A 57,671-nucleotide genomic window follows, 5' to 3' on the forward strand; every position below is an offset into this window, starting at 1 on the left:
AGTTTTTTTGCAACGTATGGCAGGATTCCACCTGCGCGGAGGTATTCTAGCTCTATGCCGGAGAAGACCATGACGTCCATGGTAAAGCTTGTTGTGCGTCCGTCTAGTGTGGCTGTGACGGTGCATTCTCCGTAGGGTTTGAGTTTATCCAGGTCTTCTATTGTGATTGTTTCGTGTCCAGAAAGTCCTAGTGTGTCTGCGTTTTGGCCGTCTTTGAAACAAAGGGGCAGAACGCCCATGCCTACCAGGTTGCTGCGGTGTATCCTCTCAAATGATTCTGCAAGTACTGCGCGTACGCCCAAGAGTCTCGTGCCTTTTGCCGCCCAGTCTCGTGAGGACCCTGTGCCGTATTCTTTGCCTGCAATTATTACAAGGTCTGTGCCGCGCTTTGCATACTCCATTGCTGCATCGTAGGTAAAAACTTGTTTCCCTTCCGGAAGCAGCATCGTATATCCGCCAGGTGCGTCTGGGGTGAGACGGTTCTTGAGTCTTATGTTGGCAAATGTTCCACGCATCATGACTTGATGATTTCCGCGTCTTGAGCCGTAGGAGTTAAAGTCAGCGGGTTTTACACCTTTTTCCTGCAGGTATTTTCCTGCAGGATAATCGGGCGGTATTGCACCTGCAGGTGATATATGGTCTGTTGTAACAGAGTCATAAAAAAAGCCCAAAATACGTGCGTCTTTTATCTGTGCAGGCAGGCCTTTCAGCTTATAGAATGGAGGGTTTTGGATGTATGTGGATGACTCATCCCAGTTATAGCAGAGTCCTTCTCCACCGGATAGCTCCTGCCATCTCTTGTCGCCTGCAAATATGTTAGCGTATGTTTTTTTATAATCTGCACTTATTACAGCCTGTTTTTCCAGCTCTGCTATTTCTTCTGCAGAGGGAAGTATGTCTGCAAGGTAGATTTCTTTTCCGTCCTTGCCTCGGCCTAGTGGTTCTTTTTCTAGGTCTTTAAGCAGGCTGCCTGCCAGTGCGTATGCGACTACATAGATGGGCGATGCAAGTATATTAAAGCGTACCTTCTGGTGTATTCTTGCCTCAAAATTTCTGTTGCCTGAACCAACGGAGCCTAGTATCAGCCCCTGGTCAGCTGCCTTTTCCATCGCTGCAGGTAGAGGACCGCTGTTTCCTATACAGGTTGCGCAGCCGTAGGCTACTACGCCAAAGCCCAGCTTCTCAAGATATGGCATGACTCCTGCACGCTCAAGATAATCCGTAACAACGCGTGATCCAGGGGCAAGGCTTGTTTTTACCCATACGGGTACACTAAGTCCGTGTTCTACAGCTTTCTTTGCAAGAAGCCCTGCTCCAAGAAGAACGGTAGGGTTGGATGTATTGGTACATGATGTTATGGATGCAATGGCAACTGCGCCCTGAGGCACTCTCACAGGAGAGCCGTTAAGCTCAACTTCTCTTGAGTCGTCCTTTATAGCAAGCTCCTGCAGCCCTTTCTCTATCCTGCGAGGCAGACTCGATGGTGTAAGCCTGTCCTGTGGCCGGGAAGGTCCTGCCAGAGACGGCTCTACAGTTGCAAGATCAAGCTCAAGGACATCGGAGTAAACTGGCTGACAGGACGGGTCAAACCACATACCAGTCTTTTTGAGATACCATTCTGCTCTATCAGCCTCTTTCTCCCTTCCTGTAAAGCGCAGAAACTCGGTTGTCACCTCATCTACCGGGAAGAAGCCCATAGTTGCTCCATACTCCGGAGACATGTTGGCAATAGTTATCCTATCAGGCAGAGAGAGCGCTTTGACCCCTGGGCCAAAATACTCTACAAACTTACCCACAACCCCCTTTTTGCGCAGAAGCTCGGTCAGAGTAAGAACAGCATCAGTTGCCGTAACACCATCTCTTAGCCTGCCAGTAAGTCTCACACCAATTACCTCTGGAAGAGGCATGATATAAGCCTCGCCAAGCATGACAGCCTCAGCCTCTATGCCTCCTACCCCCCAGCCCATAACACCGAGACCATTAATCATAGTAGTATGAGAATCCGTACCCACAAGAGAATCGGGAAAAACAACAGTCCTACCATCTACTACATCCTCACGCACAACCTGCGCAAGATACTCTGCATTGATCTGGTGACAAATACCAGAATTGGGAGGCACAGTACGAAACTTATCAAGACTCTGGCCTGCCCATTTTAGCAGCTTATAACGCTCTGTATTTCTCTCATACTCCTTGGCAACATTCTTCTCAAGCGCATCAGAAGCCGCCCAAAAATCTATCTGTACCGAATGGTCTATTACAAGATCCACGGGAATCCCGGGATTTACACGCCTTACATTCCCGCCCGCAGCAGCCACTGCATCACGCATAGCCGCAAGATCCACGACAGCCGGGACACCAGTAAAATCCTGCATAAGCACACGAGAAGGAAAATAAGACAGCTCCCTGCCCGTATTGGCATGCCAATCAGAAAAATGCTCAAGCCCACAGGCACCCGGCCTGGAAAAAAACACAGCCCTGGCAACATTCTCCAAAAGCACACGTATGGAATAAGGCAGAGAAGAAAAACCACCCTTTACATCAACAGAAGAAGGCTCAAAAACAAAAACACTCCTGCCATCAAAAGAACACTCTCTAAAAGACATCACAAACTCCTTGCAAGAAAATCGCTAACAGAATAACCAAAAACAGCATAAAAAAAAAGCCATCAAAAAAAAGACCGAACGTCGTCCCTGCGCCCAAAGTTGCAAAACAGGCAGAAAGGCGCAGTTACTCCTGCCTACGGCAAATATGAGGAAAAATACTTTAAAAAAGACAGGATTAATAGCATAATAGCAGCATGATAGCAGTAGCAATAAACACACTCACAGTCATAGTAGGAGCGATAGCAGGCAACATCCTACATAGCCGTATAGGAGAAGACTATCAGCAGGTAATATATAAAGCCATAGGAGTCTTTACCCTGCTCATAGGTATTCAGATGGGACTGGAAGGTATAAGCGTATACGTGGCAATAGCCTTGGTAATAGGAGGGCTTGCTGGTACATACATGGACATAGAAGGTGCAATCTACAGCTGGGGAGACAAACTCAAGAAAAAGTTTAGCAAAAAAAACGACACAACCTTTGCCCAAGGCTTTCTTGATGCATCCATACTATTCTGTGTAGGACCTATGACAATTCTTGGCGCATTCAAATCAGGAGCAATGGGCGACCACACACTTCTCCTTACAAAATCCATGATGGATGGCTTTATGGCACTGCTATTATCCTCTGCATTGGGAATAGGAGTCGCATTCTCTGCCATAGTAGTGCTTATTTACCAGGGCGCACTGGTCATGCTTGCTTCTCTGCTTGGAAACATAGAAAACCCCGTGCTCATATCGCTCATATCCGGAACAGGAGGAGCAATAGTCATAATGATAGCGCTCAGCCTCCTGGGAATATGCAAGATAAAGACAGGCAATTTTTTCCCGGCACTTCTTGTTGTCCTAGCCTTTCTTCCAGTAGCATAACAGGGAGGATAACTTGTAAGATATATCATAATGTGATAAGAAATAAACTGTGATATATTATGATATATATAAATATACATAATACGGGGAAAAGATGATTTCATATATTGCTGCGGCTTTTGTAGGACTTGTGCTTGCCTTTATTATTTCTGTGGGTATTATACCATATATTATAAGAATATCGCATAAAAAAGGATGGTTTGATCCAAAGGATTCAAGAAAACTTCATTCTGGTGATATCTCCAGATTGGGAGGAATAGGCATCTTCTTGGGCTTCTTTATTGCCTTTATTGTGGTCTACATAGCTTTTGGATTTAATGGCTCAGAAAAATTCTCATATGACAAAATACTACTCATATCAGGTGTCATTATAATGTTTATAACAGGAGTTCTTGATGATTTTTTCTTTTTAAAAGCAAGAATAAAACTAGCAGGCCAGATAATTGCAGCCATTATTATCGTATTTCTTGCAGGATATTATATTAAAAGTTTTATAGTACCTATTCTCAATGTAGAAATATCCCTTGGCCTAGCAGGGCAGTTTATTACTGTTTTTTGGATACTTGCGGTTGTAAATGCAGTCAATCTCATAGATGGAATGGACGGACTTGCTTCCAGCATAGTGATAACCGCAATATTTTTCCTTAACATCATATCTTTTTTACAGAGCAATTATGTTGCAATGCTTATAGGATTAACATACCTGGGATCGATGCTTGGTTTTTTGCGCTATAATTTTCCTCCTGCAAAGATCTTTATGGGAGACGGAGGCAGCCACTTTATAGGAACAATGCTTGCAATAATGCCCTTTATTATTTATGGCAGAGAAGTTAGTTCTTTTGCCCTTATTCCTGTTTTGTTACTTCTTAGTATTCCTGTATTTGATACATTCTTTGCTATACTGAGAAGAGTAAGAAAAAACGTATCCATAGGCATTGCTGATAAAGAACATATACATCATAAGCTCATAGCTCTGGGGCTTACGGATAAAAAAATACTTTTCTGGATGTCCTTTTATACCGCAGTCATGGGGGTAATCTCTGTCTATTGGGTACTCACACAGAGCACAGCAGGAATGCTCATCGCATTGTTGGGAGGAGCAGCAGGAGGAGTCTTCTTTATTATAATATCCTCCGCATATCATAAGATGCAGGATAAAACTCGATGATTATAACTCTATATAGTGGTGGACTATTGGTAGACGGAGACAAGATATCTAGATTATATAAAACAACAGGAGAAAATATCCTTAATTAGGGATGCAAAAATCAAGTATGAAAACAATAGCCTTTAGTGGAAATACAGCATGGTCAATGTATAATTTTAGAATAGAAGTTATGCGAGCTTTTAAGGCCCAAGGTTATAGGGTTATTGTTGTTGCCCCCTATGATATTTATATAGATAAGTTAAAAAAGGAGTTTGAAGTCTATTCTGTTACTATGGATAATGACGGAACAAATCCGTTTGTAGAAATAAGAACATTATTTGATTATTATAAACTCTATAAAAAAATAAGACCTGATTTTATATTCCATTATACAATAAAACCTAACATCTACGGTTCTGTGGCAGCACATTTGTTAAAGATACCAAGTCTCTCTGTTGTCACAGGACTTGGGTATGCTTTTACCAGAGATAGGTTTATAAAAAGTGTTGTAAAAAGAATGTACAAATGGGGATTAAAATATCCCGAAAAAGTATGGTTTCTTAACTCTGATGATAAAAAACTGTTTATAGATAATGGGCTTATAGACGTAGAAAAAGCGGATATTTTACCAGGAGAGGGAATTGACCCCAGCAGGTTTTTCCCAGGAGAAAACGAAAAAAAAGATAAAACTTTTAACTTTCTGTTTATTGCAAGGCTGCTATGGGACAAGGGGGTGTTGGAGTATGTTTCTGCGGCAAGGGAGTTAAAGAAAAAATATAAAAACATTAACTTCCTTGTTCTTGGTCCTCTGGGGGTAGCAAACCCCACAGCCGTGCCCCAAGAAAATTTACAGCAGTGGATTGATGAGGGACTTATCAACTATCTTGGCACAACAGATGATGTAAGAGAAAAAATTCTCATTGCGGATTGTGTTGTTTTACCAACTTTTTACAGAGAAGGATTGCCAAGAGTCTTGCTAGAGGCCCTTAGTATGAAAAAACCGGTAATAGCGACAGATGCTCCAGGATGCAGAGATATAGTGGAAGATGGTAAGAATGGGTATATCTGTAAATTACGCGATATAGATGACTTAGCTGATAAGATGGAGAAGATGTTGGCACTTACACAAGAAGAAAGATATATGATGGGAGAATATGGTAGAAAGAAAATTTTGGAAAACTTCAGTATCTCCCATATTATTAATATCTATTTTGATTTTATTTCTTCGGTTCTATAGTCTGCTTTCATTTTATTGCACTTTAATTTACAAAAATACTTTATTTTTTATTCCTTTGTGTTAAAATCTTGGCATGCAAAAATATTCTATAGACAAAGAATCTAGGATATATATAGCCGGACACAGGGGGCTTGTAGGTTCTGCTGTTTTAAAAAAACTACAGCAGGAGGGGTATGGCAATATCATTACTCGTACTCACAGTGAGCTTGATCTCACACAGCAGTCTGCTGTAGAAGAATTTTTTGAGTCCGAGAAGCCGGATGTTGTAATCCTATGTGCTGCCAAGGTTGGAGGCATCCTTGCCAATGACAAAGCAAAATCTGACTTTTTTTATATCAATTCTATGATTGCTAATAATGTCATACATTCTGCTTATAAATATGGTGTAAAAAAGTTGATAAATCTTGGCTCATCTTGCATATATCCCAGAGAATGTCCTCAGCCAATAAAGGAAGAATATCTCTTGTCTGGTCCTCTTGAGAAGACCAATGAGGGCTATGCACTTGCCAAAATTGGAGCGCTTAAGATGTGCTGGTATTATGCTCAGGAGAAAGGATGTGATTTTATATCTGCCATGCCTACCAATCTATATGGACCCAATGATAATTTTGACCTTGAGAGTTCTCATGTTCTTCCTGCTCTCATAAGAAAATTCTATGAGGCAAAGCAGAAAAATGCAGATGTCATTCTATGGGGAGACGGTTCCCCCTACAGAGAGTTCTTATTTGTTGATGACCTTGCAGATGCAATAGTATTTCTTATGGAAAATGTAGCACCTGCTGATATAGGAGAATGTGTAAATATAGGTACGGGAGAAGATATCACAATAAAAGAACTTGCAAATCAAGTAGCGGATATAGTAGGTTTTAAGGGCTCTATAGTTTGGGATAAATCTAAGCCCAATGGCACGCCAAGAAAACTCTTGGATGTAAGCAGGATTAACTCTCTAGGATGGTATGCACGTACTTCTCTAATAGAGGGCATAGAAATTACATATAAGTGGTTTATTGACAATATGGACAAAATAACGAGGTAGTTATATATGAAAAAAGCACTTATAACAGGTATTACAGGACAGGACGGTTCTTATCTTGCAGAACTACTGTTGGAGAAAGGCTATGAGGTACACGGCCTTATAAGGCGTTCTTCTGTTTTTACAACAGAAAGAATAGAGCACTTATATCATGACCCTCATGATAAGAATAAAAAAGTACCACTATATTTACACTATTGCGATATGACTGATTCCAGTAGTCTTAACAGGGTTTTAGAAAAAATAAGACCGAACGAGATATACAATCTTGCGGCTCAGTCCCATGTCAAGGTGTCTTTTGAAGTACCGGAGTATACCGCAGAAGTCGATGCTCTGGGTGTTCTCAGATTGTTGGATGCAATAAAAGAGACAGAAATACCATGCAGATTTTATCAGGCTTCCACATCAGAGCTGTATGGTAAGGTGCAGGAAATACCGCAGAGGGAAACCACGCCTTTTTATCCGCGTTCTCCCTATGCTGCAGCCAAGCTGTATGCATACTGGATAACCGTAAATTACAGAGAGGCGTATAACCTATATGCCTGTAACGGCATACTCTTTAACCACGAGTCGCCCAGAAGGGGCAGGACCTTTGTTACAAAAAAAATAACAACAGCAGTTGCACGTATAAAAAAGGGAAAGCAGGAAAAACTGTATCTTGGTAATCTTGATGCCAAGAGAGACTGGGGGTACGCACCGGATTATGTATATGGTATGTGGCTAATGCTGCAGCAGGATAACCCAGACGACTATGTGCTTGCAACCGGCGAGACACATACTGTGAGGGAATTTTGTGAGAAGGCTTTTATGCGAGCTGGCTTTGAGCTTGTATGGGAAGGAGCAGGGGTAGAAGAAAAAGGTATAGATAAAAATACAGGAAAGGTTCTTATTGAAATAGACCCAAGATATTTTAGGCCTACAGAAGTGGATTTGCTTATAGGAGATGCTTCCAAGGCCAGAGAGAAATTGGGATGGGAGCCTGGGGTAGGTTTTTCTGATCTTGTTGATATCATGGTGGATTATGATCTTGAGAACGAATAGGTTTATTAGAAAAATAAAAAACAAAATAATATCATTATTTTCTCATGCTGGTTTTTTAAGGTATGCCAAGAATACATCATGGCTTATGATTGAGAAAATTCTAAGAATGTTTGTTGGCCTTTTTGTAGGGGCATGGGTTGCAAGGTATCTTGGGCCTGATCAGTATGGCCTTTTAAGTTATGCTCAAAGTTTTGTAGGGCTTTTTACAGCTATAGCCACTCTTGGCCTTGACGGCATTGTAGTAAGAGAGATAGTAAAATACCCAGAAAAAGAAAATGAGATATTAGGAACTGCTTTTGTATTAAAACTAATTGGTGCCATTACAACTTTTATAATTTTATACATTGCTATTCATTTTACATCTAATAACGAATATACAAATATATTAATTTTCATCATTGCTTCTGCTGCCATTTTTCAAGCTTTTAATGTTATAGATATGTATTTCCAAGCAAAAGTCATGGGTAAATATGCTGTTATTGCAAATACGTTTTCTCTGTTTATTTCTTCAGCACTAAAAATAATTCTTATATTAATGAGAGCTCCTTTAGTAGCTTTTGCTTTAGTTGTTATCTTTGATAGTCTTATTTTGGCAAGTGGATACGTTTATTGTTATCTCAAAGTTAGAAAAAAGTTTTTTATAAAGCAGATAAAATTTGAGTTTGGTCTTGCTAAAGAACTATTAAAAGATAGTAAATTCTTATTTTTTAGCAGTATGGTTTTGATGATACAAGCAAGAATTGATCAAGTAATGTTAAAAAGTTTTTTAGGAAATGAAGAGGTGGGATATTATAGTGTTGCTATGAGATTGATTGAGAGTTTTGGATTTCTTCCTATGGTATTAAAAAATTCTTTATATCCGGCTGTGCAAAATGCTAAAGCTATTTCAGAACAAATTTATAAGTCAAGATTATTAAATCTGTATCGAATGAGTTTTTTTTTATTTTTAATAATAGCAATTCCGATATTTTCCTTTTCTGAAAATATAGTGGTTATTTTATTTGGGCAAGAGTATCAACCTGCTGGTATCTTATTGTCGTTAATGGTGATTAGATTGTTTTTTGCTAACATGGGAGTAGGAAGAGGCCATTTTATATTAAGTGAGAATTTATTATATTTTTCTTTTATAACTATGGTTATTGGCACAACAACAAATATAGTTTTAAACTATTTATGGATTCCATTTTATGGTTCAATGGGTGCGGTTTTTGCTAGTATTGTTTCTTTTTTTGTTACTATATTCTTAGTCGATATCTTTTATAATAAGACAAGAGAAAATGTCTTTATTATGTTGAAAGCTGTATTAACATTCTATAAAATGAGAATAAATGAATAATAAATATATATGAGAAAGATATTAAAAAAAATTAGAATTTTATATTTTTTACTTTTACCTCTCAGTCAATTTTTTAGATTAAATATCATACTATTCTTTAGACAATATCTATGGTTTTTTAATCAAATCATGCAGTTTAAAAGAACAAAAAATGAAAATTTCTCAAAAATAGAATTTTATCCGTGTTTGTTTGATAATTTGTCTTATACACCGGTAGATCCTGTATATTTCTATCAAGATACTTGGGCAGCAAAAAAAATATTTGAGTTGAAACCAAAGCACCATATTGATGTTGGAAGTTCTGCTAAAACTGTTGGAATCTTGTCGCAATTTGTTCCAGTTACAATGGTAGATATTAGACCAATTCAACTTAAATTAGAAGGTTTAAATTTTATAAAGGGATCTATTTTAGATCTACCTTTTGATGATTATTCAGTGGAGAGTATTTCATCATTATGTGTAGTAGAGCATATTGGACTTGGGAGATATGGAGACGAAATAGATGCTTATGGAAGTGAAAAAGCAATAAAAGAGCTAAAAAGAGTTATTAAGGTGGGTGGGATAATTTTATTTAGTGTTCCAGTTGATCAGGAAAATAAAATATATTTTAATGCTCATAGAGCATTTACTAGAGATTATATTTTAAAATTATTTAAAGATGATTGTGAACTTATTGAAGAAAAATATCAGTACGGAACTTCACTATATGATAAATATGATCCAAATAAAGGTTTTGGAACAGGTCTATATTACTTTAGAAAGGTTAAATGATGTTTGTGAAAATGGCATATATAAAAAGAAAAATTAGGGGATTAGCTTGGAGAGTATTTAATATGCTCGAAAATAATGGAAATTGTAATTTTGAACAAAATGGTGAAAAATTATTTATTGAAAATTTATTTGAACATTTTAAAAATAAAGATGGGAGGGAGAAAATTGTATTTGATATAGGTGCAAATATTGGTGAATACTCTTCTATGCTTAGTGAGTATTCATTAAAAAATAATATAGATATAGAGTTGCATCTTTTTGAACCTACTAAAAGTTGTTTTCAAGTTCTTGAGAAAAAATTTAAAGATAAAGATAATGTTCACTTAAATCATTTTGGAGTTTCAAATAAAAGTGAAATGGCAACTATTTTTTATGATAAGGAAACAAGCGGATTTGCATCACTTTATAAAAGAAATTTATATGTCTATAACGTAGACTTGGGAAAAAAAGAGGATGTTTTTCTGAAAAGAATGGATGAGTATATTGAACAGAATAATATTTTGCATATTGATTTTGTTAAAATTGATATAGAAGGACATGAATTAAGAGCTTTTGAAGGTTTTGGTAAATATTTAAGTGGTGATTACATTGATTTTATACAATTTGAGTATGGTGGTGCAAATCTAGATTCACATACTAGTCTGATGGAAATATATGACTTTCTAGAAAGTAGAAAATTTGAAATAGCCAAAGTAATGCCAAAAGGCTTGGAATTTAGGAAATATGAGCCTTTTATGGAAAACTTTCAATATGCAAATTATGTTGCTGTTTCAAAAGCGAAGTTTTAAGAAAATGATTATATTCTTTGCTGATGGCCGTTTAGGAAATCAAATTTTTCAGTATGTTTTTCTCAAAACTATTCAGAAAAATAATGAAAGGATCCTAGTTTCTGGTTTTGATGAATTTTTAACTCTCTTTAGTATAGATGATAAAACTTTATTGCATTTTAGTAGAAAGAACAGAATACAAAGGAATTTACTATATAGAATAATAAAACCTTTTTTATACAAAGTAGCAGATGTGAAACTTATTAATTCTCTTACTATAAAATATGAAAAAATTTTAAATAATTATAGAAGAGAAAGCACTTCTTATATTAGATCTAAAGGTTTAGTTAATAGAATAACACTTGTTAAAACAGCTTTTTTTCAAAGTGAAAGCCTCTTTAATAAAGAATTAGTAAATAATCTAAAAATAAAAAATGTTTATTTAAAAAAAGCAAAGACCTTTTTATCTCCTCTTAAAAATAACTATTTAGTGTTTGCTCATATAAGAAAAGGGGATTATAAAAATGTAAGAGTTTACGGTAAAGATGTTTTACTTCCTATGAAGTATTTTCATTATTGTATAAAGTGGTTTTTAGAAAATAGAAAAAATTGCTATTTTGTGTTTTTAAGTGACGAACCTGAGTTTATTGAGAAAGAATTTGAATATTTAAATAATAAGATAATATCAAAAAACAGCTATGAAGTTGATTTTGCGATTATGACCATGTGTAATGGAGCAATTTTAAGTCCAAGCAGTTTTGGATGGTGGGGAAGTTATTTAATGAAGAATAGAGATGTTGTTTTTGTCCCTATGTTTTGGTTGGGTTGGAGTAGTAAAATAGAGTATCATAAAGGAGCTGTAGCAGGATATATGAGAGAGGTGGAAATATGAATCTGGCTCCTATTGTCTTGTTTGTATACAACCGCCCTTGGCATACAAAGCAAACAGTAGAAGCATTACAAAAAAATGAGTTAGCAAGTGATAGTGAGCTTTTTATTTTTAGTGATAGCTGGAAAAATGATAATGATAAGTCTAAAGTTTTGGAAGTTAGAGAATATTTAAAAACAATCTATGGATTTAAAAAGGTTACCATCATTGAGCGAGATAAAAACTGGGGACTTGCAAATAATATAATTGATGGAGTTACTAAAATAGTCAATGAATATGGAAAAATAATTGTACTTGAAGATGATATAGTTGCTAGTCCGTATTTTCTGAGATTTATGAATGCTGCTCTTGATAGTTATGAAAAAGAAAAAAAAATCTGGCATATTAGTGGATGGACATATCCAATTGATCCTGATGGTCTTGGTGATGTTTTTTTATGGAGAGTTATGAATTGTTGGGGCTGGGCAACATGGGCTGATAGATGGAATTTTTTTGAGAAAAAACCTCATGAACTTATAGCAAAATTTTCTAAAAGAGATATTTATAGATTTAATCTCGATGGAACTGAGGATTTTTGGGCTCAGGTTAAAGATAATCTTTGTGAAAAAATAGACACATGGGCTATTTTTTGGTATGCAACTATATTTATAAACAATGGCTTATGCCTTAATCCAACTGTTTCTCTTGTCTCCAATGTTGGTTTGGATGGTTCTGGTGTAAATTGTTGTTCTACTGATGAATTTAATATGGAGTCTTTTCCACGAGAGAAACCTGTTTATATTGATTTAAATATGGAAAGGATAGAAGAAAATACAGAAGCATTAAGAAGGATAAAAAGATTTATAAGAAAAAGAAATTCTTTTCTCTCTCGTATTTCTAAAAAAATAAATAAATATTTAAAACCTATTTAAAAGAAAGCAATGGAGATATTATGATGGAGATTGATTTAGATAAATTAGATATTGATAATAATAATAAGGAAGAGATTGCTAAACTTCTGAAAAAGCAGAATCCTGCTATATCGGATGATCTGGAGCAAATGTGGTATCTTATGGATCTTGTTTGGGATCAATATGGATGTAATAACAAAAAGTTAGATTGGGAAAAAGTTGCACAGTTTTATTCTGACCCCGTATGGATTTTAAATGGACTTTTTATTGAGCATCATGAGCTTTCTATGCGACACAGAAATTATATCAGCGACTGGATTGTTGATAATGGTTTTAGAAAAGTCATTGATTATGGTGGAGGTTTTGGCACTCTTGCAAGATTGATAGCAGAAAAAGATAGGCATATAACTGTTGATGTTTTTGAGCCTCATCCCTCTGAATATTCATTGAAAAGAATAAAAAGTTATACAAATATAAATTTTATAGATAAAATCATTGATGTTTATGATTGTTTGATAAGTACAGATGTTCTGGAGCATGTAAATGATCCTCTTGAAATTTTCTATATTATGATAAAAAATGTCAAAAGAGGTGGATACCTTATCATTGCTAATAACTTTTTCCCCGTGATAAAATGCCATTTGCCTCATACTTTTCACTTTAGATATACTTTTAACATGTTTGCAAAACTAATGGGACTAGAGGTTGTAGGATTGTTGCAAGGCAGTCATGCAACAATTTTTAAAAAAATTAATGATATAAAACCCAATTGGGCAACAATACGATTTTACGAAATGCTTTCAAAACTTATTTTCCCTTTGATAGAAATATCAAAGCGTGTTTTAAAACCAATTAAAAGGCTGCTTAGAATATGAAACTTCTACATGTGAGTACGTGGGATATATCAGGTGGTGCAGCTAGGGCAGCTTATAGATTACATAAGGCTCTCCTGTATGAGGGCATTGATAGCAAAATGCTTGTGCAAGATAAAAAAAGTGATGATTATACTGTGCTTGGCTTGGCAAATAATAAGATACAGAAAACTTTAAACATCTTGCGACCCATAGTTGATACTCTTCCTGTAAAATTTTTCTATAAAAATAGAACAAAAACACTTTTTTCCCCATCTTGGGTTGGTTCTGGTAAAATAATAGATAAAATTGATGAGATAAATCCGGATATTGTACATCTACATTGGATTTGTGGAGGAATGTTAAAGATAGAGGATTTAGCAAAAATAAAAAAACCCATAGTTTGGAGTTTGCATGATATGTGGGCATTTACAGGCGGATGCCACTATGATGAGGAATGTGAGGGATATAAAAAAAAATGTGGATACTGCAAAGTTCTTTCTAGTAATATAAGTACAGATTTAAGTAGAAAGGGGTGGGATAGGAAAAGGAAAGTTTTTGAAAAGATGGATAATATAACAATAGTCGGATTGAGCAGATGGCTTATGACTTGTTCTAAAAAAAGCAGCTTGTTACAAGATAAAAAACATATAAATCTGCCCAATCCTATAGATACTGCACTATATAAACCTCTTGATAGGCTGATCGCAAGAAGAATATGGAATTTGCCAGAGGATAAGAAATTGGTTTTATTTGGAGCTATGAATGCCACTTCTGATCCAAGAAAGGGGTTTTATCAGTTAGGCACTGCTTTGGAAAAAATTGATAATAAAAATTTGGAATTAGTAGTATTTGGCAGTTCTAAACCCAAGAGTGCTTATGACTATGGATTTTACACCCATTATGTTGGTCAGCTTTATGATGATATAAGTCTTGCTGCTTTATACAGTGCTGTTGATGTAATGATTGTGCCAAGTTTGCAGGAAGCTTTTGGTCTGACAGCAGTGGAAGCTATGGCTTGTGGTACTCCTGTTGTAGCTTTTAATGCTACTGGTCTACAGGATATTGTAGAACATGACTATACCGGTTATCTTGCGCAACCCTATGACACTAATGACTTGGCAAAGGGTATTGACTGGATATTAAATCTTGATGAGGCTGGGTATAATTATATGTGTAAAAATGCCAGAGAAAAAGTTTTGCAAGAGTTTGACAGCCGCATTGTGGCAAAAAAATATATAGAACTTTATAAATCTATATTATCAGGGAGTATATGAGTAAAAAAAATGATCTTCCATTGGTTTCTGTTATAACAGTTTCTTATAATGCCGCATCTACAATAGAAGATACTATAAGAAGCGTGATTAGTCAGACTTATCCCAATATAGAGTATATAATAATAGATGGTGCTTCCACTGATGGTACTGTTGATATCATAAAAAAATATGAGAAACATATTTCTTATTGGGTAAGCGAGCCGGATAATGGCATCTATGATGCAATGAATAAGGGATTAAAGGTTGCGAGGGGAGAATATATAGGGATACTCAATGCCGATGATGTTTATATACCTATGGCCATTGAGATAAGCATTGATAAGATTAAGGAGTCTTCGGTTGACTATAGCATTGCTAATGTAGAGCTTGTAGATAAGAACCTCATTTTAAGACCCATTATTCCCCTCAAAAATAAAATATATCAAGAGATGCCATATCCTCATGTAACTGCTATTATTGCAAGGTATGTTTATGATGATGTAGGTTATTTTGATACTTCTTTTAACATAGCAGGAGATCATGATATGGCTTTAAGAATACTCAAAAAAAATTATAGATATGTTTATATTGATCAAGTAATAGGATTCCTTAAGAGTGGCGGTATAAGTGATAGTTTTAATTCTAGTAGAGAAAGTTTAAGAGTGGCTATAAAAAATGGCAAACATTGGTTAACTGCATATATTACTTTTATTTATCATAAAATAAACTTTGTGCTTAGGAATAATCTTCCCCATCCTATAGTGAGGATAATAAGACTTATAAAGAGAAGTAGATGTGAATCTAAGGAATAACGAGGTATTTATGATTAGAATTTCTGTGGTAATCCCATTATATAATAAAGAGAAAGAAATTTCGGATACATTAAAGTCAGTTATTAATCAGTCCTATCCTGCTGATGAGATAATAGTAGTTGATGATGGGTCTACTGATAATAGTGCTGATATTGTTAAAGGATTTTCTGATAATAGAATAAAGCTTATACAGCAAAAAAATTCCGGGGAATCACAAGCAAGGAATACCGGAATAGCTGCTGCTTCCAATGAGTATATTGCTCTAATAGATGCTGATGATTTATGGGAAGAAGATTTTTTATTAGAAATAAAGGCTCTTATAGAGAGATTTCCCAATGCTGTCTTTTATTCTACTGGTACTTATCGTATAGATGAGTATGGGCGCAAAATAAAAAATAAAACCCCCTTATCTTCTGATTTTTTTGGGATAGTTAATAATTTTTATAAAGCCTTTTCTTTTTCTAATTATGGATTGGTTTTTTCTTCTTCTGTGTGTATTAGAAAGAGTATTTTCCTAAGGGGATATCGTTTCCCCGTAGGTGAAAAGCGAGGAGCAGATCTCTATTATTGGCTTGTTTTATCTACCCTTGGGGATTTGGCTTTTTCTGGTCGAAATCTATCTATTTACAAGATGAATGCCACTAATAGGAGCATATCTCCCTCTACTGAGGGAATAATTGCTTATAACATAAAATGGTTTTATACAACACCATCTTTGAAGGAGTTGCAAAACTATAAGGGAATTAAAAAATTTATTAGGAAAAATTCTCTTATCAATGCATATTATCTTGCTTTAAATAAAGATATTGCGAGTCTTAAGAAGACTATTTATTTCATAAAACAGTATGATTTTTTATTGTTCCTAATGTTACTGCCTGCTTTTTTTATGCCTAGATTTTTTTTAAGAATAATAAAACATATTAGACGGAAATTTAGATAATATAATAATTTTGGGGTATTGTTTTTCTATGTTATTGTGCTGTATCATTGTTTTGCATATTAGAAATGGAGAATTCTAATGTCTGATAAATTGGTTAGTATTGTTATGCCTGTATATAATTCTTCTCGCTTTATTGAAGACACTCTGAATTCTGTTCTTGCTCAAACGTATAGCAACTGGGAACTGATTGCTGTAGATGATTGTTCTACTGATGATAGCTATGAGATATTAAAAAAATATGCAGATAAAGATAAACGTATTACAGTTTTGAGATTGGAAAAAAATTCCGGAGCAGCTGTAGCCAGAAACAGGGCTATTGATGTCGCAAGGGGTGATTATATAGCTTTTATTGACAGCGATGACCTATGGGTACCAGAAAAACTATCTGTGCAGGTTAACTTTATGCAGAAAAATAATGTTTACTTCTCTTTTTCCAGCTATAAGAAGATAAGAGATTCTGGCGAGCTGATAAAAATAGTAAGAGCTCCTTTTAAAGTAAATTATACTAAGAATCTATGGTTTAATAGAATAACTACACCTTCTGTCATGTATAATGCAGTTTTTTTTGGAAAGCAATACATGCCAGATATAAGAGCAAGGCAGGATTATGGTATGTGGCTTAAATTGTTAAAGAAGGCTGATGCTTTTGGAATAGAAACTCCGTTGGTAATGGTCATAAAAAGACATAATTCTTTATCTAGCAACAAACTCAAGATGATAAAATATAACTGGAAACTGTATAGAGAAATAGAGAATCTTCCCCTTCCGGTTTCTCTATGGGCACTTATTGGCGATATTTTATCCAGATTGTTGTTTATTAAGTAATATTTACAGGAGAACATCTTGGCGTTGTTGATCAGAATATTATGGGTTTTGCAGCATTTTTTTTCTGTTGTTACCTTATCAAAAAAATATTGGCGCCATTTTATTATTTTTTCAATACTAATATTTGTATTTATATATATAATAAAACCTGATACAGCAGACATTCCTGTATATGTACAAGTAGTAAATAATCCGCATGCTTTTCTAGAACCAGCATATAATTTGTTAGCAAGTATTGCCTTTTTTTTAACTCAAAATAATAGGTTTGCTGTATTTATCATTCAGGTTGTCTTATCTTTGCTATTTGTAAGTGTTCTGAGATATTATAAATTATCTTCTATTGAGTATATTGTTGGATTGATTTTTATTATTAGTGGGCTTGCGTTTTCTCTTGGGGTTAATAATGGCTTGAGACAGGCTTTTTCTTCTGTATTCATTTTATTTTCTCTATTGGCTCTTATTTGTAAGAAAAGATTTTCTATGTTGTTATATGCTATTTTGTCTATTTTTTTTCATAAAAGTGGATTTTTGTTTTTGTTTCTCACATTCTCTGTAGCTTTGCTTATAAAAAGGATGTATTTTGGTGATATCTATAGGCAAAAGATGACCTTGTCCTCTTCTTTGTTGTATTCCGTAATGGTTTTATCAGGTATTATAGGTGTTATTCTTATGATGCTAATAATCCCCAAAATACCTTTTCTTGGAGGGTATTTCCAAAAATCATATATTGGTTTGGGTTCTCGTGTGGCTGGTTATATTAAGATAATACCTATTTTTTTTATTTTTATTGTTTCTGAAATTTTTTGGGGCAAATATTGTAAGATTATAACAAATTTTTCTTTTCTCAGAATGATTAGAGGATTCTATATTGTGTTTCTACTTGCTTTATCTGCTTTTTCTTATATATCCGGTTTTTTTGATGAAGCAATTGCTAGGATTTTGTACTTTTATTATGTGATAGAGATGGGATTAGTATTAGCGGCAATAGAAGAGAAAAAACTTTTGGGTTCTGTGTCTATATCCATAGGGTATGCTTTTGCCATAAATGCTATGAATATCTTGGGAGGGCCTCTATAATGTCTTATGGTATGCACCACATGAATATTATGATTATCAACTCCTGTCTTAGCCATGGTGGTGTGGAAAAACAAATTTTCTATTTGTTAGAGCATTTGTATAAAAAAGGTCTTCTCTGTAATCTGGTAACTTATCAAAGTGAAAATCCTTCTTATAATATACTTCTACCTGATGGAGTATCTCATAGAAAGATTTCTTTTACTTTTTATAATCGGAAAGGGTTTTTTAAGATTCTGTTTTTCCCCATATGGGTTCTCAGACTTATTTCTTTTTGTTTAAAGAACAAGGTAAAACTAATACATTCTTGGGGCCCTTTTGATAATATTGCTGGTAGTTTTGTTTCTCTTATTTTAGGTATCCCTCATATTGCTTCTGTGAGAAGCATAAACAAATGGGCTTTCAAAGGGCTTTCTATATGGGGTAAGGTTGCAAAAAAGATAGTTTCTAACTCTTTGTCTGCTAAGAATATTCTTGTTGATAAGAATGTACAGCCGGAAAAGATAGAAGTTATCAATAATGGAGTTGATTTAAATAATTTTAAATATAATAAAAAAAATATTAATTCTGATTTTATTTTTTTGTGTATTGGAAGAATAAGTCCTGTAAAAAATCAATTAACTCTCCTGGAAGCTTTTTATGAGCTTGTTTCCCTTAAAAATTATAAAAACATGTTTATGGTTTTATGTGGTAAAATAGAGAATGAAGATTATTATAATAAAATACTCAATTTTATAGAAAAAAAGAAGTTAAGTTCTTATGTAGAAGTGTTGCCTTATGTTAAGGATGTTGTTTCTCTTTATAATAGAGCATCATGTGTTGTATTGCCTTCTTTTGCGGAAGGGACACCCAATGTTATTCTGGAATCAATGGCCTTAGGAGTGCCGTGGATTGCCAGTCCTGTATCCGACATTCCGATGCTAAGTGGTGATGAAAAAAGAGGATTACTCTTTTCCTCTCTTGATAAGAAAGGAGTTATGGAAGGATTGATAAGAATTTCTTCTCACTATAATGAAAAAATGCTTCTTGATGCAAGAAAATATATTGAAGAAAATTTTTCTATGGATAAAATGGTAGAACGTTTTATTTCTCTTTATGATGAGGTTGTTTTTGAATCCCAATAGAAGATTAAAGATATTGATGATATCATATGAGTTTCCGCCTGTTGTTTCTGGCGGTATAGGCAAGTTGACTTATGATAAGTATCAAGCTTATAAAGAGTCAGGACATGATATTGTTCTGATAGCTCCTGTATCTCATAACAGAAAAAAAGGTCAGTTATATATTCCCGCTAAAGGTAATATATTAAAATTTTTCTTGACATTTTTTTATTCTTTTTTTTCTGTGATGATAAGAAAGCCAGATATTATTTATGCCTTATCAGGTACCTATGTGGGATTTGTATCTTTTATAATTTCCAAAATATTTTCTATCCCCTATGTGGTTCTTGCTCATGGTAATGAATTTATAAGATTTTATAATAAATCTGATATAAGAAAGGTGTTAAATATTATATATAATAATTCTCTGATTGTTCTGGCAGTGAGCAGCTTTACAAAAAAGCTCTTAATTGATTTTGGTGTTGATAAAAATAAAATAGAGGTTGTTAATAACTATATTGATAGTGATAATTGGATTGTTCCTGCTGCAAATCAGATTGTTGAGGTTAGAGAAAAATATGATCTGAAACCTCAGGATTTTGTATTGATTACTGTTTCTAGGCTTGATAAGCGGAAAGGGCATGATAAAATTATAAAGGCGTTAGCATTAATGATATTGAATTTCCCTGAGTTCCGTGGAAGGATAAAGTATATTATTGTAGGGAATGGCAAAGAATACGACAGACTTAAAAACATGGTATGTGAATGTAATCTTAATGATAGTGTGTTGTTTTTTGGCTATGTGCCTTATCGTGACTTATCTCTGTTATATGCGATTTCCGATTTATTTGTTATGCCAAGTAGTTTCCTACGTAATGATGGGAGTGTAGAGGGGTTCGGTCTTTCTTATATAGAAGCTGCGATTTACGGTCTTCCTTCTGTCGCAGGAATAGAGAGTGGGGCCATCGATATAATAGATGATGATAAAACAGGTTTTCTTGTCAATCCTGATGATATATATAAAATACAAGAGGTGTTGTTGTATTGTGTTAAAAATAAAGAGAGAGTAAAAGACATGGGTGTTGCTGCAAGAAATAGTGTTTTATCCAGGTTTTCTAAGGATAAGTTATATCCTAGAGAATTATCTCTTATCTTAAGATGGCTTGATAATATGTAATGCGAGATTTTATGAAAATTAATTTTTTGTATGATTTTTTTTCTGCACAGCCATATGGGAATGTCTTGTATCATGGCGGTGGTGCCTATGGTGTTGCCGTAGCAAAGATTTTGTTGAAAAGGAAGAATTTATATACCAAAGTAAAATATTTTTTTGCTGTAAATAAAAGATATATTATATCTGATAATGAGCTTCTTGAGCTTTTCAAAGATGCTAATGTTGAGATTATTCCTATATTAGATCAGAAAGAAATAGTTAATATAATTATAGAGAAACAAATAGATATTTTTTTCTCTCCTGTTCCCTATTATTTAGCAGATATAATTACGGATGCTAACGTATTATCGTCTGTAAAGATAAAAGGTACTCTGCATGGCTTAAGGAATCTGGAAATATACAGGGATTCTAAAGAAATCTATTATAGAAAAGGTTTAATAAATCAAGCAAAAGCAGTATATAAATATGTAAATCCTAAGAAAGTTATTAATCGAGAAAGAAAAAAAATAGAAAAGTTGCTTAGAATACTGGATTATTCTTTTTTGACACAGACAGTACATACAAAATATAGTGTTATTTCTCATTTCCCTTATATAGATAGAAATCGCATTTTTGTTGATACTGTATTCCCTGATTATCTTTTTAGAGATTATTCTATCAATATAGAGGCATCTTATTATAATGAGTTCCCCAGCCTTAAGAGGAACAGGTATTTCCTTCTGGTAGGAGGGGGGAGGAGAGAAAAAAATCTTGTTAGAGCTTGTGAAGCTATGACAACTGCTGATTATATTTTGCCGGATGATGTTTCTCTTGTTGCTACGGGTGTTCCGGATTACTTAAAAAACAGGTTATTAAGGAATAAATCAGTGCAGAAACGATGTTTCCTTCTGGGATATGTTGACAGTAATAGCTTAGATGAGCTTTATAAAAATTGTTATGCACTTTTATACCCTTCTCTTAGCGAGGGGTTGGGATATCCTCCTTTGGAAGCTTTTAAATATAAGAAACCTGTCCTTGCTTCTGCTGTAACAGCTATCCCAGTATTCTACGGGGAATCTGTAATATATTTTAACCCCTATGATATATACGAGATGGCAAACAGGTTGTGTTATATAATGGACAAAAAAGATTATAATGAATATTCCAGAAGAGGGTATGTCTTTTACAATAAAATATTGAAATATGTTGAGCATCATAATTATGATGACTTATTTAAATATCTAGAGTTGTCGTAGCAATAGGAGAATATATATATAATGAATATACTTTATTCTTATGCTTCTTTTAGGTTTACTGATAAAGAAGAGGTTGGCGGAGAGGAAAAGGTTGCCTGGGGTACTGTATATGGTATGGCAAAAAGAGGCCATATCTGTTATGTGATGTCCCCAGAAATAGAGCTGTCACGTGATTATGAAAATATAATCCCTATTTTTATAAAGAGGTGTGCGTTTAGAAAGGAAAAAAATAAGGTTATGAGAAAAATAAAGGCATATGTTTTCTTGCTAGAATCATATAAACAGGCAAAGAAACTCATAAAAAAGAAGAAGATAGATGTAATACATCATATAAGGCCTTCTTATCCCGGATTTTTTTCTCCTGTTTCGGGATTGGGTGTCCCTTTTGTTTTGGGTGGTATTACTGTGCCATATCGAGAATGGAATAATCAGAATAAAAGAATATCAGAAAGGATAAAGATATATCTCTGGAACAAAATGCTATCTAACTCTTCTGCTGTGTTGTTTGAAGTTAAGGAGGCTTTTAAGTATGTTCCTGATAAATATAGAAACGAATCTTATTTATTTTATAATGGAGTGGATACACAATTTTTCTATCCGTCTTCTGATAAAAACATGACTAAGGATTATCTTAATATATTGTTTGTTGGTAGGCTCATGCCTTTAAAGGGTATTGATGTGTTCTTAGAAGCGGTCTCTATATTGAGTAAAAAGCTAGATAGGAATTTTAGGGTAAAGATTGCTGGATGGGGAGAGATTGACCGATATAAAGCTCTATGTGTTGATAAGAAGATAGATAAAATTGTTGATTTTTGCGGTGTTTTGGATAGAGATAAGTTAAGAAAGCTTTATCAGTCTTCCGATATTTTTGTTCTCCCTTCAAGAAAGGATAACGGTCCTAATTCTCTCCTCGAAGCGATGAGCTGCGGATTGCCGGTTATTGCTTCCAATGTAATGGGAATTCCAGAGATAGTTTCTCACGATACCAATGGGCTACTTGTACCGCCATCAGACCCTGTAGCTCTTGCTGATGCTATTGAAGTATTGATGCTTGATGATAAAAGAAGACAGTTAATGTCTGAGAATAATAGGCAACTCATGGTTTCTAGATTTGATTGGAATGTTTATGTGGATAGACTAGAAAAGGTATATAGAGATGTACAAAAAAGTTTTTCTTATAGCAGGAAGTAGTCTATGGCATTGCGTGATTCTGTATTAGAAGGACTTGGCTGGACTGGGGCAAGGAGTCTTGGAGTAAATATATTAAGGATATTATTTTCTGTTATTCTTGCAAGGATCTTAGGCCCATCTATTTTTGGTTTGATGGCAATGGTTATTCTTGTCAGAAACTTTGTTGCTCTTGTAAGAGATGCAGGATTATCCAGTGCTATAGTTGTATATGATGGACTTGATAACAGGGATGTTTCATCCTTATTCTGGTTAAATTTGTTGTTTAATTTTCTCCTATACATTATTGTATTCTTCATTGCACCATTTGTAAGTTTATGGTTTGATAAACCTATTGTTACTTCTCTTATACGAGTTTCTATTCTAGGTTTCCTTATCGATTCTTCTTCTGCTGCCAATTTTGGATTGCTAAGAAAAGAGTTAAAATATAAAGAGATTTTTTTTGTATCTTTTCTATCTCAGTGTTTATATGGAGTAGTTGCCATCTTAATGGCGGTATGTGGGTATGGTGTATGGAGTTTGGTTCTTGCCGATCTTTTTATGCGATTTTTTACTTCTGTTTATTATTGGTTCATAAGACCCATAAAATTGCACCTTATAGTTGATATAAAAAAACTTATTCACATTGTAAAATTCTCTCTTCACATCATGGGAGGAAATGTTCTTAATTATGTAAAAGGGAATATTGATACGTTTTTTATTGGTAGGTTTATGGGGGATATTGTCTTGGGGTATTATTCTTTTTCCTTTAGAATAATAGTCAGGCCTATAACAGAAATAGGGATTATTTTATATGATACCTTTTTACCTATTTTTGCTAGATTATCAAATGTAGAATCCAAAAAGCATTATCTAAAGTTATTGGAAGTCCTGAGTGTTTTTTCCATTCCTGTGTTCTGGATGATAATGCTAACTTCGCCTTACTTTGTTCCTCTTTTGTTTGGCATAAATTGGGAGCCCGCTATTCCCTTTTTTGTTGTAAGAAGCGCTGTGGGAGCTTTTTACATGCTCATGTCTACTTTTAGATCTATATTCTATACTTATAAAAAACCTCAATATCTCAATTATGCATATCTTGCTGTTATTCCCTTTTATGCTATTTCGTTTTTTATAGGTTCAAATGCAGGTGTAAATGGAGTTTTGATAGCAATTTTATTGTCTTCTTTCTTTGATGTTGTGATTAATTTTATAGCTTTGGGATGGCTTTTGATTATAACATTATCCGATTATATAAGACTTTTTTTAAGAGGAGTAATATATGGCTTAGTTATGGTAATAATTGGTTTTCTCTTGAAATTGGTTTTTCCTTTTACTCCCATAGTCTTTATCATCATATATTTATTATTTTTTATCTTTATGTTTGCCTTATTTTTTATTTTCTTGGATAGGTCTTTTTGGGATGATCTTATTGGCATTCTTAAGAGAAAGTAATTATGAGTCTTGTTCTATCATCTTTGTATAATATTCTGTTAGTTTGTGTGTTGTGTTCTGCCATGTGAATTTCCTGCTTTGCTCTAAGGATTTTTGAGATAATTTCTTACATAGTTTAGAATCCTTTAAAATGATATTAAGTTTATTGGCAATATCCGACACATCATTGGGGTCTATTAATAGTCCAGATTCTCCAACAACCTCCGGTATTGATGATGTGTTGGATGCTACAACCGGTAAGCCGCAAGCCATTGCTTCTAGTGGCGGTAGGCCAAATCCCTCATAAAAAGATGTAAACAGAAATATTCTCGCCATTGAGTATAGAGCTCTGATGTCCTCATCGGGAATATGTCCCAATAGGATTATGTGATTATTGAGTTTATATTTATTTATAAGTTCTTTTACCTGTAAATATGAGTCAGAAAAATATCCTACTATGATATATTTTAAATCTGGATAATTGGAATGTATATTGTGAAAGGCTTTTATTGCATTTTCTATGTTTTTACGTTTTTGTATTGTTGACAATGTTATTATATAGTCGTTTGTTATATTATATTTATCTAATATTTTTTTTGCGTTTTCTTTATCAATCTTGTAAAAGAAATCAGATACACCGTTGGGGACCACAAACACTTTCTGCGGGTCAATATCCAGGTTTAGCTTTAATAGATCTTTTCTTGTTGATTCTGATATACAGTGTATCCAATGTCTTGGTGTTAATTCTTTTAATTTTGCTTCTATGAATTGGGTTAACTCGATATGTTCTGGTGTAGGATATAATATTGGTATAAGATCGTGTATTGTTATTAATGTACGAAAAGGGATTTCTTTTATATTGGTTTTTACAAAAAAGGGTAGATGAATAATATCATAATTTAACATACTAGGGTTTTTTATTTCTATTCCGGAGTATTGGTGTGTGGTTTTAGAAGTTGAATGTATATTAAGGATTCTTTTAAATTGTAGTTTGGATTGGAGTTTGGTATATTTCTTATAAATCTGTGCAAAACGGGCAAGAATGTATTGAGAATATGATAAAGAAGGTGGTACAAATGAAATATCTCGCAAGTCTGATTTTTTATGATATATTTGGCTTGCCCCACATATTTTTTTGTCTGATAGAGATGTAAAGGCTAAGTCCAAAGACTCTTCTTTTGACAGGTTTTTTGCCAATTCTAATACTACCCTGTAAATGCCCCGTATATCTTTCTTTGAACCATCAATCCAGACTGATCCAAATCTTGATATGTCGAAAAGCAATTTTATTTTCTCATAGTTACGCATGATTATGCTCTCTATTAAAATGGTTTGTTAAGAATATTTAATTATATAAGCTATTGTAATAAAGGACAATACTTTGGATTTTGCAAGATTACATTATTATTTACTTTTGACTAGATTTTTTGATAGAAAAATGTTAATTTTTTTAATATTTTTAGGAGGGTAATATATATATGAATAAGATAGGTATTATAGGACTTGGGTATGTAGGTTTACCTCTTGCTGTGGAGTTTGCAAGAGCCGGGTTCTTTGTACTTGGATTTGATAAAGATATAAACAAGGTAGAAAGTATTAATTGTGGTAAAAGCTATATAAAGCATATATCAAGTGAAAGTATAATTGCAGCAAAAGATAGGTTTACTGCTACCAATGATTTCTCGAAATTATCAGATGTGGATTACATAATTATCTGTGTTCCTACTCCTCTTAATGAGTATGGGCAACCTGATCTTAGTTATGTTCTTTCTGCTGGCGAAACCATAGCCAAATATATGAAGAGGGGTCAGACTATTGTACTGGAGTCTACTACCTATCCTGGAACCACGGACGAGGACTTAAAGGCTGTTCTTGAAAAATCAGGGTTAAAAGCTGGTATTGATTTTTATCTTGCTTTTTCTCCAGAGAGAGAAGACCCGGGTAATAAGGTATTTACTACTAAAATGATTCCTAAAGTAATAGGCGGATATACGGAATCTTGTCTTAGTAAGGTCGTAGAAGTGTATAGACAAGTTTTTGAAACTGTTGTTCCGGTTTCTTCTACGCGAGTGGCAGAGGCTGCAAAGCTATTGGAGAATATATATAGAGCTGTAAATATTTCTCTTGTTAACGAGCTTAAAATGCTCTTTGATAGAATGGATATAGATATCTGGGAGGTGATAGATGCTGCAAGTACCAAGCCTTTTGGTTTTCATGCTTTTTATCCTGGGCCTGGTGTAGGGGGGCATTGCATTCCCGTTGATCCGTTTTATCTTGTATGGAAAGCAAAGGAATATGATTTTAATCCAAGGTTTATAAATATTGCTGGCGAAATAAACATATCAATGCCTTACTATGTTGTTGAAAAGATAACTGAGGCTTTAAACAGTGTTAAAAAAGCAATAAATGGTTCTAATATTTTGATACTTGGAGTGGCATATAAAAAAGATATCGATGACTTAAGAGAATCTCCAGCGATAGCGATAGTTAAAAGACTTTTGGAAAAGGGGGCATGTGTTGATTTTCATGATCCTTATGTTAATGAACTCAATATAAAATCCGTTAATTATTATAAGAGATCAAAGGCCTTGACTGATAAAACACTTGGAGAATACGATTGTGTGGTTATTATAACAGATCATTCTTTTTATGATCCAGAAGTTATATACAATAATTCCAATCTCATAGTGGATACTAGAAATATGATCAAGATAAAGAGTCAGAAAGTGGTAAAGGCATGAGCAAAAGAGATGTGATGAATTCCGGTAGTGAGGAGATCACTTTTTCAGATCTTGTAATGGTTTTTATTAAAAATATTAGAGTATTTTTGAGTTTTTCTTTTTTAGTTATATTAGGAGCACTTTTCTATGCTATTATAACGCCAGAGGTTTATACTGCGAAGGCCATAATTTTGAATAATCAAACTAGTAGTAATAGTTCTATATCTAAAATTCTTTCTGTTGCTAATAGCGGAGATATTGCAAGTCTTCTTTCAGGGACTTCTGTATCCAGCATATATCCTGTTGTTCTCAAAAGTGATAGCGCTGCGTTGTATGTAATAGATAGTCTCAATTTAAGGAATACAGATTTATTAAAGAATGCCAAATCAGTTGATGAGATGATAGGAGTGATGACTGATAACTTAAAAATAGGTATGGGAACTTCTGGTGAAATAACTATTTCTTTTTCTCATAAGTCTCCTTCTTTGGCTGCTGATATAGTCAATACTTATATAGAGGCTTTAGAAGTACTGACAGCAAAAATTACATCGACACCTGCAAAGAGAAAGCAGATTTATCTCGAGAACAAGATAAATACCATAAGAGAAGAGTTGGATTCTGCTCAAAAGAAATTAGTAACTTTCCAGAATAATAATAATATTTGGGATGCTGATAATCAGATAAAGAGTATAATAAATGAGATATCCAGACTTACAATAGAAAAGGAAAAGGTCCTTCTTGATCATAGAGCTAATGCCAATTTTGGTATAAAGGAGATGACCCCTGTCGATAGGGGTCATCTCCTTGCGATTGATGCAACCATAAATAAATATAAGCAGGAATTAAACAGGCTTGGTGGGATGTATCTGGATTATCTGGATCTTTATAGAATGGTAAAGGTCAAAGAGTCTGTTTATAATTTTTTATCAACTCAGTATGAACAGACAAAGCTGGAAGAACTTGATGAGGTTTCTGTTGTTTCTGTTCTTGAATATGCCAGAGTGCCTGATAGGCGTAGCTGGCCCAAACGCAAAAATATAGTGTTACTTGGTGTTTTGGGCGGAGTTTTTCTTGGTATATTTATGGTTTTTTTAATTGATTTTATAAGGCGTATAAAGAAAGAAGTGGCTGAAAAATATTAATGTATTGCAACAAAAAAGCCTCCCATTGGGGAGGCTTTTTCTTAATTCTATCCCTGTTCCTACAAGTTCTCAGGGTACTCATCCACTATGCTTATCCAGACTGGCCTGCCGGATACAAAATCCAGACCCTCCATTCTCTTTACTGAGTCTTCTATATCCGATTCTTTTACCGTATGGGTTGTTATGATTATTGGTACGTGGTTTGTCTTGCTGCCTTCTGGCACTTCTTTTTGTAGTACGCTGGATATGCTTATATTGTGTTCTCCCAGGATGCTGGTAATTTTTGCCATAACTCCGGGTCTGTCCTCTACCATTATGCGGAGATAGTACCTTGCGCTGTTTTCTCTGAGCGGGACCATTGTAGCCTTCTGTGTCTTGTCCTGCCATAGAGGAAGTGTGTTAAAAAGCACAGGATATGTATTGTTTGCAATGGCAATGATATCCGCAACAACAGCTGATGCGGTAGGCATATCGCCTGCGCCGCGGCCATAGTACATAGTGTGTCCGGTAGAATGCCCGTAAACACTAACTGCATTAAAAGAATCAGAGACCCATGCAAGAGGATGCTCCACTGATATAAAAGCCGGCCTTACCCTCATGCAGAGACCGTTGTCCTGTCTGTGTGTTACTGCAAGGAGCTTTATAACATAGCCTAGCTCCTCTCCATATTTGACATCAAGCAGCTCAAGCTCATCAATGCCTTTTACAGGGATGGAGTCAAAGTCCACGCTGACTCCAAATGCCATAGAAGTCATGATGGCAAGCTTGTGAGCAGAATCCGTACCGGATACGTCCAAAAACGGATCAGCCTCGGCGTAGCCTTTTTGCTGTGCCTCTGCAAGGGCATCCTTATAGGATGTACCCTCCTTTATCATCTTGGTAAGAATATAATTGCATGTACCGTTTACAATCCCGTATATTGCATCTATCCTGTTAGCAATAAGTCCGTCATAAATCGCTCGTATAATGGGAATCCCGCCGCCGCAGCTTGCTTCAAAAGCAATGCTCACGCCGTTCTTTCTTGCCAGAGAAAGCAACTCCCGTCCATGGTGTGCAAGCAGTGCCTTATTGGCCGTAACAACATGCTTGCCTGCACGCAGTGCGTCCTCAATAATCTTCTTGGCAATAGTGGTTCCGCCTACAAGCTCTATTACAAGTCCCACATTGGGGTCAGAAAGTGCAACCGTATAATCATCTGTAAAGAGCCTCTCATCCAGTCCCAGAGAGCGCGCATGCTCTAGATTTTTATCTGCAACATAAGCAAGCTCCAAATCCACACCTGAGCGTTCTCTGAGAATATCAGCATCGCGCGTAAGCAGTCTTGCAACACCTCCGCCGACAGTCCCGCAACCTATAAGTGCAACCTTGTATTTATTCATAAGAACTCCTTGGATAGCGTATGGTAAAGACAAAAAAAGCAGTCTGTCAATACCACGACAATCTGCCCAATTTACAAAAAAGTTTTAAACCGAACGGACTGCCCGCATCTCATATAGCAAAAACAGGCAGAAAATAATGCAGGCAGTCCTGCCTGCGGCGCAAAATAACCTGCTTTTCTTCTTTGCTGTAGGCAGGCATAGCGCGCTCTGCGCGTCTATGCCGTTCGGTATAAAGTAAAAGGAGCTGTTTACTCGGTATGAGAGATAAAACCGCTTACAGCTACTCTGTCACTGTCGTATACCACAAGAAGCTGTCCAGGTGTGATTGCCCTTTGTGGCTCGTCAAAAACAAGCTTTATACTGTTTCCAGTATGCTCAACAGTGGCAGGTGATGGCTTATGTGCATAGCGTATCTTGGCTGTAACACGCTCAGGCAATTTCTCCGGGGGCATGAGCCAGTTGAGCTCCTCGGCAACAACTGTTCTGCTAAGGAGCCTATCAGGATTGTCCGTAACAATCACGCGGTTGGTATCTGCATCCACTGCCTTGACATATATGGGTTTTCCGGAAGCAATGCCTATTCCTCGGCGCTGACCGACGGTAAATGTGTGTATACCCTCATGACGACCCAACACATTACCCTCTTCATCCACTATATCGCCCGGTACAGTCTTCTTGTCAAAGAAGCTTTCAAGAAAAGAGCCAAACCTGAGCCCCGTTGTATTAAAACATACATCTTGGCTTTCTTTTCTGTCTGCTGTGGCTAGGCGCATTTTTTTTGCATATTCTCTTACGTCCTTCTTTATCATGCTGCCAAGCGGAAAGTATGCACGCGCAAGGTCCTCTTTTTTTGTCTGTGCAAGAAAATATGTCTGGTCCTTTGTGGTATCCTCGCCTCTACGCAGGAAAACCTCGCTGGAGTCAGATACGGATAGCTTGGCATAGTGTCCGGTAGCAAGTCCGTCTGCACCTAGATTTTCTGTTGCATACTTTACAAGAAAGCCAAACTTGAGGTTTCTGTTGCACAGAACACAGGGATTGGGAGTGCGTCCTGTGCTGTATTCTTGCCATGCACGGGATAGTACCTTGTCTGAGTATAGGTCGTGCAGGTTGAGGACTATGTGCTGTATGCCAAGTTGGTCTGCTACTTGTTTTGCAGCTTTTGCCTCGTCACTGAGTCCTTCTGCATCCACCTCGCTGGGAGCATCTATGCGTATAAAAGTAAGCCCTATCACCTCCATGCCCTTTTCTTTGAGCATGCAGGCAACGGCAGATGAGTCTATACCGCCGCTCATTGCGACTACTATTTTTGAGGGATTTCTGCTGTCCTGCATATTATTCACCTGTTAGCTTAAGAATTTTTTGGATTATATATGATTTTTTTTGTTAATAAAAGAAGTCAAAAAGGCAGATAATCATAAATTTATGTGTAATTAATATATTTTATTACAAGGCCTTCTTTTGTATATTTTTTTCCTATGATTGTGCCGTTGATATTACTTTGCAATGATTTTTCATCAGGTATATCTGGATGGGAAAAAAAAGCAGTTTCTATAGAATAATGTTTTTCCAGAGTATGTGTTACCAAAGCTGATAGTTCATCCAATCCTGTTTTTTTGACTGCAGAAACGGATGTGTATGGGAAATCAGAGCTGTCAAAGACCATAGTGTTTTCTGTTTTGTCTGCTTTGTTGTATACGCGTATTCTAGGTATTGTCTCTGCTCCTATTTCTCTTAAAACCTGCTGTGTTGTTTGTATGTGGCTTAGATAGTTATCATCGGAGGAGTCTATCACTTCCAAAAGGAGATGTGCCTGACATACTTCCCTTAGAGTTGCCTTAAAGGCTTCTACAAGGGTGTGCGGCAGGTTTTGTATAAAACCTACTGTATCGCTAAGAACTATTTTGCCCCAATCTTCTATAAACCATATCCTTGTGGTGGTATCCAAGGTTACAAAGGGTCTGTCGTCGGATGGTTTATCCGTACCTGTTAGAGCCTTAAACAAGGCGCTTTTTCCTGCATTGGTGTAGCCTACAATGGCTGCTCTTATCACACCTGCATCCATCCTGCGCTCTCGCCTTGTACTGTCCTGCTTTTCTAGCTCTGCAAGCTCTTTTTTTATCCTTGCAAGCCTCGCAAGAATACTGCGTCTGTCCATCTCAAGCTGAGTCTCACCTTCTCCCCTTGTGCCATATCTGCCTCCTCTTTGCCGTCCAAGGTGCAGCCAAGCACGCCTGAGTCGCGGAAGCTGGTACTCCAGTCTGGCCTTTTCTGTCTGCAGACTTGCTTGCCTTGTTCGTGCATGAATTGCAAATATATCAAGTATTATCTCTGTTCTGTCTTTTACGGGTATTTTTGTAAGATTCTCCCAGTTTCTCTGTTGGGCGGGGCTTAAGTCTGTGTCTATTATAAGTACGTCTGGTTCTTTTTCAAGACAGATTGCAGCAATTTCTTCTGCCTGTCCTGTTCCAAGAAATAGCTTTTTGCCAGGTTCTCTTACTTTGTAAGATAGGGTAGCGCTTATGTCATATCCCAGCTCAATTACAAGAGCACTTATCTCAGAAAGGGAAGAGGTATCATTCCTCCTCCCTTGGTTTATTCCTATTATCATGCAGGAAATTTTTTCTTTATCTGTGTAGTACATATCCTATATTATCATGGCCGAGCGTGCCCAGTCATAATGATTTTTTCTAAGCTCCTCTATTGTTTTCATAGGATAATACACCAGAGCGTCCTTGTTGCCAATGTATATGCCACTGTTAATTATCTGATAGGAAAAAGCTCCTATATGCGATCTCTCTATGGTTTTTGTTGGTTTTTCTTTATTTGTTGTGACGGCTGCTATGCATTCTTTGAGATGCTCTATGTTTCTGTCGTATATTGCTCCTATATTGCCAGAGTCCTCCGGGTGGTCAAAATCTATTGTCTTTATATCGCAGAAGGCTATGGTAGGAACATATATTTTGCTGGAACCATTGGATATATTGGCAGCAAATTCAATGGGCTCAAGAGAGCTTACAACAAGAGGATTGATAGGACATAACTCTTGATATAGGTAATAATTTTTCTTCTGAGGCGCTTTATAATCGCTTTTCTCAAGCTCAAGTGTTCTACCGTCTCTTGTGGTAAGATAGATGTTCTTTAACTTATCCACAGGTATGTTCTCAAGTACTCTGTAGACGGCAAGGTATACTGAGTGTTTTGGTTCCCCGTTGGGATGAGAAACACATTTTTTCTTTGCATATTCCCAGTCAAAAAAATTGCCAAAGCCTTCTTCTACCTCTGCAAAGATGATGCCTTCATACGCACCCTTCTTGGCTCCTATCGCCATGTAAGAGCCAAAATCCTCCGGAGAAAGCTCCGATGCAATAAGTCCCTCTGTGGGAAAAATAGAAAGATAATAGTGTCTCATAGCAGCTCCTTTCTTATGGTCTACTTATAGTTTAGAAGACGCGAAGCCAAAAGTAAAGTAAAAAAAATATTGACCTCTGGCCGAAACAAACAAAATAATACTTTTTAAAATAAAAAATAGAACATGTTTATAAACCAAACAGTTGTACAAAAGCACTTGAATACTTTATAGGAAACATGCTAAAACATATACGCATATTTATACATAAGGAGCTGTATAATGTCCCAGAGTTTATTGCTTTTGTTTCCGCTTGGAGCTGCGATTCTCGCGCTTCTTGTGGCATTTGCTCGATATTTCTGGATAAAAAAACAGGAAGCCGGAGCAGAAAATCTCAGAGAAATTTCTAAAGCTATCAGAGACGGTGCTATGGCGTTTCTGATACGTGAGTACAAGGTAATTGTTATTTTTGCCATAGCGGTTGTTCTTATTTTTTCTTTTCTTGAACAGGGAGCTGAGCGGCTTGTTGCCGTATCTTTTGTAGTGGGTGCTCTTATGTCAGCTCTCGCAGGGTTTCTTGGTATGCGTGCCGCAACACTTGCCAATGTGAGAACAGCTAATGCGGCAAAAAAAGGGCTTGCTGAGGCTCTGCTTGTTGCTTTTAATGGTGGAAGTGTTATGGGCCTTGGTGTTACCGGTTTTGGTATGCTGGGGCTTTCTGGGCTTTTTCTTATTTATGGCTCGGTGCTTGGTACGGATATCAATGTACTCAATCAGCTTGTAATACCTATTCTTTCTGGTTACTCCATGGGTGCAAGCTCCATTGCGCTTTTTGCTCGTGTAGGTGGTGGTATTTTTACCAAGGGTGCCGATGTAGGTGCAGACCTCGTAGGTAAGGTAGAGGCTGGAATCCCTGAGGATGATCCGCGCAACCCTGCTGTTATTGCCGATAATGTAGGTGATAATGTAGGTGATGTTGCAGGTCTGGGGTCTGACCTCACGGAGTCCTATATAGGTGCTGTAATCGGAGCTGTGGTTTTGGGCGGTGCGCTTAATTCTTACGTCCTTGCGGTTTTGCCTCTTCTTGTGGCTGCAGTGGGAATAGTTTCTTCCATAATAGGTACTTTCTTTGTAAGAACCAAGGAAGGTGGACATCCCCAGGCTGCTCTCAATACCGGAAGCTTTGTTGCTGCAGGAGTTATGCTTGTGGCAACCTTGCCTGTTCTCAATCTGCTTATGCCATCCGGCTCTATTGCCCACCTTACACCTTTTGGTATCTTCCTTTCTATGGTATCTGGTCTTATATCTGGTGTTCTTGTTGGAATCGTTACAGAGATGTACACAGGTGATGGCAAGAGAGCAGTTATAGCTGTTGCTAAGTCATCCATGACAGGAACCGCAACCAATATCATTGCTGGAATAGAAGTGGGAATGCAGTCTACAGGAATTCCTGTTATAATACTTTCTCTTGCAACATATCTTTCTTACCTTTCTGGCGGACTTTATGGCATAGCAATAGCAGCGGTTGGAATGCTTGCAACTGTAGGCTATCAGGTATCTGTAGATGCGTACGGTCCCATTGCGGACAATGCCGGCGGGCTTGCTGAGATGGCCAAGCTTGATCCGGAGGTAAGAATGCGTACAGACAAGCTGGATGCTGTAGGAAACACTACCGCGGCAATAGGAAAAGGCTTTGCCATAGGTTCTGCAGTTTTTACGGCTCTTTCCCTATTTATCGCTTTTGAAGAGGCCTCAGGTCTCAAGGGTATAGACGTAACAGAGCCCAAGGTTATAGTTGGACTTCTTATGGGAGCCATGCTTCCCTATGTCTTTTCTTCTTTTGTAATCGGTGCTGTTGGACGTGCAGCCTTTGCTATGATAGAAGAGGTTCGCAGACAGTTCCACGAAATCAAGGGCATACTGGAAGGCAAAGAAAAGCCTGATTATGTTGCTTGTGTGGATATTGCAACCAAGGCGGCTATCCGCGAGATGATAATCCCTGGACTTTCTGCTGTTGTTATTCCTGTTCTTGTTGGATACCTTGGCGGAGCAGAGATGCTTGGAGGCGTTCTTGTAGGAGCCATGGTTTCTGCGGTTATGCTTGCCCTCTTTATGGCAAACTCCGGTGGTGCATGGGATAACGCTAAGAAGCACATAGAAGGCGGTGCGTTTGGTGGTAAGGGTTCTGAGGCACATAAGGCAGCTGTTATAGGAGATACGGTAGGTGATCCCTTTAAAGACACAGCAGGTCCTGCAATGGACATAGTCATCAAGCTTATGAGCGTTGTAGCCCTTGTTATAGCGCCCAACCTCAAAATGTAAAATAAAATATACCGAACGGGGCTGCAAGCTAAAGCAAGCAGCCCCTTTTTTTTAGTAAAAAATAGAACAATGTAAAATCTTTGCTTGAAACTGGCGTAAAAAACAGTATCATAAAAGTCATGCATGGAAAAAAAGCCCCCAACTGCCTGTCATGTAAACATTTTTTTGTCACTTGGGATAGGAACTTTCCTAGGGGTTGTAAGATATTTGGCATAAAGAGCATAGAACTCCCCTCGATAGAAGTACACAGAGCCACAGGTCTACACTGTCCTGTTTATAAGAAATCGGATAAAATAAAGGATAATGATAAGTCTGGAGGTTGGTATGCCTGATACAGAAAAATGTGTGCTTGTGGATGAGTATGACAGAGTTCTCGGAGAGGTTGACAGAAGTCTGTGCCATAAAGACCCCTCTCTGATACACAGAACCTCACATGTTGTTGTCATAGACAGAGACGATAGATTGCTTCTACAGAAACGCAGCCTTAGCAAGGATATGGAGCCAGGTAAATGGGATACGGCTGTGGGAGGACATCTTAGCCCCGGTGAGAACTACGAGGATGCTGCAATGAGAGAATATGCAGAGGAACTTGGGCATTTCCCTCCTGTGCCACTCAAAAAGCTTTTTGATATGAGAGTAAGAACGGACAGAGAATCGGAGAATGTAAGGGTTTTTTTATGTACTGACAACGGTCCTTTTTCTCCGGACAAGAAGGAAATAAGCGAGCTTAGGTTCTTTTCTTCTTCTGAGCTTGCTAGTCTGGAAAAAGAAGATATGACTCCAGGGCTTGCCATAGAACTGAAGCTACTGGAAGAAAAAGGAATCATTCTTATAAAAAGGAGAGATTTATGAGTCATGATGATTTTAATCTGGATATAATTGCAGCAAGGCTCTCCGCTCTGGAAGAAAGTATTATAGTAAGACTTCTTGAGAGAGCACAGTTTTGTCATAATCCAGTTGTATATCTTCCTGGGCACAGCGGCTTTTCCGGTGGAGAGCATCAGTCGCTTTTTGAGATACGGTTGAGATATCAGGAGGAGATGGATGCTGTTTTTGGTCGTTTTTGTGTACCGGAAGAGAGGCCTTTTTACAGGGATTTGCCTGCCCCAAGGAGAATTGTAAGCGTGGATGTGTCCTGTCTGGGACTGGATGATTTTGAGCGTATCAATCTTATGCCGCGTATTGTTGAGTCTTATCTTGCTCTTTTGCCTGAAATATGTCCCAAAGGAGACGATGGACAGTATGGTTCCAGTGTGGAGCATGATGTTATGGCTCTCCAGGCACTGGGTAGACGGATACATTATGGTTCTATCATGGTTGCAGAGTCTAAGTTTCGGATGAACAGGGAAGGTTATACTGCTCTTATAAAGGCAGAGGATAGGGATGGACTTCTTTCTCTTTTGTCCAGGCCAGAGGTGGAGGAGACTATACTTGCGAGGGTAAGGGAAAAGACTTCTACTATACAGTCCGGCGTGGACAGGCGCATAAGGCGTGTTGTTGAGCCGGATGTTATCGTGTCTTTTTACAGGGATACTATTATTCCTCTTACAAAAGAGGGGGAGGTTCTTTATCTTCTCAATCGCAGGATTGAGAATTAGTTTTCTCTACGATAAAAAAAGCCGTACCGCGGTGCGGTACGGCGTTCGGTATATGATATCTTTATTTATTAGGGAATTATGTCCAGTTTTTTTGCAACGTTTCCTGCTATTTCTATTGCTTTGTCCAGTTCTTCATCTGTGTGTGTTGCCATGTAGGATGTTCTTATGAGTGCGTTCTTGGGCGGGACTGCAGGTGATATTACTGGGTTTGTGTAGAGTCCCTGCTGGTACATCTTATACCAGAAGTTAAAGGTTTTTTCATCGTCGCCTATTATTAGCGGGACAATCGGGGTTTCTGCTGTGCCAATGTTAAAGCCTAGGTCTGTAAAGGCTTTGCGCATTTTGTCGCCTATTTGCTGGAGCCGTCTTACACGCTCAGGTTCTTGGCGGATGATTTCCAGTGACTTGAGTGCCGCAGCAAGTTGTGCCGGAGACATACTGGCGCTGAAGATTAGTGGCCTGGAGTGGTGCTTGATATAGTCTATGACACGGGCTTCTCCTGCAACAAAGCCGCCTATGGAGCCAAATGATTTTGAGAATGTGCACATAACTAGGTCTGCCAGACTGTTGTCTCCGTAGTGTTCCATTGTGCCTTTCCCATGCTCGCCCAGTACGCCAAGTGCATGTGCTTCGTCCAGATATACGCGTGCGCCAAACTCATCCGCAAGTTTGCGTATTTCCGGTAGTTTTGTGATGTCGCCTTCCATGCTAAATACGCCGTCTGTTACTATTATGATGGGCTCATTGTCATCTATGTTCTCAAGTGTGCGTCTTAGATCGTTCATGTCGTTGTGTTTGTATCTGTGGATATTGCGGCAGCGGGTAAATGCAGAGCCCAGCATTATTCCGTCCATTATGGATGCATGGTTAAGTTTATCCGTTACGATATGAGCTTTTGTTTCCATTATGGCTGAGATGGAACCTAGGTTGGTCTGATAGCCTGTTGTAAAGCATACAGCAGCTTCTTTCCCTACAAAGTCTGCAATATTGGCCTCAAGCTCCTCGTGCAGAGCAAGTGTGCCGTTCATAAAGCGTGAGCCAGAGCAGCTTGTTCCATAGCGGGCTACGGCTTCTCTTGCGGCTTCAATAACACGCGGGTCTTGGGAGAGCCCCAGATAGTTGTTGGAGCCGGCCATGATAAAAGGTTTGCCTTCTATTATAACGGTGTTACCATGGTTCTCGTTGATGGGTCTGAAGTACGGGTACCAGCCTTCTTTTCTGGCTTCCTCTGCAGCTGTAAACTCATAGCACTTTGCAAAGATATCCTTTCTGCTCATAAAAATTCCTCCGATTTGGTCAGTGTTATCAATCTCATAGTGTCAGTGCAGATCATAACTGCCTGTCTGCTGATATAAGAATTGACAGAAGACACTATATTATCAGACAGATTTCCCTCTCTTTCTTGCAGCTTTTTTTACTGCGGACTGATTTATTTTGTATACGAGATTGGGAAAATGCCTGTTTATTTTTTCTATTATCGAACCTTCAAGTCCAGGAGTTATAAGGAAGCGTTTTTTTCTCATGCCTTTGAGAAGCCCCTCAGCCACAAAATCTGCACTTACCGGTTTTACAGTGCCGCTTACAGCCTTTGTCTCCTCTGGCTTTGTTTTATTCTCTTCTGCAAGCTGCGGTGTATCCGTATCTGGAGGACATAATACGCTGACTGCTATATTGTCAAGCTCGGCCTCGCTCCTAAGGCAGGAAGCCATACCAATTATACCGTACTTGGACGCACTATAAGCCGTATAGCCAAATACGCCTATATAACCCGCCATGGACGATACAAGAACAATATATCCACCTCCTGTGGCACGCATATGTGGATACAGCGTATGGATCACATACCAGTTACCCTTGAGATTGACATCTATGGTTTTGTCAAATATCTCATCCGGAATCTTCTCAAAATAATTGGGATACGCCATACCTGCAGAAGTTATAAGAACATCTGGTGCTGGATGATTCTCAAGCCATCCAGAAAAAGCCTCGCGCACATCTTCCCCTCTGGAAACATCTACTGACAACGACAGAACCCTCTGGTCCTCTCTGGTCCTTTCCTTCTCAAGCTCAAGCAGAGCAGATTCCAGCTTTTCGCTATCCCTTGAAATTATAAGAACATTGGCTCCCTCGCGCAGAAAAGCGCGAGCACAGGCCTTACCAATACCGCTGGAGCCCCCGGTTATATACACCCATTTCCCAGCATATTGTTTCATAAGCCAATACTAGCATGTAAAAAAAAGTATATCCAGTACAAAAAACAGAGTTTCTTTTCACATTTTAACCTGTTTTTTTTCAAAACAAACCGAACGCAGCCCTGCCGATAAGGCAGAGCTGCTTTTTTGTAAACAGATTGAGAAGTACAATGCTCATCCACCTATGATAGATGGAAGCCATGTGGAAAGAGCAGGAATATAAGTGATTAGTAACACAGTTATAATTAGCACAATAAAAAATGGAATAACATTTTTATAAATATCAAGAAGGTCGGCATTAAATCTGTAGGAAGCTATAAATAGATTGAGCCCTACTGGAGGTGTGAGATATCCTACTGCCAGGTTAGCAAGAAAAAGTATTCCCATATGCACGGGATTTATAGAGTAGAGCTCTGCCATAGGCACTATGAGAGGAGCCACTATCATAATTGCAGAAAAAATATCCATGAGACAGCCTGTTATAAGAAGCACAACCGTTACCAGAAGCAAAAAAATAAAAGGAGAAGATATGTGAGCTTTCATCCAGGCTGTAAGAATAAGAGGAAACTCGCTGTCCACAATATAAAAGGACAGAGCCTTGGCAGAACCCAGAAGAAGCAATATTCCGCCTATGATTGGGATGGATTTTAATATTACAGCCGGGAGCCTTTTAAAAGGTATTTCTTTTTTTATAAAGACCTCGATAAACATGACATAAAGAGCAGAAAAAGCAGCTGTCTCCGTAAGATTAAAAAGCCCGGAGAAAAAACCAGCAATAATAAAAACAGGGAGAAGACTTTCCCACACTACATCGTAAAACGCAAGAAGCTTATCCTTTGCAGACAGTTTGGGGAGATCTGGCGTTTTCTTTTTTTCGCGTATTGCTCTTATCAGTGTGTATACAACCAATGAGCCAACCATAAGAAAGCCTGGGATCAATCCTCCTATGAAAAGGTCTTTGATACTTATCTGAGCGACAGAACCATAGATTATGATGGGTAGGCTCGGAGGGAAAAGTAGCCCTATTGTTCCAGAGGCCGTGAGAAGGCCATATGTAAATTTCTTTGAATATTCTCCGCTTTTTATCATAACATATGAGAGAACGCCCCCCAGAGCAAGGATAGCAACCCCCGATGCACCTGTAAAAGTGGTAAAAAATGCAGAAACAAGTATGGCTATGATAGCCATACTGCCTGGTAGGTTGCCTATAATACTTTTAAAAAATTTTATAAACCTATCTCCGGCCTTACTCTCGGACAAAACAAAACCTGTCAGAGTAAAAAGTGCTATAGGCGGAATAGGTATATCAGTAAGGAGGCTGTATATCTCATCAGTAACAACCTCTGCCGTACCATAGTTTCCCATGAGAAGAAACATTGCAATGGTACCTATTGCTATAAAAAGGGGAAGCCCTGCAAAGGCAAAAAAGATTATCAGAAGAATTATCAGCCATCCTGCAGACCTGGCAATATTGGCTATAAAGTCTGCAGTATCAAGCATAAAGACAGGCGGATCCTGAGAGAAGGAAAAGAGCAGATTATTTACAGAAGACAGAGAAATGAAAACAGCAAGAACAAAAGAAAGTATAAAAAGGAAAAGCTTTATAGTTCTTTTTGCTTTAATACCCTGTAAAAAATATATGGAGATGACAAAAAATCCCACAGGCATAACCCAGGTTATAAAACGAGTAGGGATAAAGCCTACTCTTGTAACCTCCTCAAAAGCTATAAAAAAGTGGCTCACTGATATTATTGTAAATACAAGAGAAAAAAAACTGCTCAGAAAGTATATTGTGTTGAGCAGATATTCTCTGGCATTACCTGTAAGCAGGTTTTCCAATAATGCTATGGACAAATGCTGTCTTTTTTTTGCGGCATACATTGCGCCAAAAAAAGCAACAAGAAGCACAAGATGTTTTATATAATCGTAGCTTCCTGGTATCCCTGTAGAAAAGATACTCCTTAACAACATCTCTATAATAGGGAGGCTTGCAAGTATAAGAAGAAATACAGAAGCGATAAGACCATCTATGCTTCTGAAAATCTTATTTCTACTCATTTCTTTTCCCTGTATTCTTTGATAACAGCAAGAACCTCTTCGTAAAGTTCTCTGGAAAATAGGTTGTCTGCTAATCTGTCAAGGCCTTTTTTTGCAAGGCTTTGCCACTCTTGTATCTCTTTCTCAGTTGCTTCGTGGACTATCAGGCCGTTTTGTTTCATTATTTCTATTGCTTTTTTATCCACCTCTATTACCTTATCATTAAGGTCTTTTGCGACTTCAGAGGCAGCCTTTATAAAATCTTCTCTGTATTCTTGAGGAATCCTGTTCCATGTTCTTTTATCTATGACCAGTCCTCCCACAACAGGGGCAAATCTGAGAGTATTATAGTGGTTTGCAATGCCAAACCACTGCAGGGTAGCTGCAAGCACGGGAGGAGCATAAGCCGCATCCACCATGCCTGTCTGTAGAGCAGAAAGAACCTCGTTTTGTGGGATTGGTACTACATTAAAACCAAACTCTTTAAAAGTCTGATTCATCTCTGGCTCATCGGGATAGCTTCTCAATTTGAGAGCCCTTAACTCCTCCGGACTGTATGCTGGTGTTCTTGTAAAAAAAGATACCCATCCTGCCAATTGCCAGGCTACAGGAACCATACCCTTATCTTCAAGAAGTTTGCTCCACCTTGGACCCATCCTTTCTAGAAGATATATTACTTCCTCATCTGTTTGAGTTATTAGAGGAAGTCCCATTGTCATAAGCTCCGGTTCTATCTTATTGAGACCAACAGAACTGAGTACAGCGCCCTGAAGTTGTCCTAGTCTCATCTTTCTTATGACATCTATCTCATCCCCGGCTATGCCTCCCGGATATATCTTTACCACAATCTTTCCATCAGATATCTCATACCATTTTTTTGCTATCTGTCGCATAGCATCGTCCCAAGGAGTATTTGCAGGCGCAAGACTTGCTATCTTTATGGTAAGCCCCCATGAAGGGAGTAACATAACAAACAGGAGAAGAAAGACAATCGAATACTTTATTCTTTTCATATGAGAAACTCCTTATATAAATATATCATCAACAGTCTTTATCAGCCATATAGCTGTTTCTCTTGCAACCTCATTCTCCAGTCTGTATTCTGGATACTTTTCCGTATCAATTTCCAGCGCTTTTTTTAATATAGAAATATATCCCTCTCTATCCTGCAGAGGGACCATCACAGCCTGTGCATATGCAATGTAGGGGGAGAGCTTTTTGCCTTCATCAAGTGTTATTGCTTGTTTAAAGTGGAATTCTATCAATTCTCTCGTGGATTTGCCTTCCATTCTGTTTTTTCTGTAGTATTCTACGAGCCATTTTCTTACTATGTCATCTTCTTGAGGAATGGCTCTCCACCACAGAGATACGTCCAGACTTCCATAAAGTCGTATAAACATCTCATGTATTGCACCATCTGAATAATACGGGTTGAGCCTGAGCACAGCTGTGCATGCTCCCACTGCTTGGGGGATTTTTATGCTCATTGCAGGATCAGACGGCTGTATTGCTATTGCTGCAAGCAGACTTGTGCCCAGCCAGTAAAGATAGTCCACATCATCTCTATCTATATTTTCAAAAGCAAGTTCTAGATTTTGAGCATCCCATGCCTTAGAAAAGCCTTTGTGTCTTATTTCCATCGATTTCAGAGCATATCTGTATGCTCTGAGATAAAAAGCCTTTGCTCTGGCAAACTCTTTCTGCTGTTTATCGTATTCATTTATCTCTAGCCTTTTGGCCGGTGCTTCGACAAAGGCATTGGAATAAGAAGTGAAACCCTGTGCAAGCATGAGCAGCAGCTGGGTGTTCTGAGGATCTTGCTGCAATAAAGTCTCGTACAACTTAAGAGCAAACGGTAAACTTTGTTTTGCAAACTCAGGGTCTTCCTCTGTGAGAAAAGGAGACGGCTCTCCTGTTGCCGACATAGAAGAAGTAAGGCTATCTATGGCAAGTTGCTTTATAGAACAAGAAGAAAAAATTATTACACTTACTACGATTAAAAAAACAAGGCTTTTTTTATCCATCATATATATATATATACTGATATATATTTTTGATATTAGCAAGATTTACAGAAGACTTTTATTAATAATAAGTTTTGCAAGTGATATGATTTATTGTTTAATAAAGATAAGGCGCCGGCCGGATTCGAACCGGCGAATGAAGGCTTTGCAGGCCTCTCCCTTACCACTTGGGTACGGCGCCAATTTGTAGAAGTAAATTACTAAAAAATGTTTTTTTTGTCCAGTCGGTAGAGGGAAAAGCCGCAAATATGCTTTATCCTGAAGGCAGGTTAAGAAAACTTAGCAGATACCGTGCTGTTTTGCCTTATGCTTGGTTTTTAGATAAAGTAAAGAAATATAACATCAAGTCCTGCTATATCTGTATACTGTTGGCTTGTGCATTAGAAATAAAATTGCGGCTATGGGTTTTGAAAAAGTAGTGAGGAAAAAAAACAATGCAAACGCTTGCATGATTAACAATACGGGTTTATAATATAAAAAAACTTTTTGGAGGAACTATGACAGATAAGATGCCCAGTGTGGCCTATTTTTGTATGGAATACGGATTGGACACATCCTTTAAAATCTATGCTGGAGGATTGGGAATCCTTGCTGGAGATTACCTTAAAGGGGCAAAAGATACCGGTTATCCCATAGTAGGTATAGGAATAAAGTGGAAGCAGGGATACACTGACCAGCTTATAGACGAGGAAGGAAGACCTTTCGACTCGTATAAAAATTATCACTACGATTTTCTAAAAGATACAGGAGTAACGGTAAAAGTAAAGATAAGACAGAGGGACGTATACTGCAAAGTTTGGCTTGTTGATGAGTTTGGCAACGCTCCTCTATATCTTCTGGATACGGACATCCCGCAGAACGAGGATCGCTGGATATGCGGACAGCTTTATGGCTGGTTTGGAGAAGAGCGCATAGCACAGGAAATGGTACTAGGAATAGCAGGCGTGAGAGCACTCAGATCGCTTGGCATAAAAACGGATGTCTATCACTTTAACGAAGGGCATGCTGTCTTTGCCGCATTTGAGCTGATACGAGAAAAAATGCAGGAAGGACTTTCCTTTGAAGAAGCCGTAAGAAAAACACGGGAAGAAGTGGTTTTCACTACGCATACACCCATAAAGGAAGGCAACGAATCCCATTACATAGACAGACTAATGTATATGGGAGCTAACAACGGACTTACCGTAGAGCAGCTTGTAAAACTTGGTGGAGCCCCCTTTAATATGACAGTAGCCGCACTAAGATTATCAAGAATTTCCAATGCAGTAGCACAACTGCACTGTGAAACCTCCAACAAAATGTGGCAAGACATAAAAGACCGCTCAGAAATAATAGGCATAACCAACGCAATACACCTGCCCACCTGGGTTGACAGCAGAATGCTGGATGCAGCGGAAGGTAAAGGCGATCTGTGGGAAACCCACATGGACAACAAAAGAAAACTCATAGAATTTGTAAAAGAAAGAACAAGCATAGAACTTGACGAGAACGCCCTCCTCATAGGCTTTTCAAGAAGAGCTGCACCCTACAAAAGAAGCGATCTCATCTTTACAGACACAAACATAATAGAACCACTGCTAAAAGAAAGAAAAATTCAGATAGTATTCTCAGGAAAAGCACACCCTCTTGATGACACAGGCAAAAAAATAGTAGAAAATATAGTAAAAATAGGTAAAAAATATCCGCAATCTGTAGTTTTCCTGGAAAACTACGACATGACAATCGGAAAAATGCTCACTCGCGGCTCTGACATCTGGCTCAATAACCCCCGCAGACCCAAAGAAGCCAGCGGAACATCCGGCATGAAAGCAGCGATGAACGGCGTACTCAACCTCAGCACACTTGATGGCTGGTGGCCGGAAGCATGCCGCCACGGAGAAAACGGCTGGCAATTTGGTGACGGCTTTGTAAGCCCCAACGAAGCAGAACACGATGCACATGACGTAAAAGCACTCTATAAAGTCCTCCTGGAAGAAGTCCTGCCAACATACTATGATAACAGGAAAAAATGGAAGGAAATGATGAAAAACAGCATAACAAGCACCAGGAAATACTTTGCAGTAGAAAGAATGCTGCAGGAATACTATGAAAAAATGTATATAAAATAAAAAAATACCGAACGGCCCTGACGCAGCCGAATAAAGCTTCCCCGGCAGTACGGCTGCTCAGGGCCTGCCCTTGGCAAATATACTGCAAAAGTACTAAAAACACAGCCACCAGTATACCAAACCTTTAGAATCTTTTTTGCTATGCACAATCCCGATAACATATTAAAATAAAAAAAACAATGCAGGAGAAGAACATATGATCCTTGACATAGCCATATATTTTTTTGTTGCAATGGAGCTTGCCAACACAATAATACTATATCTAAAACCGGAGTTTAAATATGGAAACAGCATGAGAGCCTTTTGTGCATGGGAGGATTCAAAAAAAGAAGAAAAAACAAAGCTTTTTGCAAAATACCTTGTCAACTGGGTAGCAAACTGCAAGCTTATATTCATAGCACTTCTTATCGTAGTAGCAAACACAGGAAGCGAGCAGACAAAAATATACACAATCATAGTGACAATATTTTCCATAGCAGTATACTTTATAACACTCCACCCAATAATAAGAAAACTGGACAGAATGGGCGAGATAAGACCCAAGGGCTATTCTGTGACACTTGCAATAACAATAGCAGCATTTATAGTGGTATTTTCTTTGGCCCTTGTTTTACATATTCTTACCTGATTTGCTCAGTTGTAAAAGCGCAAAATTATTCTGATTCCGACTCTTCAAGAGAAAAGGCCTCTACGGTATCCCTTAGAACATCCATCCTGTTTTTACTCTCCTGTGCAAGCCTGTCTATATCCGTAAGAGCATTGGATATCTCTTTTATGCCATTTTCAATCTCTATGATATTCTTGTTGACATTGAGAGCAAGCTCCTTTGTTTTCTCGGATACATTGTGTATATCAGCAGTCTTATTAGAAATCTCTACAGACTCCTCTTTTACCCGTGTTGTAATAACATTGATATTCTGAATATTCTCAAGAATACTATTGCTATTTTGGGATAGGGTTGTCATCAGTTTGGTGATCTCTTCCAAAGAAATATAAAATTTTTCCATTGATTTCTGAATATGTTCAAAAGATTCTGCACTGTCGGAGCTGACTTCGCTTGCTGTACTTATCTGCTCAAGCATATTTCTCAAAGATTGATTTATCTTTGTTGCGTGCTCCTCTGTAGATTCTGCCAGCTTACGTATTTCCTCCGCAACAACAGCAAACCCCCGGCCGGCATCGCCAGCATGAGCACTCTCTATTGCGGCATTCATAGAAAGAAGATTAGTTTGCTCGGCAACGGCATCTATTATGTCTATTATCTCCTTTACATTTGAAATCTCTCTGGAAATATTATTTACTATATAGTTTGTATTATTTATCTTTTCTCCACTGCTTTTTAGCAGCTCCATTATTTCACTCAGATTTTCTCTCTCTTTTTCTGCAAGGTTGCTTGCACGCCTTATGGAGGAGTTTATCTCTTCTATTGCCTCAGAGCTTTCTTCTATATTTTCTGCCTGTATAGATATATCTCTTTCTATCTCTTCTGTCCCTGTTACAATCTGTGTAATAGCTGCAGAAGTTTGTTCTATGGAAGCATCAAGGGTTTTCAGCACCTGTTTGAATACATCCATATTCTTTGTAATCTGATTACTGGATGCAGAGGACTCTCTTACACCCGAAGCGAGAGACTCTTTGAGAACATCCACCTGCATAGAAGCCTTTTTTACGTTGAGCAGAAAATTGCGCAACATATCAAATGCGATGGCATTATGCTCTCCAATTTCTCCCAGCTCATCCTTTGCCATCCTGGACATAGTCTGTAACTTTTCTATTGTACCTCTCGTGAGTTTTTTCTCTTTAATCTCGCCTATTATCCTGCTTAAAGAGCTTATTCTGTCGGTCAATGTTCTGTTTACTCTAAAAACGAGAAAGGAGGAGAACACAATTGTCATAAGAACAAGCACGATTACAAGAAACTGAATAATCTGCTCTGTTTTTCTTACACTGGTCTTAAGCTTTTCTATCAATGACAAAACCTTTGAAGAAAGAAACTCCTCCGATATGTTAATAGTGCTGTACAGAGAACCCATGGCCTCATTTATATAGAAAGAAGCTATTGTTGCTTTATCATAACTTTCTCGTATATTGAGTTTTATCTGGAGAAGTCCTCTTCTTTGGTTGTCCGGCAGATCTATGTTTTCTAGCAAATCCGATATAAAAGTCTCTGTTTTATTAAAATTAGCATTATTTAGTGTCCATAATTTTTCCAGACTTTTTATTTCTTCTTTTAAATCTTTTGATAGAAAGGCAACACCTTTGTGAGAATAGAGTTCCTTTAAGTCGGTGTCAAGTTCTGATACAGCAAGCTTCCACTTATCAAAGACATCTTCCAGTTGTTCTGTAGCTCTTCTTGTTGTATCATAAGCAATCATATCCTTGCTTGCGGATACCAGTTTTTGGGAAGAGACAACAAAATCCCATGCTTTATCCATAAAATCGCCGAGTATATAAGATACATAGTTTTGTACCATTATCCCCAAAAGACCTACAAACAAAATTACTGCTGTCAGAAACACAATAAACCGCAACCTGGAACGGAGTGTCATAAATCCATCCTAAAATAAAATACTATTATCTACCTTGTATTCTAATATAAAGAAAAGCTCGTGGCAAATGCCGCGAGCTGATAATATTATTTTGTCCAGATAGCCCAGTTGGTCGGAGGGCTGTATGTGGTATCCGGGCCTATTTTTATGATAAGTCTGCCATTGACTTCTGCTACATATTTGTTGTTATCTGCAGCAATAATATTAAGACTGGCGGATGAGGTTATTCCTGTTTCTCTTCTTATGCTTATAAGCGTTTTTATCTTGTTTCTCAGATCTGGACTCCAGTCAAAAAAATGAGGCCAATAAACGCAGGGAGTGCCGGGATGGGTAAGGATATATGCATAGCCTTCCTCAACCTTGTCGGAGGGGAAAGGCCAATGGTTTTGACCACCTCCTGGAGAAGGGCCTGTATCATGATTATCTATAAATGTTACGGACATTGTCGGCCACCAGCCAATGGCTCCTATAGCCTTTCCTTCCTTATCTCTCAGTCTCCAATACTCAGACCTGTCAACAGCAAGCTGAAGCTGCCACTTGGTAGTAAAGTCAAATACCATGGAGTTTCCACCTGTGCCGTCTATCCAATCCATAAGCTTTTGTCTGTGGTAGTTTACGTTGTTTCCGGATGCATAATAATCACCCGTTATATCAGGCCACAATTCTCCTACGGAAAGATATGGGGAAGTGTATATGTTGTAAAGCCCTGTATAATAAGGAGAATATCCTTTTACATAATCATATCTCCATCCGTCAAAGCCAATATCATTTTTTAACCAGAGAAGCCAATTTTTTATTTTGTTTTGGACGTCATAATAGGTATGGTCCAAGTCTCTAGCTGCAGCGTAGCCGTCTCCGGTATCATAGTCCCCTGTGCCTTGGCTCCATTCATCGTCCCGTGTGACAGCCTTAGAATTGTTGTCAAAGGCTGGGTTAGAAAAGTCCGCCCAGTTGTAAGTTCCTACACGATGGTTGATGACGATATCTGCGATTGCTTTAACGCCTCTATTGTGCAGAGCTGTGATTGCGTTTTTAAGTTCCTCCTTTGTACCGTACTTTGAGTTTAGATTATACCACTGTCTTGGCAGATAACCCTCGTCCGAGGCTGCATCAGATGGTGGAGGAAACCATACTGCAGAAAACCCTGCATCTGCAATAACAGATGAGTTTTGTGATATAATATCCCACCAATGCATAGTGCTATTATGTGATGTCCAATGGAATCCTTGAAGCAGTACGGCATCTAGGTCGCCATGATATGCTGCCAGATTGCTATTTGGTTTCCCATCTACGGAAAGCATCTGGGTACAGCCGGGAAGTAAAATAAGCAAAGCCAATAAGCATAAATAGAATAAATATCTCATAGCTTCTCCTTAATATAGAATATTAAAACGATTGTATTAATAATTGTGTCATAATAATTTGTTATTTGTAGATCGTGTTTTATTTATATGTAAAATAAAAAAATAAATATAGATATAGGTTTAAGCTTTTGCACTACTACTTATTTAAAAAAAGAAACTTGCTAGCTCAAAAATATCATGGTACTATAATTAAAACCTTTGCATTAATGTTTACTTTTTGAGATGTTTTATTTGGTTTTTATAAAGAAATAAAACGCAAGATGATATCTTGTGCAATTTTTTTGCATAAGATTATGTTAAACAGGCCGTGATAGTCCATAACATTTTTGGAAGGATTTTATTTTGAAAAAGGGAATTTTTTCCTTGATTTTGGCAGTATCCCGACAGGGCACAAGGTTAGAATAACGCTTGATTGTTCCCTGTCTCAGGATATCTGATAGCCTTCTAAAAATCGGGTACGGTGGCAGATGCTATCGTACCCACTTAATATATGTGTGGAGGATAAGATGAGACGTGTTTATTTTGTTTTTGCAGTCCTTTTTGCTTTTATAAGCTGCGGATTGCTTTTTGCAGGAGGCGGGGCGGAAGAAGATGTCCTGTATCTCAATATAGTATGGCACCAGCATCAGCCGCTTTACTATATGGAGCAGGATGTCTACTCTCGTCCTTGGGTAAGGGTGCATGCTACCAAGGACTATTACGATATGGCAGCTGTCTTGGAGGATTATCCGGATGTACATGTTACTTTTAATATAACTCCGGTTCTTATAAAGCAGCTAGAAGATTTTGTAGCAGGCAAAAAGGATACCTACTGGGTGCTTGGAGAAAAGAATGCGGCCAGTCTTACAGATAGTGACAAAAGATTTATTCTTGAGAGATTCTTTGATGCAAATCATGACAATCTCATCAGGCCGTTTCCCAGATATTGGGAATTGCTCAACAAGAGAGACTCTCTTGGACTTGATAAGGCGATAAAATCTTTTTCCGAGCAGGATTTTAGGGACTTACAGGTATGGTTTCAGCTTGCATGGTGTGATCCTGTGTTTAGAGAAAAGGAGCCGCTGGCTTCTCTTGTAAAAAAAGGTAAAGGGTTTACAGAAGAAGATAAGAAGATCCTCTTTTCTGAGATTAGCCATATCATAAAGATGGTTCTTCCTGAGCATAGAAAACTTATGGAAAAGGGACAGATAGAGCTTATAACAACTCCGTATGCTCATCCCATACTGCCTCTTATATATTCTACCAAGGTTATGAAGCAAAACGATCCCTCTTCTCCTGCTCCGGAGAATTTTTCTTATCCCAACGATGCCATAGCTCATCTTAAAAAGGCAAGAGAGATTTACTACAGGCATTTTGGCAAGGAGCCTGCGGGTATGTGGCCTGCAGAGGGATCTGTATCTAAGGATATTGTCCCTCTTGTTAAAAAGGCGGGATTCTCATGGATGGCTTCCGGCGAACAGGTGCTTGCAAAATCTCTTGGATTGGATGGTTTTACGAGAGATTCAAACGATACTGTAGAACAGTCTGCAATGTTGTACAGACCCTATTATGTACTTGGTCCCAAGGGCGAGAAGGTTGCAATGGTCTTCCGCGATAACAGGTTGTCAGATCTTATAGGTTTTGAATATTCCGGTATGAGCGGCAAGGCTGCTGTGGATGACCTTTTTGCAAGGCTTAAAAAGATAAAGAGCAAGCTTGATAAGAGTGGAGAAAAGGGGCCTTTTCTTGTTTCCATAATCCTTGACGGGGAGAATGCATGGGAGCACTATAAGAATGATGGAAAGGATTTCTTTGCAGAACTATACTCCAGGCTTTCTGCTTCTGAGTGGGTTAAAACAGTTACTCCTTCGGAGTTCCTTGCTATGTTTCCTGAGCAGAAAACTATAGAAAACCTCTGGCCTGGCTCATGGTTTACTCCTGATTACAGCACATGGATAGGAGAAGAAGAGGAAAATAAAGCCTGGGATCTTCTTGGTTTTGTAAGAGCTCATCTTGCCAAGTACGACATGTACAAGTACAGAGAGGTAGAGCCTGATACTCTTGCCAAGGCTCTTGATTATATGTACCTCGCAGAAGGCTCGGATTGGTTTTGGTGGTATGGAGATGACCAGGATTCTGGCGTGGATGAGTATTTTGATAATGCATACAGAGAATTATTAAAAAATGTTTACAGAAGTCTTGGCGATCCTGTTCCTGCAATCCTAGATGTGCCAATAATAGCTGAGCGTGCTGCAAAAGAGAGTGAAAGCTTGGAAAAGCCGGTGTCCGTCATAATAGACGGAAAAATAAGTGCTGATGAATGGAAAGGGGCCGGTCGCTTTGTAAAATCCGGAGGTGTCCAGGCAGCTGCATACAGCGAGCTCCAGGAGATACGATATGGAGTAAGCAAAACAGCTCTTGTTCTTGGAATTACCTCCAGAAATCCTTGGAACACCATTTTTGCCGATTCTTCTCTTGAAATATATTTCAAGCTGCCCAATTATGCCTCTTCTTCTGTTTTTATGCTTGACGGAAGAACCCCTGTTGGCTTTGATTCTTCCCATGTTCTGGTAATAAAGGGTTCTGCATTATCTTGGTACAGAGTGGATGATAAGGGTAAGTGGATAGAGGAAAAGGCGGCAGTTAATATCCGTACTGCTGGCAGGGGGCTTGAAATAGAGCTTCCTTATACTTCTTTGCCTCCTGTTGAGATGGGTCAGCTTATACGGATAAAATCTTTTCTTACTGGAGCAAAAGGAGTCCGGGATTCTCTCCCTCAGAACGCCAACCTTATGGCTGTTCTTCCTGATACTGGTCAGACAGAGACTCTGCTTTCTGTTGTAGATCCTGCAGGTGATGATTATGGTCCCGGCTATTATAGCTATCCGCAGGATGCTGTTTTTGAGCCCGGTGTTTTTGATATCACAGAATTCTCTGTGAGCCAGGGGACAAGCGATATAGTGTTTACTTTTAAGCTTGCAGCTCCTGTAAACAATCCGTGGAACTCTCCCATAGGCCTTTCTGTTCAGACTTTTGATATTTATCTGGATGTTATTCCAGGTCAAGGTGCAAGGAATCTTCTAGAGGGCAGAAACGTAAATACTGCTGATGATTTTGCCTGGGATTATGCCATATGGGTTGAAGGTTGGAATCAAAAAGTGCTCATACCTGTTGATCCAGCAGATCCCGGTTCCGGTTTTGCAGAGAGTGCTGAGCTTAAACCGCGGGTTATGGTTCAGTCAGCATCTGGCAAGGTCACAGTCAGGGTGTCAAAGGAGATTTTGGGAGGTGCTACGAGCTTTAAACTTGCTGCTTGTGTACTGGGACAGGAAGGCTTCCCATCTGCCGGCGTAAGGCGGGTAAGAAATGTGGCTGAGACTGCTTCCCAATGGTCCTTTGGCGGTGCCAAATCCGATGATTACACGCGTATAATAGACCTTGTTGCCGATACCGCGGAATCACAGAAGAAACAGCTGGAAGAGCGGCGTGTTTCTTACCACGAGGTTGTTATCACAAAATAATTCCTATCCCCCAAAAAAAGGGGGCTCCTGGGGGTAGGTTTTTGTATCCTTCTGCGTTCCGGTCTTATACCGGAACGCTCTTTTTTTGTGCTGTGCTTGCCGGAGGCAGGAGGGGCTGCGCCCTGCTTCTATACCGAACGCACGGCCTGCTGGCGCATTCCGTGCTGCTTCCAAGCGGAAAAAACATGAGGTCCAGAGAACAGCTGCTGCCCCGACGTTCGGTATAAATTTTTTTTGTTTTAGGGTAGAGTGTTTCTATGAGAGTCAAGTTTTCTGACAGGTTTGAGTATCCTTTTTTTCCCAACAGGCTTTTTGAGCTTGCTTCTTCTGCAGAGGGTTATGTAAATCTTACTATTTCCAATCCTACGACCGTAGGGCTTCCGTATGAAGAGTCTTTGCTTGATGTGTTTCTGGAGCGTGATAATCTTGTCTACAGGCCTGATGCGAGGGGGCTTGAGAGGGCAAGGCGCGCAGTTGCGGAGTATTATAATAGAAGAAACTTGAGCGTTTCTGCGGATGATGTCCTTATAACAGCAGGAACAGGTGATGCGTATTCTTATCTTTTTAAGATGCTTTGTAATGCGTATGATAATGTACTTGTTCCCCAGCCTGGATATCCTCTCTTTGACCATATTGCTGCGCTTGAACTTGTAGAACTCAGAAAGTATGAGCTTGATTATTCCCACTCACGAGGCTGGAGAATTGATTTTTTTGATCTGGAGAAGAAGACAGACAATCGAACGCGTGCCATTGTGCTTATCAATCCCAATAATCCTACTGGTTCCTATGTGTGTCGGTATGAAGCGGAATCGCTTGCGCGTTTTGCATCGGAGAGGGGGATTGCTCTTATTGTCGACGAGGTTTTTTTTGATTTTTGCATAGGCTTTGTTGCGGATAGGGCGTCTTTTGTAGCCAGCACAGACTGCCTTTCTTTTACTCTTTCTGGTTTTTCCAAGATTTTGGGGCTGCCGCAAGTAAAATTTTCTTGGATTGTCACTTCCGGCCCATCCGATTGTATTTCGGAGGCAAAAGAGCGTCTTGAGCTTATAAGTGACACATATCTTTCTGCTTCTGTGCCTGTGCAGAACGCAGCTCCAGCGCTTTTTACGGCAGGTCATCCTATCTTTGGGGCTATAAAAGAACGGATAAATGAGAACTATGTTTTTTTGGATAAGCTTTTTGCGGACTCGGCTGTGCGGCTTTTGCGGACTTACGGTGGTTGGTCTTGTGTGCTTGAGCTTCCCCGTATCATGAGTGAGGAGGAGTGGACTGAGCGTCTTCTACTTGAGGCAGGGGTTTTGGTTTATCCGGGCTATTTTTTTGATTTTATAAGAGAAGCTTATATCGTAATAAGCCTTTTGCCAGAACATCCTGTCCTAAGAGAAGGGATAGGCAGGTTTGTGGACTTTTGCAAGAAACATGGGATTATGTAGTATGTTTTTTAATTAAAATCAGTTTTCTGCCGGATGCAGGAGTCCCCGCAGTGTTTTTCTTGTCAGATCTTGCTTGCGCGGGGACGACGTTCGGTATAATTTTATTTTGTGAGGGTAAGGGTAAAGCCTTGTCTTTTCCTGTATTCTCTGGGGCTCATACCGGTTATGTTCTTAAATTGTCTTGCAAAATAGTTGCTGTCTTTAAAGCCTGTTTTTTCTGCTATTTCTGTCATGCTGTTGTCTGTTTTTACAAGGAGTTTACAGGCTTGACCGACTCGAGTTTTTGTGAGAAATCGCAGAGGGCTCATGCCCACTGCACGGATAAAGTGTCGCCTTAGTGTTGTTTTTGACATGTTGGCTATGTTGCAGAGTTCTTCCAAGCTCCAGTCGCGGGTGTATTCTGTTTCTAGAAGTCCTATTAGTTTTCCTATCCTGACTGCTATTTCTGCGTCTGTACTGGGCAGATGCTGGTATTGCCGTGCTATGAAAACTAGGAGTTGGATGAGCAGGCTGTTCTTTTCTATTTTGTAGCCCGGGGGGCGTGTGTTTTCTTCTCTTATGCATTTTCTTATGATGTTTTCCACTTCTTCCAGTTGTGTTCCTGCTACGTTGAGTCTAGGTTCTGTTTTTTTTTCTATTCGTTCTCCGGGTTCTATTGTAAAAAAGGCGGTAAAACCGGGTATTCTCTTGAGTTGATCATGATAGGGTTCAAGGGCTTCTTCTCTAAACATGATGTTTACTAGCTTAAGTCCGCGTGCTTCGAAATAATGTGGGACCATGGGTTGTATTATAAAGAGGTCGCCATGTTTTATCTTGTGTATGTTCTTCTGTATGTGATGTACGCCTTCCCCTTCTAGTACAAATACCAGTTCGTAAAAGTTGTGTCTGTGTTCTCTGTATGTAAGGTCTATACCGTGATCTGGCATGTAAGGGGATGGAAGGAAATTGGTGGTTATCCTTATGTTTTCTTCATGGTCAGGGAAATGGTCTCTATCACTTACTGTATACATTTGAACATATTGTGCTAAAAATCGGGCAAATCGTCAAGGAAATATCCCTTATATGCCAATATCATTTGCATGTTCTATAGCATAAGATTAGACTTTTTTGTTGGAGGATAGATAATGCATAAATCTTTTCCGGATGATTTTCTATGGGGTGTTGCGACTGCAAGTTATCAGGTGGAGGGTGCTACGGATGTGGACGGGAGAAGTCCTAGTATATGGGATACTTTTTCTTCTACTCCCGGTAAGGTTAAGTTTGGCCATACTGGGGAGAGATCTGCTCAGCAGTACTATAAGTATAAGGAAGATGTCAGGCTCATGGCAGAGCTTGGTGTGGGTTCTTACAGGTTTTCTTTGTCCTGGCCAAGGATTATTCCGGCCAAGGATGGCAGGGTAAATCAAAAAGGGCTTGATTATTATAACAGGCTTATAGATGAGCTTTTATCTTATGGTATAAAGCCTAATATTACTCTTTTCCATTGGGATTTACCTCAATATTTAGAGGATGATGGGGGTTGGTTAAACCGTGATACTGCTTATAGGTTTGCGGATTATGCCAAGGTTTGTTTTGATGCTTTTGGTGACAGAGTGGATATGTGGGCGACTCTCAATGAGCCTTCTGTTTTTACTGCTCTTGGTTATGGTATGGGAGTGCATGCGCCGGGAAAGGCTGACTGGTCGCTTGTTCCCAAGGTGCAGCATAATTTGTATTTGGGACATGGTCTTGCTGTCAAGGCTTTTCGTGATGGCGGATATAAAGGAAAGATTGGGATTGTTCAGGCAATAATGACAGGCCGTGCCGCTACCAACAGAGAAGAGGATCTCGAAGCTTTGGATGTATATCGTGACGGTGCAAGGATGTATATGGATCCTCTTTTTGGTAGAGGATATCCAGAGCGTTTACTAAAAAGACATAATATTACTATGGATATTGAGAATGATGATCTTGAGATTATTTCTGCTTCCCTGGATTATCTGGGACTTAACTATTATTTTGAGCATGTTATCAAGGCTTCTGCTGATGATCCCAGGGGCTTTACCGAGGCAAAGACCCATTACAGGAGAACTGCTATGGGCTGGCCTGTTGTACCTCAAGGGCTTAAAAGACTTCTTCACTGGGTAAATGATAATTATTCTGTAAAAGAGATTTATATTACGGAGAATGGTGCAGCTTATAATGATGTTCTTGCCGAGGATATGGAGTCTGTACACGATGAAGAGCGTATAGAATATCTTAAGGGGCATTTTAAGGCCTGTGCAGAATCTGTAAGAGAAGGGATTCCTTTAAAAGGGTATTTTCTCTGGTCATTCATAGATAATTTTGAATGGGCTTTTGGCTATACCAAGCGTTTTGGGATTGTTTACTGTGACTATCTGGATGGGAGAAGGGTTCCCAAGGATAGTTATTATTATTATAGAGAGGTAATCTCAGGTAACGAAGTTTTTTAGGAGGGAAATAATGGAATACGGACATTTTGAGGGACGGGAGTATGTTATTACCAATCCCCATACTCCTGTAAAGTGGATTAACTACATAGGTACTATAGATTTTGGTGGTTATGTCGACCATACGGGTGGTATGCTTCTGTGTAAGGGTGATCCGGCTGTAAATAGGATAACCAAGTATATAACCCAAATGCCTGCTTCTGATTTTAAGGGATCCACGGTTTATATCAGGGCTAATATAGACGGAAAAACCGTAATATATTCTCCTTATTATGTTCCTACTTTACATGAGTATGATTTATACGAGTGTCGAGTAGGGTTGGGATATTCCAGGTTTATAATGGAATATAAAGGCATAAGAACAGAAATAACCGTGTTTGTTCCGGATGGGGAGTCTGTTGCAATACAGGATATAAAGATAAAGAATATTGGTAATAAAAGAATAGAGAGCTTGGATGTTATTCCTGTAGTGGAGTATTCTCACTTTGACGCTCTTAAGCAGCTTACCAATGCTGACTGGGTTCCTCAGACTATGACGAGTAAGGCTATTGGCAAACCTGGCGACCTTCTTGTTCTTCGTCAGTGTGCTTTTATGATGGTTGGAGTGGCAGAAAATTTCTTTACTTCCAATAGACCTGTTTCTTCTTATGAAGCTGACAGAAAACTTTTTCTTGGAAAGAATGAGTATGGGACATGGGCAATGCCTGCTTCTCTGGAGAAGGACGAGTTCTCTTCTCAGGATATATTGAGAGGAGATAACGTAGGTGCCCTGATGCATCATCTAGGTGCTTTAGAGAAGGGTGCGGAGGATCGTATTATTGTCCAGTTGGGACAGGTTGAGTCCGTAGAATCTTCTATGGCACTTATAGATAGGTTTAGAAAAGAAGAAGAAGTCGATAAGGCTCTTGCTGATATAGAAAAGTTCTGGGAAGATTTCTTGTCCGTGTGTCATGTGGAAACCGGGGATGAGGATTTTGATACTCTTATCAATACTCATAATCCCAGGCAGTGTTTTATTACTCTCAATTGGTCAAGATATCTGTCTTATTATCA

At 38.3% G+C, this 57,671-nt stretch carries 47 protein-coding genes and 1 tRNA gene (2 of these 48 only partly in view); 33 read left to right on the plus strand and 15 right to left on the minus strand.

What is annotated here, in order from left to right:
* Positions 1–2,606: the 5' portion of an aconitate hydratase AcnA gene (gene acnA, locus WKV44_02740; protein ID MEM5947453.1), read on the minus strand. The gene continues 7 nt to the left of window position 1, outside the view; only the first 2,606 of its 2,613 coding nucleotides appear in the window; it begins with the start codon at positions 2,604–2,606; its stop codon lies beyond the left edge, outside the window.
* 194 nt (positions 2,607–2,800) lie between these two features.
* Here acnA and WKV44_02745 point away from each other — a divergent pair, with 194 nt between their 5' ends.
* From WKV44_02745 to WKV44_02845, 21 genes are all read left to right on the plus strand, one after another.
* Entirely contained in the window at positions 2,801–3,475 is a 675-nt protein-coding gene (locus tag WKV44_02745; protein ID MEM5947454.1) for a DUF554 domain-containing protein, read from the plus strand.
* Positions 3,476–3,569: 94 nt separating this feature from the next.
* Complete coding sequence (locus WKV44_02750; GenBank protein MEM5947455.1) at positions 3,570–4,643, plus strand: MraY family glycosyltransferase; 1,074 nt, start codon at positions 3,570–3,572, stop codon at positions 4,641–4,643.
* A 91-nt stretch (positions 4,644–4,734) separates the two neighbouring features.
* The gene (locus WKV44_02755; GenBank protein ID MEM5947456.1) at positions 4,735–5,859 is read left to right on the plus strand and encodes a glycosyltransferase family 4 protein; all 1,125 of its coding nucleotides are present in this window, start codon (positions 4,735–4,737) and stop codon (positions 5,857–5,859) included.
* An 88-nt stretch (positions 5,860–5,947) separates the two neighbouring features.
* Positions 5,948–6,895 carry a GDP-L-fucose synthase gene (locus tag WKV44_02760; protein ID MEM5947457.1) on the plus strand — a complete coding sequence of 316 codons (948 nt, stop codon included), beginning with the start codon at positions 5,948–5,950 and terminating at the stop codon, positions 6,893–6,895.
* A gap of 6 nt (positions 6,896–6,901) precedes the next feature.
* Entirely contained in the window at positions 6,902–7,933 is a 1,032-nt protein-coding gene (gene gmd, locus WKV44_02765; GenBank protein MEM5947458.1) for a GDP-mannose 4,6-dehydratase, read from the plus strand.
* Positions 7,914–9,269 carry a flippase gene (locus WKV44_02770; protein MEM5947459.1) on the plus strand — a complete coding sequence of 452 codons (1,356 nt, stop codon included), beginning with the start codon at positions 7,914–7,916 and terminating at the stop codon, positions 9,267–9,269. The genes gmd and WKV44_02770 overlap by 20 nt, the downstream gene beginning before the upstream one ends.
* Positions 9,270–9,398: 129 nt before the next feature.
* Positions 9,399–10,040, plus strand: coding sequence for a DUF268 domain-containing protein (locus tag WKV44_02775; GenBank protein MEM5947460.1), 642 nt, complete (start codon positions 9,399–9,401; stop codon positions 10,038–10,040).
* On the plus strand, positions 10,037–10,828 hold the full coding sequence (locus WKV44_02780) for an FkbM family methyltransferase (GenBank protein MEM5947461.1): 792 nt from the start codon (positions 10,037–10,039) through the stop codon (positions 10,826–10,828). Before WKV44_02775 ends, WKV44_02780 begins: the two co-directional genes overlap by 4 nt.
* The gene (locus WKV44_02785) at positions 10,764–11,699 is read left to right on the plus strand and encodes an alpha-1,2-fucosyltransferase (GenBank protein MEM5947462.1); all 936 of its coding nucleotides are present in this window, start codon (positions 10,764–10,766) and stop codon (positions 11,697–11,699) included. The genes WKV44_02780 and WKV44_02785 overlap by 65 nt, the downstream gene beginning before the upstream one ends.
* On the plus strand, positions 11,696–12,607 hold the full coding sequence (locus WKV44_02790; protein MEM5947463.1) for a glycosyltransferase: 912 nt from the start codon (positions 11,696–11,698) through the stop codon (positions 12,605–12,607). The genes WKV44_02785 and WKV44_02790 overlap by 4 nt, the downstream gene beginning before the upstream one ends.
* Before the next feature lie 20 nt (positions 12,608–12,627).
* The gene (locus WKV44_02795; GenBank protein ID MEM5947464.1) at positions 12,628–13,461 is read left to right on the plus strand and encodes a methyltransferase domain-containing protein; all 834 of its coding nucleotides are present in this window, start codon (positions 12,628–12,630) and stop codon (positions 13,459–13,461) included.
* The gene (locus tag WKV44_02800; protein MEM5947465.1) at positions 13,458–14,714 is read left to right on the plus strand and encodes a glycosyltransferase family 4 protein; all 1,257 of its coding nucleotides are present in this window, start codon (positions 13,458–13,460) and stop codon (positions 14,712–14,714) included. Before WKV44_02795 ends, WKV44_02800 begins: the two co-directional genes overlap by 4 nt.
* Positions 14,711–15,505, plus strand: a complete 795-nt coding sequence (locus tag WKV44_02805) for a glycosyltransferase family 2 protein (protein MEM5947466.1) — start codon at positions 14,711–14,713, stop codon at positions 15,503–15,505. The genes WKV44_02800 and WKV44_02805 overlap by 4 nt, the downstream gene beginning before the upstream one ends.
* Positions 15,506–15,515: 10 nt before the next feature.
* A complete protein-coding gene (locus tag WKV44_02810) occupies positions 15,516–16,445 on the plus strand; it encodes a glycosyltransferase family 2 protein (protein MEM5947467.1) in 930 nt (309 codons plus the stop codon).
* Positions 16,446–16,523: 78 nt separating this feature from the next.
* Positions 16,524–17,270 (plus strand): glycosyltransferase family 2 protein, encoded by a 747-nt coding sequence (locus tag WKV44_02815; protein ID MEM5947468.1) that lies wholly within the window; start codon positions 16,524–16,526, stop codon positions 17,268–17,270.
* 18 nt (positions 17,271–17,288) lie between these two features.
* Positions 17,289–18,347 carry an EpsG family protein gene (locus WKV44_02820; protein MEM5947469.1) on the plus strand — a complete coding sequence of 353 codons (1,059 nt, stop codon included), beginning with the start codon at positions 17,289–17,291 and terminating at the stop codon, positions 18,345–18,347.
* Positions 18,347–19,468: a glycosyltransferase family 4 protein gene (locus WKV44_02825; GenBank protein MEM5947470.1), complete on the plus strand. Its 1,122-nt coding sequence runs from the start codon at positions 18,347–18,349 to the stop codon at positions 19,466–19,468. Before WKV44_02820 ends, WKV44_02825 begins: the two co-directional genes overlap by 1 nt.
* Complete coding sequence (locus WKV44_02830; protein MEM5947471.1) at positions 19,440–20,621, plus strand: glycosyltransferase family 4 protein; 1,182 nt, start codon at positions 19,440–19,442, stop codon at positions 20,619–20,621. The genes WKV44_02825 and WKV44_02830 overlap by 29 nt, the downstream gene beginning before the upstream one ends.
* An 11-nt stretch (positions 20,622–20,632) precedes the next feature.
* A complete protein-coding gene (locus WKV44_02835) occupies positions 20,633–21,853 on the plus strand; it encodes a glycosyltransferase (GenBank protein ID MEM5947472.1) in 1,221 nt (406 codons plus the stop codon).
* Between the two features lie 21 nt (positions 21,854–21,874).
* Entirely contained in the window at positions 21,875–23,044 is a 1,170-nt protein-coding gene (locus WKV44_02840) for a glycosyltransferase family 4 protein (protein MEM5947473.1), read from the plus strand.
* Positions 23,045–23,047: 3 nt separating this feature from the next.
* A complete protein-coding gene (locus tag WKV44_02845; protein MEM5947474.1) occupies positions 23,048–24,472 on the plus strand; it encodes a lipopolysaccharide biosynthesis protein in 1,425 nt (474 codons plus the stop codon).
* On the opposite strand, the gene WKV44_02850 is transcribed toward WKV44_02845, so the two are convergent.
* Positions 24,473–25,759 carry a glycosyltransferase family 1 protein gene (locus WKV44_02850; GenBank protein ID MEM5947475.1) on the minus strand — a complete coding sequence of 429 codons (1,287 nt, stop codon included), beginning with the start codon at positions 25,757–25,759 and terminating at the stop codon, positions 24,473–24,475.
* Between the two features lie 170 nt (positions 25,760–25,929).
* Between WKV44_02850 and WKV44_02855 the strand changes: the two genes are divergently transcribed.
* Both WKV44_02855 and WKV44_02860 read left to right on the plus strand, forming a co-directional pair.
* Entirely contained in the window at positions 25,930–27,192 is a 1,263-nt protein-coding gene (locus WKV44_02855) for a nucleotide sugar dehydrogenase (protein MEM5947476.1), read from the plus strand.
* On the plus strand, positions 27,189–28,313 hold the full coding sequence (locus WKV44_02860) for a Wzz/FepE/Etk N-terminal domain-containing protein (protein ID MEM5947477.1): 1,125 nt from the start codon (positions 27,189–27,191) through the stop codon (positions 28,311–28,313). The genes WKV44_02855 and WKV44_02860 overlap by 4 nt, the downstream gene beginning before the upstream one ends.
* A 59-nt stretch (positions 28,314–28,372) precedes the next feature.
* On the opposite strand, the gene WKV44_02865 is transcribed toward WKV44_02860, so the two are convergent.
* The 4 genes from WKV44_02865 to WKV44_02880 all read right to left on the minus strand — a co-directional run bounded on the left by WKV44_02865 (position 28,373) and on the right by WKV44_02880 (position 33,104).
* A complete protein-coding gene (locus tag WKV44_02865) occupies positions 28,373–29,692 on the minus strand; it encodes a homoserine dehydrogenase (GenBank protein ID MEM5947478.1) in 1,320 nt (439 codons plus the stop codon).
* 248 nt (positions 29,693–29,940) lie between these two features.
* Complete coding sequence (gene mnmA / locus WKV44_02870) at positions 29,941–31,026, minus strand: tRNA 2-thiouridine(34) synthase MnmA (protein ID MEM5947479.1); 1,086 nt, start codon at positions 31,024–31,026, stop codon at positions 29,941–29,943.
* 89 nt (positions 31,027–31,115) lie between these two features.
* Entirely contained in the window at positions 31,116–32,336 is a 1,221-nt protein-coding gene (gene hflX, locus WKV44_02875) for a GTPase HflX (GenBank protein ID MEM5947480.1), read from the minus strand.
* A 3-nt stretch (positions 32,337–32,339) separates the two neighbouring features.
* A complete protein-coding gene (locus WKV44_02880; protein ID MEM5947481.1) occupies positions 32,340–33,104 on the minus strand; it encodes a hypothetical protein in 765 nt (254 codons plus the stop codon).
* A 219-nt stretch (positions 33,105–33,323) separates the two neighbouring features.
* Between WKV44_02880 and WKV44_02885 the strand changes: the two genes are divergently transcribed.
* The 4 genes from WKV44_02885 (at position 33,324) to WKV44_02900 (ending at position 36,961) form a co-directional block, all read left to right on the plus strand.
* Positions 33,324–35,363, plus strand: a complete 2,040-nt coding sequence (locus WKV44_02885) for a sodium-translocating pyrophosphatase (GenBank protein MEM5947482.1) — start codon at positions 33,324–33,326, stop codon at positions 35,361–35,363.
* Between the two features lie 80 nt (positions 35,364–35,443).
* Positions 35,444–35,695: a hypothetical protein gene (locus WKV44_02890; GenBank protein MEM5947483.1), complete on the plus strand. Its 252-nt coding sequence runs from the start codon at positions 35,444–35,446 to the stop codon at positions 35,693–35,695.
* Positions 35,688–36,215, plus strand: a complete 528-nt coding sequence (locus WKV44_02895; GenBank protein ID MEM5947484.1) for an NUDIX domain-containing protein — start codon at positions 35,688–35,690, stop codon at positions 36,213–36,215. Before WKV44_02890 ends, WKV44_02895 begins: the two co-directional genes overlap by 8 nt.
* On the plus strand, positions 36,212–36,961 hold the full coding sequence (locus WKV44_02900) for a chorismate mutase (GenBank protein ID MEM5947485.1): 750 nt from the start codon (positions 36,212–36,214) through the stop codon (positions 36,959–36,961). The genes WKV44_02895 and WKV44_02900 overlap by 4 nt, the downstream gene beginning before the upstream one ends.
* A 68-nt stretch (positions 36,962–37,029) precedes the next feature.
* On the opposite strand, the gene WKV44_02905 is transcribed toward WKV44_02900, so the two are convergent.
* From WKV44_02905 to WKV44_02930, 6 genes are all read right to left on the minus strand, one after another.
* Entirely contained in the window at positions 37,030–38,238 is a 1,209-nt protein-coding gene (locus tag WKV44_02905; GenBank protein MEM5947486.1) for a pyridoxal phosphate-dependent aminotransferase family protein, read from the minus strand.
* A 102-nt stretch (positions 38,239–38,340) separates the two neighbouring features.
* The gene (locus tag WKV44_02910) at positions 38,341–39,174 is read right to left on the minus strand and encodes an SDR family oxidoreductase (protein MEM5947487.1); all 834 of its coding nucleotides are present in this window, start codon (positions 39,172–39,174) and stop codon (positions 38,341–38,343) included.
* Positions 39,175–39,327: 153 nt separating this feature from the next.
* A complete protein-coding gene (locus WKV44_02915; GenBank protein MEM5947488.1) occupies positions 39,328–41,211 on the minus strand; it encodes a TRAP transporter large permease subunit in 1,884 nt (627 codons plus the stop codon).
* Positions 41,208–42,203, minus strand: a complete 996-nt coding sequence (gene dctP, locus WKV44_02920; GenBank protein MEM5947489.1) for a TRAP transporter substrate-binding protein DctP — start codon at positions 42,201–42,203, stop codon at positions 41,208–41,210. The genes WKV44_02915 and dctP overlap by 4 nt, the downstream gene beginning before the upstream one ends.
* Before the next feature lie 12 nt (positions 42,204–42,215).
* The gene (locus tag WKV44_02925; protein MEM5947490.1) at positions 42,216–43,217 is read right to left on the minus strand and encodes a TRAP transporter TatT component family protein; all 1,002 of its coding nucleotides are present in this window, start codon (positions 43,215–43,217) and stop codon (positions 42,216–42,218) included.
* A 106-nt stretch (positions 43,218–43,323) separates the two neighbouring features.
* Positions 43,324–43,395 (minus strand) — tRNA-Cys (locus tag WKV44_02930).
* Between the two features lie 316 nt (positions 43,396–43,711).
* Here WKV44_02930 and glgP point away from each other — a divergent pair.
* Both glgP and WKV44_02940 read left to right on the plus strand, forming a co-directional pair.
* Complete coding sequence (gene glgP / locus WKV44_02935; GenBank protein ID MEM5947491.1) at positions 43,712–45,322, plus strand: alpha-glucan family phosphorylase; 1,611 nt, start codon at positions 43,712–43,714, stop codon at positions 45,320–45,322.
* A gap of 196 nt (positions 45,323–45,518) precedes the next feature.
* On the plus strand, positions 45,519–45,950 hold the full coding sequence (locus tag WKV44_02940; GenBank protein MEM5947492.1) for a hypothetical protein: 432 nt from the start codon (positions 45,519–45,521) through the stop codon (positions 45,948–45,950).
* A gap of 25 nt (positions 45,951–45,975) precedes the next feature.
* Here the strand turns inward: WKV44_02940 and WKV44_02945 are convergent, their stop codons facing one another.
* Entirely contained in the window at positions 45,976–47,871 is a 1,896-nt protein-coding gene (locus WKV44_02945; GenBank protein MEM5947493.1) for a methyl-accepting chemotaxis protein, read from the minus strand.
* An 86-nt stretch (positions 47,872–47,957) separates the two neighbouring features.
* Complete coding sequence (locus WKV44_02950; protein ID MEM5947494.1) at positions 47,958–49,235, minus strand: alpha-amylase family glycosyl hydrolase; 1,278 nt, start codon at positions 49,233–49,235, stop codon at positions 47,958–47,960.
* Between the two features lie 506 nt (positions 49,236–49,741).
* Between WKV44_02950 and WKV44_02955 the strand changes: the two genes are divergently transcribed.
* The gene (locus WKV44_02955) at positions 49,742–52,735 is read left to right on the plus strand and encodes a glucodextranase DOMON-like domain-containing protein (protein ID MEM5947495.1); all 2,994 of its coding nucleotides are present in this window, start codon (positions 49,742–49,744) and stop codon (positions 52,733–52,735) included.
* 257 nt (positions 52,736–52,992) lie between these two features.
* Positions 52,993–54,168 carry a pyridoxal phosphate-dependent aminotransferase gene (locus tag WKV44_02960; protein MEM5947496.1) on the plus strand — a complete coding sequence of 392 codons (1,176 nt, stop codon included), beginning with the start codon at positions 52,993–52,995 and terminating at the stop codon, positions 54,166–54,168.
* Between the two features lie 101 nt (positions 54,169–54,269).
* On the opposite strand, the gene WKV44_02965 is transcribed toward WKV44_02960, so the two are convergent.
* Positions 54,270–55,178, minus strand: coding sequence for an AraC family transcriptional regulator (locus tag WKV44_02965; protein ID MEM5947497.1), 909 nt, complete (start codon positions 55,176–55,178; stop codon positions 54,270–54,272).
* A 114-nt stretch (positions 55,179–55,292) separates the two neighbouring features.
* On the opposite strand from WKV44_02965, the gene WKV44_02970 reads away from it, so the two are divergent.
* Together WKV44_02970 and WKV44_02975 are read left to right on the plus strand one after the other, a co-directional pair.
* Positions 55,293–56,621 (plus strand): GH1 family beta-glucosidase, encoded by a 1,329-nt coding sequence (locus WKV44_02970; protein MEM5947498.1) that lies wholly within the window; start codon positions 55,293–55,295, stop codon positions 56,619–56,621.
* Positions 56,622–56,631: 10 nt separating this feature from the next.
* Positions 56,632–57,671 carry the 5' end (the start) of a glycosyl transferase gene (locus WKV44_02975; GenBank protein MEM5947499.1) on the plus strand. Its footprint extends 1,378 nt past the window's final position, so the window shows 1,040 of its 2,418 coding nt (coding positions 1–1,040); it begins with the start codon at positions 56,632–56,634; its stop codon lies beyond the right edge, outside the window.

Source organism: Spirochaetia bacterium 38H-sp, assembly GCA_039023545.1.
Taxonomy (GTDB): Bacteria; Spirochaetota; Spirochaetia; order Winmispirales; family Winmispiraceae; genus Rarispira; species Rarispira pelagica.

Bases quoted from the DNA above. Each gene is read 5' to 3' on its own strand.
- WKV44_02745 (MEM5947454.1), top strand. From the start codon at position 2,801: ATGATAGCAGTAGCAATAAACACACTCACAGTCATAGTAGGAGCGATA.
- WKV44_02750 (MEM5947455.1), top strand. From the start codon at position 3,570: ATGATTTCATATATTGCTGCGGCTTTTGTAGGACTTGTGCTTGCCTTT.
- WKV44_02755 (MEM5947456.1), top strand. From the start codon at position 4,735: ATGCAAAAATCAAGTATGAAAACAATAGCCTTTAGTGGAAATACAGCA.
- gmd (MEM5947458.1), top strand. From the start codon at position 6,902: ATGAAAAAAGCACTTATAACAGGTATTACAGGACAGGACGGTTCTTAT.
- WKV44_02770 (MEM5947459.1), top strand. From the start codon at position 7,914: ATGATCTTGAGAACGAATAGGTTTATTAGAAAAATAAAAAACAAAATA.
- WKV44_02775 (MEM5947460.1), top strand. From the start codon at position 9,399: ATGCAGTTTAAAAGAACAAAAAATGAAAATTTCTCAAAAATAGAATTT.
- WKV44_02780 (MEM5947461.1), top strand. From the start codon at position 10,037: ATGATGTTTGTGAAAATGGCATATATAAAAAGAAAAATTAGGGGATTA.
- WKV44_02785 (MEM5947462.1), top strand. From the start codon at position 10,764: ATGAGCCTTTTATGGAAAACTTTCAATATGCAAATTATGTTGCTGTTT.
- WKV44_02790 (MEM5947463.1), top strand. From the start codon at position 11,696: ATGAATCTGGCTCCTATTGTCTTGTTTGTATACAACCGCCCTTGGCAT.
- WKV44_02795 (MEM5947464.1), top strand. From the start codon at position 12,628: ATGATGGAGATTGATTTAGATAAATTAGATATTGATAATAATAATAAG.
- WKV44_02800 (MEM5947465.1), top strand. From the start codon at position 13,458: ATGAAACTTCTACATGTGAGTACGTGGGATATATCAGGTGGTGCAGCT.
- WKV44_02805 (MEM5947466.1), top strand. From the start codon at position 14,711: ATGAGTAAAAAAAATGATCTTCCATTGGTTTCTGTTATAACAGTTTCT.
- WKV44_02810 (MEM5947467.1), top strand. From the start codon at position 15,516: ATGATTAGAATTTCTGTGGTAATCCCATTATATAATAAAGAGAAAGAA.
- WKV44_02815 (MEM5947468.1), top strand. From the start codon at position 16,524: ATGTCTGATAAATTGGTTAGTATTGTTATGCCTGTATATAATTCTTCT.
- WKV44_02825 (MEM5947470.1), top strand. From the start codon at position 18,347: ATGTCTTATGGTATGCACCACATGAATATTATGATTATCAACTCCTGT.
- WKV44_02830 (MEM5947471.1), top strand. From the start codon at position 19,440: ATGATGAGGTTGTTTTTGAATCCCAATAGAAGATTAAAGATATTGATG.
- WKV44_02835 (MEM5947472.1), top strand. From the start codon at position 20,633: ATGAAAATTAATTTTTTGTATGATTTTTTTTCTGCACAGCCATATGGG.
- WKV44_02840 (MEM5947473.1), top strand. From the start codon at position 21,875: ATGAATATACTTTATTCTTATGCTTCTTTTAGGTTTACTGATAAAGAA.
- WKV44_02845 (MEM5947474.1), top strand. From the start codon at position 23,048: ATGGCATTGCGTGATTCTGTATTAGAAGGACTTGGCTGGACTGGGGCA.
- WKV44_02850 (MEM5947475.1), bottom strand. From the start codon at position 25,759: ATGCGTAACTATGAGAAAATAAAATTGCTTTTCGACATATCAAGATTT.
- WKV44_02855 (MEM5947476.1), top strand. From the start codon at position 25,930: ATGAATAAGATAGGTATTATAGGACTTGGGTATGTAGGTTTACCTCTT.
- WKV44_02860 (MEM5947477.1), top strand. From the start codon at position 27,189: ATGAGCAAAAGAGATGTGATGAATTCCGGTAGTGAGGAGATCACTTTT.
- WKV44_02865 (MEM5947478.1), bottom strand. From the start codon at position 29,692: ATGAATAAATACAAGGTTGCACTTATAGGTTGCGGGACTGTCGGCGGA.
- mnmA (MEM5947479.1), bottom strand. From the start codon at position 31,026: ATGCAGGACAGCAGAAATCCCTCAAAAATAGTAGTCGCAATGAGCGGC.
- hflX (MEM5947480.1), bottom strand. From the start codon at position 32,336: ATGTACTACACAGATAAAGAAAAAATTTCCTGCATGATAATAGGAATA.
- WKV44_02880 (MEM5947481.1), bottom strand. From the start codon at position 33,104: ATGAGACACTATTATCTTTCTATTTTTCCCACAGAGGGACTTATTGCA.
- WKV44_02885 (MEM5947482.1), top strand. From the start codon at position 33,324: ATGTCCCAGAGTTTATTGCTTTTGTTTCCGCTTGGAGCTGCGATTCTC.
- WKV44_02895 (MEM5947484.1), top strand. From the start codon at position 35,688: ATGCCTGATACAGAAAAATGTGTGCTTGTGGATGAGTATGACAGAGTT.
- WKV44_02900 (MEM5947485.1), top strand. From the start codon at position 36,212: ATGAGTCATGATGATTTTAATCTGGATATAATTGCAGCAAGGCTCTCC.
- WKV44_02905 (MEM5947486.1), bottom strand. From the start codon at position 38,238: ATGAGCAGAAAGGATATCTTTGCAAAGTGCTATGAGTTTACAGCTGCA.
- WKV44_02910 (MEM5947487.1), bottom strand. From the start codon at position 39,174: ATGAAACAATATGCTGGGAAATGGGTGTATATAACCGGGGGCTCCAGC.
- WKV44_02915 (MEM5947488.1), bottom strand. From the start codon at position 41,211: ATGAGTAGAAATAAGATTTTCAGAAGCATAGATGGTCTTATCGCTTCT.
- dctP (MEM5947489.1), bottom strand. From the start codon at position 42,203: ATGAAAAGAATAAAGTATTCGATTGTCTTTCTTCTCCTGTTTGTTATG.
- WKV44_02925 (MEM5947490.1), bottom strand. From the start codon at position 43,217: ATGATGGATAAAAAAAGCCTTGTTTTTTTAATCGTAGTAAGTGTAATA.
- glgP (MEM5947491.1), top strand. From the start codon at position 43,712: ATGACAGATAAGATGCCCAGTGTGGCCTATTTTTGTATGGAATACGGA.
- WKV44_02940 (MEM5947492.1), top strand. From the start codon at position 45,519: ATGATCCTTGACATAGCCATATATTTTTTTGTTGCAATGGAGCTTGCC.
- WKV44_02945 (MEM5947493.1), bottom strand. From the start codon at position 47,871: ATGACACTCCGTTCCAGGTTGCGGTTTATTGTGTTTCTGACAGCAGTA.
- WKV44_02950 (MEM5947494.1), bottom strand. From the start codon at position 49,235: ATGAGATATTTATTCTATTTATGCTTATTGGCTTTGCTTATTTTACTT.
- WKV44_02955 (MEM5947495.1), top strand. From the start codon at position 49,742: ATGAGACGTGTTTATTTTGTTTTTGCAGTCCTTTTTGCTTTTATAAGC.
- WKV44_02960 (MEM5947496.1), top strand. From the start codon at position 52,993: ATGAGAGTCAAGTTTTCTGACAGGTTTGAGTATCCTTTTTTTCCCAAC.
- WKV44_02965 (MEM5947497.1), bottom strand. From the start codon at position 55,178: ATGTATACAGTAAGTGATAGAGACCATTTCCCTGACCATGAAGAAAAC.
- WKV44_02970 (MEM5947498.1), top strand. From the start codon at position 55,293: ATGCATAAATCTTTTCCGGATGATTTTCTATGGGGTGTTGCGACTGCA.